This window comes from Citrobacter sp. Cpo012 (genome assembly GCF_030333015.1).
In the GTDB taxonomy this organism is placed as follows: domain Bacteria; phylum Pseudomonadota; class Gammaproteobacteria; order Enterobacterales; family Enterobacteriaceae; genus Citrobacter; species Citrobacter portucalensis.
The window spans coordinates 73,642-131,312 of sequence record NZ_JAOWGR010000042.1 but is presented as its reverse complement, the minus strand read 5'-3'; the positions used below and the strand labels follow the sequence as shown (position 1 = coordinate 131,312).

Annotated in this window: 51 protein-coding genes (1 of these 51 running past the window's edge); 39 read left to right on the top strand and 12 right to left on the bottom strand. The window is 52.0% G+C overall.

The window, feature by feature from the left end:
* On the bottom strand, window positions 1-608 hold the 5' portion of the coding sequence (gene queF, locus OGX90_RS18865) for an NADPH-dependent 7-cyano-7-deazaguanine reductase QueF (RefSeq protein ID WP_234692763.1). It extends 241 nt beyond the left edge of the window; 608 of the gene's 849 nt are visible here — the first part of the coding sequence; the start codon lies at window positions 606-608; its stop codon lies beyond the left edge, outside the window.
* Window positions 609-676: 68 nt separating this feature from the next.
* On the opposite strand from queF, the gene syd reads away from it, so the two are divergent.
* The 8 genes from syd (at window position 677) to OGX90_RS18825 (ending at window position 9,060) form a co-directional block, all read left to right on the top strand.
* The gene (gene syd / locus OGX90_RS18860; RefSeq protein ID WP_032944836.1) at window positions 677-1,222 is read left to right on the top strand and encodes a SecY-interacting protein; all 546 of its coding nucleotides are present in this window, start codon (window positions 677-679) and stop codon (window positions 1,220-1,222) included.
* A gap of 632 nt (window positions 1,223-1,854) precedes the next feature.
* A complete protein-coding gene (locus OGX90_RS18855) occupies window positions 1,855-2,184 on the top strand; it encodes a YqcC family protein (RefSeq protein ID WP_003825670.1) in 330 nt (109 codons plus the stop codon).
* Complete coding sequence (truC, locus tag OGX90_RS18850) at window positions 2,184-2,966, top strand: tRNA pseudouridine(65) synthase TruC (protein ID WP_234692762.1); 783 nt, start codon at window positions 2,184-2,186, stop codon at window positions 2,964-2,966. The genes OGX90_RS18855 and truC overlap by 1 nt, the downstream gene beginning before the upstream one ends.
* A 19-nt stretch (window positions 2,967-2,985) precedes the next feature.
* Window positions 2,986-3,435 carry a flavodoxin gene (locus OGX90_RS18845; protein WP_003825676.1) on the top strand — a complete coding sequence of 150 codons (450 nt, stop codon included), beginning with the start codon at window positions 2,986-2,988 and terminating at the stop codon, window positions 3,433-3,435.
* 343 nt (window positions 3,436-3,778) lie between these two features.
* Window positions 3,779-5,131, top strand: a complete 1,353-nt coding sequence (gene gudP, locus OGX90_RS18840; protein ID WP_286624502.1) for a galactarate/glucarate/glycerate transporter GudP — start codon at window positions 3,779-3,781, stop codon at window positions 5,129-5,131.
* 2 nt (window positions 5,132-5,133) lie between these two features.
* Complete coding sequence (locus OGX90_RS18835; protein ID WP_057068331.1) at window positions 5,134-6,474, top strand: enolase C-terminal domain-like protein; 1,341 nt, start codon at window positions 5,134-5,136, stop codon at window positions 6,472-6,474.
* 20 nt (window positions 6,475-6,494) lie between these two features.
* On the top strand, window positions 6,495-7,835 hold the full coding sequence (gene gudD, locus OGX90_RS18830) for a glucarate dehydratase (RefSeq protein ID WP_008785687.1): 1,341 nt from the start codon (window positions 6,495-6,497) through the stop codon (window positions 7,833-7,835).
* 82 nt (window positions 7,836-7,917) lie between these two features.
* Window positions 7,918-9,060: a glycerate kinase gene (locus OGX90_RS18825; RefSeq protein WP_234692761.1), complete on the top strand. Its 1,143-nt coding sequence runs from the start codon at window positions 7,918-7,920 to the stop codon at window positions 9,058-9,060.
* Window positions 9,061-9,272: 212 nt separating this feature from the next.
* Here the strand turns inward: OGX90_RS18825 and barA are convergent, their stop codons facing one another.
* On the bottom strand, window positions 9,273-12,029 hold the full coding sequence (barA, locus tag OGX90_RS18820) for a two-component sensor histidine kinase BarA (protein WP_234692760.1): 2,757 nt from the start codon (window positions 12,027-12,029) through the stop codon (window positions 9,273-9,275).
* A gap of 57 nt (window positions 12,030-12,086) precedes the next feature.
* Here barA and rlmD point away from each other — a divergent pair, with 57 nt between their 5' ends.
* The 8 genes from rlmD to OGX90_RS18780 all read left to right on the top strand — a co-directional run bounded on the left by rlmD (window position 12,087) and on the right by OGX90_RS18780 (window position 21,579).
* Complete coding sequence (gene rlmD, locus OGX90_RS18815) at window positions 12,087-13,385, top strand: 23S rRNA (uracil(1939)-C(5))-methyltransferase RlmD (protein WP_008785684.1); 1,299 nt, start codon at window positions 12,087-12,089, stop codon at window positions 13,383-13,385.
* A gap of 100 nt (window positions 13,386-13,485) precedes the next feature.
* Entirely contained in the window at window positions 13,486-15,720 is a 2,235-nt protein-coding gene (gene relA / locus OGX90_RS18810; RefSeq protein ID WP_003825690.1) for a GTP diphosphokinase, read from the top strand.
* 130 nt (window positions 15,721-15,850) lie between these two features.
* Window positions 15,851-16,642, top strand: a complete 792-nt coding sequence (mazG, locus tag OGX90_RS18805; RefSeq protein WP_003825693.1) for a nucleoside triphosphate pyrophosphohydrolase — start codon at window positions 15,851-15,853, stop codon at window positions 16,640-16,642.
* 350 nt (window positions 16,643-16,992) lie between these two features.
* Window positions 16,993-18,630 carry a glutamine hydrolyzing CTP synthase gene (gene pyrG / locus OGX90_RS18800; protein ID WP_003034127.1) on the top strand — a complete coding sequence of 546 codons (1,638 nt, stop codon included), beginning with the start codon at window positions 16,993-16,995 and terminating at the stop codon, window positions 18,628-18,630.
* A gap of 87 nt (window positions 18,631-18,717) precedes the next feature.
* Window positions 18,718-20,016 (top strand): phosphopyruvate hydratase, encoded by a 1,299-nt coding sequence (gene eno, locus OGX90_RS18795; protein WP_003034129.1) that lies wholly within the window; start codon window positions 18,718-18,720, stop codon window positions 20,014-20,016.
* A gap of 197 nt (window positions 20,017-20,213) precedes the next feature.
* Window positions 20,214-20,528 (top strand): hypothetical protein, encoded by a 315-nt coding sequence (locus OGX90_RS18790; RefSeq protein ID WP_071445298.1) that lies wholly within the window; start codon window positions 20,214-20,216, stop codon window positions 20,526-20,528.
* A 12-nt stretch (window positions 20,529-20,540) separates the two neighbouring features.
* The gene (locus OGX90_RS18785) at window positions 20,541-21,326 is read left to right on the top strand and encodes a DUF4225 domain-containing protein (RefSeq protein ID WP_234692758.1); all 786 of its coding nucleotides are present in this window, start codon (window positions 20,541-20,543) and stop codon (window positions 21,324-21,326) included.
* A gap of 4 nt (window positions 21,327-21,330) precedes the next feature.
* Entirely contained in the window at window positions 21,331-21,579 is a 249-nt protein-coding gene (locus OGX90_RS18780; RefSeq protein ID WP_234692757.1) for a hypothetical protein, read from the top strand.
* Window positions 21,580-21,893: 314 nt separating this feature from the next.
* Here the strand turns inward: OGX90_RS18780 and OGX90_RS18775 are convergent, their stop codons facing one another.
* Window positions 21,894-22,718, bottom strand: coding sequence for a MurR/RpiR family transcriptional regulator (locus OGX90_RS18775; protein ID WP_153686786.1), 825 nt, complete (start codon window positions 22,716-22,718; stop codon window positions 21,894-21,896).
* Between the two features lie 165 nt (window positions 22,719-22,883).
* Between OGX90_RS18775 and OGX90_RS18770 the strand changes: the two genes are divergently transcribed.
* From OGX90_RS18770 to queE, 3 genes are all read left to right on the top strand, one after another.
* Window positions 22,884-24,440 (top strand): maltose/glucose-specific PTS transporter subunit IIC, encoded by a 1,557-nt coding sequence (locus OGX90_RS18770; RefSeq protein ID WP_234692756.1) that lies wholly within the window; start codon window positions 22,884-22,886, stop codon window positions 24,438-24,440.
* On the top strand, window positions 24,440-25,129 hold the full coding sequence (locus OGX90_RS18765; protein WP_032944829.1) for an N-acetylmannosamine-6-phosphate 2-epimerase: 690 nt from the start codon (window positions 24,440-24,442) through the stop codon (window positions 25,127-25,129). The genes OGX90_RS18770 and OGX90_RS18765 overlap by 1 nt, the downstream gene beginning before the upstream one ends.
* A gap of 71 nt (window positions 25,130-25,200) precedes the next feature.
* Window positions 25,201-25,872, top strand: coding sequence for a 7-carboxy-7-deazaguanine synthase QueE (gene queE / locus OGX90_RS18760; RefSeq protein WP_003034139.1), 672 nt, complete (start codon window positions 25,201-25,203; stop codon window positions 25,870-25,872).
* A gap of 91 nt (window positions 25,873-25,963) precedes the next feature.
* Here the strand turns inward: queE and queD are convergent, their stop codons facing one another.
* The gene (gene queD, locus OGX90_RS18755; protein ID WP_003825707.1) at window positions 25,964-26,326 is read right to left on the bottom strand and encodes a 6-carboxytetrahydropterin synthase QueD; all 363 of its coding nucleotides are present in this window, start codon (window positions 26,324-26,326) and stop codon (window positions 25,964-25,966) included.
* 429 nt (window positions 26,327-26,755) lie between these two features.
* On the opposite strand from queD, the gene cysJ reads away from it, so the two are divergent.
* The 3 genes from cysJ (at window position 26,756) to cysH (ending at window position 31,085) form a co-directional block, all read left to right on the top strand.
* The gene (gene cysJ, locus OGX90_RS18750) at window positions 26,756-28,555 is read left to right on the top strand and encodes an NADPH-dependent assimilatory sulfite reductase flavoprotein subunit (RefSeq protein WP_234692755.1); all 1,800 of its coding nucleotides are present in this window, start codon (window positions 26,756-26,758) and stop codon (window positions 28,553-28,555) included.
* Window positions 28,555-30,267: an assimilatory sulfite reductase (NADPH) hemoprotein subunit gene (gene cysI / locus OGX90_RS18745; RefSeq protein WP_286624498.1), complete on the top strand. Its 1,713-nt coding sequence runs from the start codon at window positions 28,555-28,557 to the stop codon at window positions 30,265-30,267. The genes cysJ and cysI overlap by 1 nt, the downstream gene beginning before the upstream one ends.
* Window positions 30,268-30,350: 83 nt before the next feature.
* Window positions 30,351-31,085, top strand: coding sequence for a phosphoadenosine phosphosulfate reductase (gene cysH, locus OGX90_RS18740; protein WP_060683316.1), 735 nt, complete (start codon window positions 30,351-30,353; stop codon window positions 31,083-31,085).
* Between the two features lie 45 nt (window positions 31,086-31,130).
* Here cysH and OGX90_RS18735 read toward each other — a convergent pair whose 3' ends face one another.
* Window positions 31,131-32,174, bottom strand: coding sequence for an aminopeptidase (locus OGX90_RS18735; protein ID WP_234692753.1), 1,044 nt, complete (start codon window positions 32,172-32,174; stop codon window positions 31,131-31,133).
* Between the two features lie 254 nt (window positions 32,175-32,428).
* Between OGX90_RS18735 and cysD the strand changes: the two genes are divergently transcribed.
* The 12 genes from cysD (at window position 32,429) to rpoS (ending at window position 42,254) form a co-directional block, all read left to right on the top strand.
* A complete protein-coding gene (gene cysD / locus OGX90_RS18730) occupies window positions 32,429-33,337 on the top strand; it encodes a sulfate adenylyltransferase subunit CysD (RefSeq protein ID WP_234692752.1) in 909 nt (302 codons plus the stop codon).
* A 9-nt stretch (window positions 33,338-33,346) separates the two neighbouring features.
* Window positions 33,347-34,774: a sulfate adenylyltransferase subunit CysN gene (gene cysN, locus OGX90_RS18725; RefSeq protein ID WP_234692751.1), complete on the top strand. Its 1,428-nt coding sequence runs from the start codon at window positions 33,347-33,349 to the stop codon at window positions 34,772-34,774.
* Complete coding sequence (gene cysC, locus OGX90_RS18720; protein WP_234692750.1) at window positions 34,774-35,379, top strand: adenylyl-sulfate kinase; 606 nt, start codon at window positions 34,774-34,776, stop codon at window positions 35,377-35,379. Before cysN ends, cysC begins: the two co-directional genes overlap by 1 nt.
* 47 nt (window positions 35,380-35,426) lie before the next feature.
* Window positions 35,427-35,750, top strand: coding sequence for a DUF3561 family protein (locus OGX90_RS18715; RefSeq protein ID WP_020996298.1), 324 nt, complete (start codon window positions 35,427-35,429; stop codon window positions 35,748-35,750).
* A 214-nt stretch (window positions 35,751-35,964) separates the two neighbouring features.
* On the top strand, window positions 35,965-36,276 hold the full coding sequence (gene ftsB / locus OGX90_RS18710; protein ID WP_003034163.1) for a cell division protein FtsB: 312 nt from the start codon (window positions 35,965-35,967) through the stop codon (window positions 36,274-36,276).
* Between the two features lie 18 nt (window positions 36,277-36,294).
* The gene (gene ispD, locus OGX90_RS18705; RefSeq protein WP_003825722.1) at window positions 36,295-36,990 is read left to right on the top strand and encodes a 2-C-methyl-D-erythritol 4-phosphate cytidylyltransferase; all 696 of its coding nucleotides are present in this window, start codon (window positions 36,295-36,297) and stop codon (window positions 36,988-36,990) included.
* Window positions 36,991-37,044: 54 nt separating this feature from the next.
* The gene (gene ispF, locus OGX90_RS18700) at window positions 37,045-37,524 is read left to right on the top strand and encodes a 2-C-methyl-D-erythritol 2,4-cyclodiphosphate synthase (protein ID WP_003034167.1); all 480 of its coding nucleotides are present in this window, start codon (window positions 37,045-37,047) and stop codon (window positions 37,522-37,524) included.
* The gene (gene truD, locus OGX90_RS18695; RefSeq protein ID WP_103284787.1) at window positions 37,521-38,570 is read left to right on the top strand and encodes a tRNA pseudouridine(13) synthase TruD; all 1,050 of its coding nucleotides are present in this window, start codon (window positions 37,521-37,523) and stop codon (window positions 38,568-38,570) included. The genes ispF and truD overlap by 4 nt, the downstream gene beginning before the upstream one ends.
* The gene (gene surE / locus OGX90_RS18690) at window positions 38,551-39,312 is read left to right on the top strand and encodes a 5'/3'-nucleotidase SurE (RefSeq protein ID WP_003825728.1); all 762 of its coding nucleotides are present in this window, start codon (window positions 38,551-38,553) and stop codon (window positions 39,310-39,312) included. The genes truD and surE overlap by 20 nt, the downstream gene beginning before the upstream one ends.
* On the top strand, window positions 39,306-39,932 hold the full coding sequence (locus OGX90_RS18685) for a protein-L-isoaspartate(D-aspartate) O-methyltransferase (RefSeq protein ID WP_003034172.1): 627 nt from the start codon (window positions 39,306-39,308) through the stop codon (window positions 39,930-39,932). The genes surE and OGX90_RS18685 overlap by 7 nt, the downstream gene beginning before the upstream one ends.
* A gap of 184 nt (window positions 39,933-40,116) precedes the next feature.
* Window positions 40,117-41,199 (top strand): murein hydrolase activator NlpD, encoded by a 1,083-nt coding sequence (gene nlpD / locus OGX90_RS18680; protein WP_223849051.1) that lies wholly within the window; start codon window positions 40,117-40,119, stop codon window positions 41,197-41,199.
* 62 nt (window positions 41,200-41,261) lie between these two features.
* Window positions 41,262-42,254 (top strand): RNA polymerase sigma factor RpoS, encoded by a 993-nt coding sequence (rpoS, locus tag OGX90_RS18675; RefSeq protein WP_000081498.1) that lies wholly within the window; start codon window positions 41,262-41,264, stop codon window positions 42,252-42,254.
* A gap of 142 nt (window positions 42,255-42,396) precedes the next feature.
* Here rpoS and OGX90_RS18670 read toward each other — a convergent pair whose 3' ends face one another.
* Window positions 42,397-42,801: a MarR family winged helix-turn-helix transcriptional regulator gene (locus tag OGX90_RS18670; protein WP_032944816.1), complete on the bottom strand. Its 405-nt coding sequence runs from the start codon at window positions 42,799-42,801 to the stop codon at window positions 42,397-42,399.
* 160 nt (window positions 42,802-42,961) lie between these two features.
* On the opposite strand from OGX90_RS18670, the gene OGX90_RS18665 reads away from it, so the two are divergent.
* The 3 genes from OGX90_RS18665 to OGX90_RS18655 are packed head-to-tail and all read left to right on the top strand — an operon-like array spanning window position 42,962 to window position 45,229.
* Window positions 42,962-43,555 (top strand): non-oxidative hydroxyarylic acid decarboxylases subunit B, encoded by a 594-nt coding sequence (locus tag OGX90_RS18665; protein ID WP_218658974.1) that lies wholly within the window; start codon window positions 42,962-42,964, stop codon window positions 43,553-43,555.
* Window positions 43,555-44,982, top strand: coding sequence for a non-oxidative hydroxyarylic acid decarboxylases subunit C (locus tag OGX90_RS18660; protein ID WP_003825816.1), 1,428 nt, complete (start codon window positions 43,555-43,557; stop codon window positions 44,980-44,982). Before OGX90_RS18665 ends, OGX90_RS18660 begins: the two co-directional genes overlap by 1 nt.
* Before the next feature lie 10 nt (window positions 44,983-44,992).
* Entirely contained in the window at window positions 44,993-45,229 is a 237-nt protein-coding gene (locus OGX90_RS18655; protein WP_032944812.1) for a non-oxidative hydroxyarylic acid decarboxylases subunit D, read from the top strand.
* Window positions 45,230-45,322: 93 nt separating this feature from the next.
* Here OGX90_RS18655 and mutS read toward each other — a convergent pair whose 3' ends face one another.
* The 3 genes from mutS to OGX90_RS18640 form a co-directional block, all read right to left on the bottom strand.
* Window positions 45,323-47,890 (bottom strand): DNA mismatch repair protein MutS, encoded by a 2,568-nt coding sequence (mutS, locus tag OGX90_RS18650; protein WP_286624492.1) that lies wholly within the window; start codon window positions 47,888-47,890, stop codon window positions 45,323-45,325.
* Between the two features lie 206 nt (window positions 47,891-48,096).
* Window positions 48,097-48,609, bottom strand: a complete 513-nt coding sequence (locus OGX90_RS18645; RefSeq protein WP_286624490.1) for a YqeJ family protein — start codon at window positions 48,607-48,609, stop codon at window positions 48,097-48,099.
* On the bottom strand, window positions 48,609-49,394 hold the full coding sequence (locus tag OGX90_RS18640) for a winged helix-turn-helix domain-containing protein (RefSeq protein ID WP_286624489.1): 786 nt from the start codon (window positions 49,392-49,394) through the stop codon (window positions 48,609-48,611). The genes OGX90_RS18645 and OGX90_RS18640 overlap by 1 nt, the downstream gene beginning before the upstream one ends.
* Before the next feature lie 455 nt (window positions 49,395-49,849).
* Between OGX90_RS18640 and OGX90_RS18635 the strand changes: the two genes are divergently transcribed.
* Window positions 49,850-50,455: a helix-turn-helix domain-containing protein gene (locus OGX90_RS18635; RefSeq protein WP_008785664.1), complete on the top strand. Its 606-nt coding sequence runs from the start codon at window positions 49,850-49,852 to the stop codon at window positions 50,453-50,455.
* Window positions 50,456-50,496: 41 nt separating this feature from the next.
* Here the strand turns inward: OGX90_RS18635 and OGX90_RS18630 are convergent, their stop codons facing one another.
* The 3 genes from OGX90_RS18630 to OGX90_RS18620 all read right to left on the bottom strand — a co-directional run bounded on the left by OGX90_RS18630 (window position 50,497) and on the right by OGX90_RS18620 (window position 55,482).
* Window positions 50,497-51,870: an HlyD family type I secretion periplasmic adaptor subunit gene (locus tag OGX90_RS18630; protein ID WP_008785663.1), complete on the bottom strand. Its 1,374-nt coding sequence runs from the start codon at window positions 51,868-51,870 to the stop codon at window positions 50,497-50,499.
* The gene (locus tag OGX90_RS18625; RefSeq protein WP_286624487.1) at window positions 51,857-54,049 is read right to left on the bottom strand and encodes a type I secretion system permease/ATPase; all 2,193 of its coding nucleotides are present in this window, start codon (window positions 54,047-54,049) and stop codon (window positions 51,857-51,859) included. Before OGX90_RS18625 ends, OGX90_RS18630 begins: the two co-directional genes overlap by 14 nt.
* Before the next feature lie 89 nt (window positions 54,050-54,138).
* The gene (locus OGX90_RS18620; protein WP_048215663.1) at window positions 54,139-55,482 is read right to left on the bottom strand and encodes a TolC family outer membrane protein; all 1,344 of its coding nucleotides are present in this window, start codon (window positions 55,480-55,482) and stop codon (window positions 54,139-54,141) included.
* 332 nt (window positions 55,483-55,814) lie between these two features.
* On the opposite strand from OGX90_RS18620, the gene OGX90_RS18615 reads away from it, so the two are divergent.
* Window positions 55,815-57,671, top strand: a 1,857-nt coding sequence (locus OGX90_RS18615; RefSeq protein WP_286624485.1) for a retention module-containing protein, incomplete at its 3' end; no start/stop codon positions are given.

Sequence of the window (57,671 nt, the reverse complement as noted above, 5' to 3'; positions counted from 1 at the left end):
ATTTGTATGGAGCCCCAGTCGGGCTGGTGGGTGATCAGACAGTTGGATTTCAGCAGGTGGCTGACCAGCGTCTCTTCGACTGCCTTTTCACCGCTCACGGCATTTTCCAGATACGCAGTGCTGAACTGATAGTTGTCGATGACGATATCCTGATTGTCGATACAGGTCCCATTAAAGTGGGCTATCGGCTGCCCTTCCAGTTCGTCAAGGCGGTACAGCGCCACGCTGACATCGCCCTGAGCGCAGGCGCGCAGATCGTTTTCCAGCGTCTGGCGTACCGCGTCCCAGGAATCAAAACGCGTCTGGTTAAAACTGTTCAGGTACAGCTTAAAGCTTTTCGACTCAATCAGATTTACGCTGGTGTAATCCAGCTCCACATGACCGACCGCAACCTGCGGTAAGCCGTTGGCATTCAGCCACGACAGTTCATATAGCGTCCAGATATCCGCACCGTGAAAAGGCAAGTTATCGGCCTTTAAATCCAGCGGGTCGCGATTCAGGCTGCGCGGAACGCCCTGCAACAGACTTGCATCGTAATTGTCTCGGTAATCCGTTGATTTACCGAGTGTCAGGCCGTTAAGCGCCTGATGATTTTCATAAGAGGACATGTTTCACCGTCATAAACCAGATACACTATGCGACAAGTGTATCCTGGCTTTTGTGAAGAGAGAAATCAGTGGACGAATTGACAGCGCAGGCGTTGATAGCCTTTACGACGCGTTATTGCGACGCATGGCATGAAAAAAACAACAGTTGGCCGCTCAGCGAAGAGCTGTATGGCGTACCTTCTCCGTGTATCATTTCTTCCACAGACGATGCGGTATTTTGGCAGCCTCAACCTTTTGTCGGCGAAAATAACCTCAATGCGGTTGAACGGGCCTTTGATATTGTGGTACAACCTGCCGTTCACGCTTTTTACACCACCCAGTTTGCTGGTGATATGCACGCGCAGTTTGCGGATGAAAAGCTCACGCTGCTGCAAACCTGGAGTGAAGATGACTTCAGGCGCGTTCAGGAAAACCTGATTGGTCATCTGGTAACGCAAAAGCGCCTCAAGCTATCACCTACGCTTTTTATTGCCACACAAGATAATGAGCTTGACGTCATTTCGGTGTGCAATCTGTCCGGTGAAGTGTGCAAAGAAACGCTGGGAACCCGTAAACGAACGGTGCTGGCGGCCTCACTTGCGGAATTCCTCACTCAACTTAAGCCAGTTCTGTAATCCAGTTTGCCCTGAACCTTGTGAGAGATCTCTTACAAACCCTGTAGGACATTGCCAGGTGATAAGTAAAGACTTAATGAATTGATAAAATAATAATTTATTATTATTCAATTGGTTAGTGTTTTATTGTCAACTTTCATACGAAAATAATCGTAAGGGTAAGCCTGTAAGCATCTTGTAAGACAAAGCGAAACAGGCGATTCTATATCTGTCGACAAGGAGTCGCACAACGAAGAGAACATCAGGATGATGGCTCTTCGCCAGGACACACCAGGACGGTGTTGCAAGGACAGGCTTCAGGACGAAGCAAAGAGGAAGACGCTGGATGCGTTAAAGGACACCTCCAGGATGGAGAATGAGAGCCGGTCAGGATGTTCGGCGGGTCAGGATGGCCAGGATACTTCAGGATGAAGTTTTCACATCGGGGTGATGTGAGCAGGATGCAAAAGTTCAGGATGAACACGGTCGCAAGACCACAGGAAAAGTTGTCAAGGATGAGCAGGGAGCACTAAAAGTAGCTGGAATGCTGCGAAACGAACCGGGAGCACTGTTTTTACAGTGCTCCCTTTTTTTATTTCCCTTCACTAGTGCTATTCTTCGCGCCAGATTTTTTCATCATTGAGGTTAATTTCATGACGACTCATGACCGTGTGCGCCAGCAGTTACACGCACTTGAAGCGCTACTGCGTGAACATCATCACTGGCGGATGGATGAGCCAGCAGAGCATCTGTTTACCAGTACACAGCCTTTTTGTATGGATACCATGGAACCGGTCGAGTGGCTGCAGTGGGTGTTGATTCCCCGCATGCATACGTTGATTGATAACGCGCAGCCGCTTCCGCAGGCTTTTGCCGTCGCACCGTATTACGAAATGGCGCTGGCAGCCGATCACCCGCAACGCGACATTCTTCTGGCGGCATTGCAGGAGCTGGATGCGCTGTTTACAAGTGATAACGCCTGATGCTGGAAATTCTTTATCAGGACGAATGGCTGGTCGCCGTCAATAAACCTTCGGGCTGGTTGGTTCACCGCAGTTGGCTCGACCGGGATGAGAAAGTGGTGGTGATGCAAACGGTGCGCGACCAAATTGGTCAGCACGTATTTACCGCCCATCGACTCGACAGACCAACCTCCGGCGTGCTGCTGATGGGACTGTCCAGCGAAGCCGGGCGTTTGCTGTCCCAGCGGTTTGAACATCATCAAATTCAGAAACGCTATCATGCGATTGTGCGTGGCTGGCTGATGGATGATGCCGTGCTGGATTACCCGCTGGTCGAAGAGCTGGATAAGATTGCCGATAAGTTTGCCCGCGATGATAAAGGCCCGCAGCCTGCTGTCACCCATTATCGTGGCCTGGCAACGGTAGAAATGCCGGTAGCGACCGGGCGTTATCCGACTACCCGTTACGGGCTGGTGGAGCTGGACCCTAAAACCGGTCGCAAGCACCAGCTCAGACGCCATCTGGCGCACTTGCGCCATCCGATTATCGGCGACAGCAAGCACGGTGATTTGCGGCAAAACCGCAGCGCCGCAGAGCATTTCGGTTGCCAGAGATTGATGCTGCATGCCAGCCAGCTTGCGCTGACCCATCCTTTCACCGGTGAACCGCTGGTTATTCGCGCCGGACTGGATGACGTCTGGATGCAGGCGTTATCACAGTTTGGCTGGCGTGGACTTCTCCCTGAGAATGAAAGGGTTGAGTTCAGCGGGCTGTCAGGTCAGGATGAGCAGATAGATTCTTAAGTCCCAGGAGATTACGGTTATGGCGGAAATTGGAATTTTTGTCGGCACGATGTACGGAAACGCGCTGCTGGTTGCCGAAGAGGCCGAAGCTATTTTGACGGCGCAGGGTCATAAAGCTACGGTGTTCGAAGATCCGGAACTTAGCGACTGGCAGGCATATCAGGATAAATATGTACTGGTGGTGACTTCCACGACCGGGCAGGGCGATCTGCCGGATAGCATCGTGCCGCTGTTTCAAGGGATCAAAGATAATCTCGGTTTCCAGCCAAATCTGCATTACGGGGTAATTGGGCTGGGCGACAGTAGCTACGTTAATTTCTGCAATGGCGGTAAACAGTTCGATGCCTTGTTGCAGGAACAAAGCGCCCACCGGGTAGGGGAAATGCTGCTGATTGATGCCAGCGAGCATCCTGAACCGGAAAGCGAATCCAATCCCTGGGTAGAAAACTGGGGAACCTTGCTTAAATAACTCCCTCGCTCGTACGGGCATGCAACCCCCCTTTGAACCGCAAGCCGGGCCAGGCGAAGCCGCCACCCGGCAATAAAACCCCAATTACGTGAACTAACTTCCACTACTTTGGGCTTATGCCCCAAACAACTTCTCACTGCCTCCCTAATGTTGTGTTCATGCACGGTGAGGGTCAGTGGCACTCCTTCATATACTTTTCCCGTCAGTTCCCGGAATGGCAGCGAGTCAGAATAAAACGGCCTTGAGCTGTACCAACACTGCCACACACTAACCTCTCATTCTGATCACCCTACAGGTGCTGTACAGAATGAACTGGCGAAAGCCAGGATTCAGGAGTGCAACAATGAGTTCATTAAGTCAGGCGGCGAGCAGCGCGGAAAAACGCACTAACGCTCGCTACTGGATAGTGGTGATGCTGTTTATCGTCACATCCTTCAACTACGGCGATCGCGCCACCTTATCCATTGCCGGTTCGGAGATGGCCAAAGACATTGGTCTGGATGCGGTAGGGATGGGGTATGTATTCTCCGCTTTCTCATGGGCCTATGTTATCGGCCAGATCCCCGGCGGCTGGTTGCTCGACCGCTTTGGTTCAAAACGCGTTTATTTCTGGTCCATCTTTATTTGGTCCATGTTTACCCTGCTGCAGGGTTTTGTCGATATCTTCAGTGGTTTCGGCATTATCGTTGCGCTGTTTACCCTGCGTTTCCTCGTCGGTTTAGCTGAAGCGCCCTCCTTCCCCGGCAACAGTCGTATTGTGGCGGCGTGGTTCCCGGCACAGGAAAGGGGCACGGCGGTCGCTATCTTTAACTCTGCGCAATACTTTGCCACCGTTATCTTCGCGCCAATCATGGGTTGGCTGACCCACGAAGTGGGTTGGTCGCACGTGTTCTTCTTTATGGGCGGTCTTGGGATTGTTATCAGCTTCGTCTGGCTGAAGGTGATTCATGAACCGAACCAGCACCCGGGCGTAAACCAAAAAGAGCTGGATTACATTGCCGAAGGTGGGGCGCTGATCAACATGGATCAGGCGGCAGCCAAAACCAAAGTGCCGTTTAGCGTGAAGTGGGGGCAAATCAAACAGCTGCTGGGTTCACGGATGATGATCGGGATTTACATCGGCCAGTACTGCATTAACGCGCTGACCTACTTCTTTATCACCTGGTTCCCGGTTTATCTGGTGCAGGCTCGCGGTATGTCGATTTTGAAAGCCGGTTTTGTTGCTTCGGTTCCGGCCATTTGCGGATTCGCCGGCGGCGTGCTCGGCGGCATTATTTCCGACTGGCTGATGCGCCGTACCTGTTCGCTGAATATCGCCCGTAAAACGCCAATCGTCATGGGGATGCTGCTATCGATGGTGATGGTGTTCTGTAACTACGTCAATGTGGAGTGGATGATCATCGGCTTTATGGCGCTGGCCTTCTTCGGTAAAGGCATCGGCGCGCTGGGATGGGCGGTGATGGCTGATACCGCACCTAAAGAGATCAGCGGTCTGAGCGGCGGTTTGTTCAACATGTTTGGCAACATCTCCGGCATCGTCACGCCAATTGCTATCGGCTACATCGTTGGGACTACCGGCTCGTTTAACGGCGCGTTGATTTACGTCGGGGTACATGCGCTGATTGCGGTGGTGAGCTATCTGGTGCTGGTGGGCGATATTAAACGTATCGAACTGAAACCTGTCGCAGGACAATGATGATGACAACACAATCGAGTCCCGTTATTACCGATATGAAGGTCATCCCGGTGGCCGGTCATGACAGCATGCTGCTCAATATTGGCGGCGCGCATAACGCATACTTTACTCGTAATATCGTGGTGCTCACCGATAATGCCGGAAACACCGGTATCGGTGAAGCGCCGGGTGGCGAAGTGATTTATCAGACGCTGGTGGATGCGATTCCGCAGGTGTTGGGCCAGGAAGTGGCGCGCCTGAATAAGGTGGTGCAGCAGGTGCATAAAGGCAACCAGGCCGCTGATTTTGACACCTTTGGCAAAGGCGCCTGGACCTTTGAACTACGGGTCAATGCGGTAGCGGCGCTGGAGGCCGCATTGCTCGACCTGCTGGGCAAGGCGCTCAACGTGCCGGTTTGTGAACTGTTAGGGCCGGGCAAGCAGCGCGATGCGGTCACCGTACTCGGTTATCTGTTCTACGTGGGCGATCGCACAAAGACCGATTTACCGTATCTGGAAAGTACGTCGGGAAACCATGAGTGGTATCACCTGCGTCATCAGCAAGCGATGAACAGTGAGGCAGTGGTACGTCTGGCTCAGGCTTCGCAGGATCGCTACGGCTTTAAAGATTTCAAACTCAAAGGTGGCGTACTGCCTGGCGAGCAGGAAATCGACACCGCTCGTGCGCTGAAAAAATGCTTCCCGGATGCGCGTATTACGGTTGATCCCAACGGTGCCTGGCTGCTGGATGAAGCCATCTCCCTGTGTAAAGGGCTGAACGATGTTCTGACCTACGCCGAAGATCCATGCGGCGCTGAACAGGGTTTTTCTGGCCGTGAAGTGATGGCCGAGTTCCGCCGTGCAACCGGTCTGCCGGTAGCAACGAACATGATAGCTACCAACTGGCGTGAAATGGGCCATGCGGTGATGCTGAATTCAGTAGATATTCCGCTGGCCGATCCGCACTTCTGGACCCTTTCTGGCGCGGTACGCGTGGCACAGTTATGCGATGACTGGGGCCTGACCTGGGGCTGCCATTCTAACAATCATTTTGATATTTCCCTGGCGATGTTCACCCACGTTGGTGCGGCTGCGCCGGGTAATCCAACGGCTATTGATACCCACTGGATCTGGCAGGAGGGCGATTGCCGCCTGACCAAAAATCCGCTGGAGATTAAAAACGGAAAAATTGCGGTACCCGATGCGCCCGGTCTGGGCGTGGAACTGGACTGGGATCAGGTACAGAAAGCGCATGAAGCCTATAAGGCGCTGCCCGGCGGCGCGCGTAATGACGCAGGCCCAATGCAGTATCTGATCCCCGGATGGACTTTTGACCGTAAACGTCCCGTTTTCGGCCGCCACTAATTTTGAATAAGGACTTAATTATGAGCGCACAATTTTCTACCCCATTGGTTACCTCTATGCAGGTTATTCCGGTTGCGGGTCATGACAGCATGTTGATGAACCTGAGCGGCGCACATGCTCCGTTCTTCACGCGCAATATTGTGATTATTAAAGATAACTCCGGTCATACCGGCGTGGGTGAAATTCCCGGCGGCGAAAAAATCCGCAAAACTCTGGAAGATGCGATCCCGTTGGTGGTAGGTAAAACGTTAGGTGAATACAAAAACGTGCTGAATGCAGTACGCAATACTTTTGCCGATCGTGATGCGGGCGGTCGCGGTTTGCAGACCTTCGATTTACGTACCACTATTCATGTGGTTACTGGGATCGAAGCGGCCATGTTGGATCTGTTAGGTCAGCATTTGGGCGTAAACGTCGCCTCTTTGCTGGGGGATGGCCAGCAGCGTAGCGAAGTTGAAATGTTGGGTTACCTGTTCTTCGTGGGTAACCGTAAGGCAACGCCGCTGCCGTACCAGAGTCAGCCGGATGATAAATGCGACTGGTATCGTCTGCGTCATGAAGAAGCGATGACCCCGGATGCGGTAGTGCGCCTGGCGGAAGCCGCGTATGAGAAGTATGGTTTCAACGACTTTAAACTGAAAGGCGGTGTGCTGGCCGGGGAAGAGGAAGCAGAATCTATCGTTGCGCTGGCGAAGCGTTTCCCGCAGGCCCGCGTCACGCTGGATCCGAACGGTGCGTGGTCGCTAAATGAAGCGATTAAGATCGGCAAATATCTGAAGGGTTCTCTGGCCTATGCGGAAGATCCGTGCGGTGCCGAGCAGGGCTTCTCTGGTCGTGAAGTGATGGCGGAGTTCCGCCGCGCCACCGGTCTGCCGACCGCCACCAACATGATCGCCACCGACTGGCGTCAGATGGGGCATACGCTGTCGTTGCAGTCTGTGGATATCCCACTGGCGGACCCGCACTTCTGGACCATGCAGGGTTCTGTCCGTGTGGCGCAGATGTGCCATGAGTTCGGGCTGACCTGGGGATCGCACTCTAACAATCACTTTGATATTTCGCTGGCGATGTTTACGCATGTCGCGGCGGCGGCTCCGGGTAAAATAACCGCTATCGACACCCACTGGATCTGGCAGGAAGGCAACCAGCGCTTGACCAAAGAGCCGTTTGAAATCAAAGGCGGCATGGTGCAGGTTCCGGCAAAACCGGGTCTGGGCGTGGAGCTGGATATGGATCAGGTCATGAAAGCGCATGAGCTGTACCAGCAACATGGACTGGGTGCGCGTGATGATGCGATGGGTATGCAGTATCTTATCCCGAACTGGACGTTTGATAATAAGCGTCCGTGCATGGTTCGCTAAGTGATCCAGGACCGCTCCTATAGAGTGAGCGGTTTTGCTCCTGGTGTATGCTTAACATAATCAACATGCGTAAGGATGCTTTATGAAAATAGTAATCGCACCCGATTCCTATAAGGAAAGTTTGAGTGCGCTTGAGGTGGCAACGGCTATAGAGCTGGGGTTTCGTGAGATCTGGCCCGATGCGGATTACATGAAGATCCCGGTTGCAGATGGCGGTGAAGGAACGGTCGAAGCGATGGTTGCCGCAACGCAAGGTCACCTTGTGCATGTTGATGTTACCGGCCCTTTGGGCAACACAATTCAGGCATTTTATGGTTTATCTGGCGATGAGCGCTCGGCGTTTATAGAAATGGCGGCCGCCAGCGGACTGGAACAGGTTCCTGTGGGTTTACGCGATCCGCTGAAAACGACATCCTGGGGAACCGGGGAGTTAATCCGTCATGCGCTGGACGCTGGCGTTGAGCATATCATCATTGGGATTGGCGGTAGCGCCACCAATGATGGCGGTGCCGGGATGGTGCAAGCGCTGGGAGCAAAACTGCTGGATGCGCAAAATAACGAAATTGCGCAAGGCGGGATCGGTCTGGAATCTCTGTCCCGAATTGATATTTCTCAGTTAGACAGCCGTCTTGCCGGGTGCCGTATTGAAGTGGCTTGCGATGTGACCAACCCGTTGACTGGAAAAGAGGGCGCATCTGCGGTTTTTGGTCCGCAAAAAGGGGCGACGCCGGAGATGATTACCCGCCTGGATCGTGCGCTCACGCACTATGCGCAACTCATTGCCCGCGATCTGGACGTCAACGTGCTGGATCTGGCCGGTGGTGGTGCGGCGGGTGGTATGGGGGCGGCGCTGTATGCGTTTTGCGGCGCACAGTTACGCTGCGGTATTGAGATAGTGACCGATGCGTTACACCTTGATGCCTGCGTTGCGGATGCGGATTTAGTGGTCACAGGTGAAGGGCGCATTGATAGTCAGACCATTCACGGTAAGGTTCCGGTTGGCGTAGCGAAGGTCGCAAAGCGTTACAACAAGCCGGTTATCGGTATCGCAGGTAGCCTGACGGCCGATGTGGGGGTCGTACACGAGCATGGGCTGGATGCGGTTTTCAGCGTCATCTACTCCATTTGTACCCTGGATGAGGCGCTGAAGAACGCGAGCGACAACGTACGAATGACGGCGCGAAATGTAGCCGCAACGCTTAAAGCAGGGCAGCAATTACGCTGAGTTGTAGGTCGTATAAGGCGTTTACGCCGGATTTGGCGATGTGCCCGATGCGCGACGCTTATCGGGCCTACGGTAAACAGCGAAACCTGTAGGCCGGATAAGGCGTTTACGCCGGATTCGGCGATGTGCCCGATGCGCGACGCTTATCGGGCCTACGGCAAACAGTGAAACCTGTAGGCCGGATAAGGCGTTTACGCCGCATCCGGCGAATATCACCCCAATATCCGTTTCGCTTCGCGTGCAACGTTGTCCATCTCATCCAGAAGCTCTAAAAACTCAGGTTCCAGCTCTTCTTCTTTGGTTCCACTGCGTAGCTGTTGTTCAATGAGCTGACACAGGTTTTTCATGCGGGGGACACCACTATAACCGCAACTGCCGTGCAGCTTGTGAATCATATCCACTAGCCCTTCGGGGTTCTCTCCGACCAGTTGCTCTTCGATTTTGTTACGCACCTCAGGCAGAAAATCGATCAGCATTTGCAGCATATCCCGCGCCAAATCGTTCTTACCCGCGGCTTGCCTTAATGCCAGTTGCCAGTCGAGCGTCGTGTTCGGATTGACGACCGGCTCAAGAGGTTCTGTGGTGAGTGCCCGCAGCGATGTGCTTGCGCCCGGTTTGTAACGTAACAGCAGATTATGCAGCTTATCTTCCTCGATAGGCTTCGCCAGGTAATCGTTCATCCCGGCGCTGAGCAGCTTCTCTTTCTGCCCGGCCATGGCGTGTGCGGTGACCGCAATGACCGGTGTCTGCTGTTGATGAGGAAGCTGGTGGATTAGTTCGCAGGCGCGAATACCGTCCATGTCTGGCATCTGAATATCCATCAGGATCAGGTCAAACGGCATTTGTCTGGCGCGATCCACCGCCTGATGCCCGCTGTCACACAGCACGACGTGCTGTACCTTATCTTCCAGCAATGCGCCAATCAGCTTGAGGTTCGCCGGGTTGTCGTCTACCGCCATGACGGTCATCGCAATTTTGCTTTCATCTAACAGCAGCGGATCCGCGCTGTGGTTTAGCTGACAATACTCTGTCAGCGCAGGCAGTAAGCGGGTTGAGGTGAGAGGTTTCAACAGACACGCCGCCGCGCCGCCCTGTTTCAATTTCTCTGCGTTAATTTGTGCATGACAAGGCAAGGCTAGCAACAGGAAGTCGGTCATCGCTGCTGCGCTCGCCAGCCGCTCATGCTGCATGGTGAGTGGTTCGCGCAAAGTGACCGGAATGCCCAGCAACAGAATGTCGTAGTGCTCCGCTGGCAACCCGGAGAACGAAGGGCTGTAAATCACCTCCAGCGGTGTTTCACTCAAGATATCTAACGTGCATTGTGCGGCGGTGGCGTTAGGTTCGACGTAGGCCAGTCGTTTACCGGCAAGACAGAGCGTGGTTGAGCGGTCAACGATAACGTTAGGGTTGAGATCGAGGCTGATATGGAACCAGAACGTGGAACCCCGGTTAGGCTGGCTGTGGAAGGAGATATCTCCACCCATTTCGTTGACCAGTTTTTGCGTAATGACCAGACCTAGCCCGGTTCCGCCATGACGCCGGGAAATACTGGCATCCGCCTGACGGAAAGCCTGGAACAGGCGGGATTGATCGCGCTCAGGAATACCGATCCCGGTATCGCGGATTTGTACTTCAATTTGCACTTTCGTGTTACTAAGGGCTCGCTTCTCGACCAGAATGTCGATGTTGCCGCCCTCGGTAAATTTGATGGCGTTGCCGACCAGATTGGTGATCACCTGCTGCAAACGCAACGGGTCACCGATGACGTTGTCCGGTACGTCATTCTTAATATTCAGCGTCAGCTCAAGCCCTTTATCATGGGATGAATGCGCTAACAGCGTAACGACGTCATCCAGCGTGCTGCGCAGCGGGAACGGAATGCTTTCCAGAATCAGCTTGCCCGCCTCAAGTTTGGAGAAGTCGAGTACATCATTGATGATGGCCAGCAGATTGTTAGCCGAGCGTTCAATGGTATTCAGGTGATCGCGCTGTGTGGTGTTGAGCTCGGTTTTTAGCGTCAGACGGGTGAAGCCAATCACGCCATTCAGCGGTGTTCGCAGCTCGTGGGACATGTTTGCCAGAAACTCAGACTTAATACGTGCCGCTTCCTGGGCGCGTTTCTTCGCCAGATCCAGCTCGACGTTCTGGATTTCCATCTGCTCCAGCGTTTCGCGCAGGTCAGAGGTGGCCTGATCGATGTTGTGCTGCATCTCTTCATGGTAGGCCGCGAGAGACATGGCCATCGAGTTGATGCCATTTTTAAGCATATCCAGCTCGCCCAGCATGAAACCTTCCACGCGGCTGTCGAGCTGTCCTCTACGTATTCGGTCAACGGTATTCACCATATTGCGAATCGGGCCGGTCACGTCGCGCATCAGACGCCAGCCGAAAATTAACGCAATACCAATACAAAACAGCATCATTACGCTGGAGATAAAGATCTCTTTGTACTGCTGCAATCGTACGGACTTAAGGTCCAGCTCAAGCGCCACATACCCCAGCATATTTTTGGTGTTTTTGGCGTCGCTTACGGCGGATTCATCCGGTGAATAGCTTTCCGATATAATAGGGGTTCGCAGGATCATGATATCCCCGTGCCGGGTGACGCTCAGCTTCCGGGGAAACGGTGAACCTGTCGCCAACTGCATTTCAGACGGATCGAGATGAAAATTTGAGGTGACGAACAGTCTGTTATTTTCGTCATAAACAGAAATTGCCCGCACGATATCGGAATGGCGACGATGCAGCACGCTGATAAGCTGGCCGATGGATTCCCTGTTTTGCAGGTTCATGCCATATTCGCTGGAGACCGCGAGTGGTTCAATGATGCTGGCACCAGCATCTTCCAGTTGACGCTGCAAGTCGTTATAGCGATGCACAACAAAAAAGATACTGAGCAACAAACCTATCAGGACGGTCGGGGCCAGGATCAGAATCATCATGCGTGCGCGCAGGCTGTAGTTGGTCATGGAGTTCCGTTATGGGACAATTAGGGTCACACTGTTAAATAGAGAAATATCTCGTCGATGGCGCAATTCTACTCTGCAAAACGACGCGTGACGACGCGTCAGATCATAACCGTTACCGTCAATGACCTCGATCCTTTTGGTCAGGGCGTCGCTCGCCATAACGGAAAGGCGTTGTTTATACCGGAATTGCTACCCCAGGAAAGCGCCGAGGTGGTGATTACCGAAGATAAAAAACAGTTTGCCCGCGCGCAAGTAAAACGACGTTTAAACGACAGCCCACAGCGTGAAGTGCCACGTTGCCCGCATTTTGGCGTGTGCGGCGGTTGCCAGCAGCAGCATGCCAGCATCTCATTGCAGCAGCGTAGCAAAAGCGCGGCGTTGTCGCGTTTAATGAAATGTGAGGTGTCGGATGTCATAGCTGATGCCCCGTGGGGCTATCGTCGTCGCGCACGTTTGAGCCTGAACTATCGGCCAAAAGAACAAAAATTGCAGATGGGGTTTCGCAAATCCGGTTCCAGCGACATTATCGATGTCAAACAATGCCCTATTTTGGTGCCCCAGCTTGAGGCGTTATTGCCCCATCTCAGAGCGTGTCTGGAAAGTCTGCAAGGGTTACGCCATCTAGGCCATGTTGAGCTGGTACAGGCGGGAAGCGGAACCCTGATGATTTTGCGCCACACGGCGCCATTGAGTGCTGCGGATAAAGAAAAACTGGAATGCTTTTCGCATTCTCAGGGGCTGTCTTTGTTTCTGGCCCCGCAAAGCGAGATACTGGAATCAATATCAGAAGAATCGCCCTGGTATGATTCAAATGGACTACGGTTAACCTTCAGCCCGCGCGATTTTATTCAGGTCAATGAAGGGGTAAACCAACAAATGGTCGCCCGTGCGCTGGAATGGCTCGATGTGCAACCTGAAGATCGTGTACTCGATCTGTTCTGTGGAATGGGAAATTTTACCCTACCGCTGGCAACTCGGGCAGCAAGCGTGGTTGGCGTAGAAGGTGTTCCTGCGTTGGTGGAAAAAGGCCGAGAAAACGCGCTGAATAACGGATTACACAATGTGACATTCTTTCATGAAAACCTTGAGGAAGATGTTACCCGACAGCCGTGGGCGAAAAACGGATTCGACAAAGTATTGCTCGATCCTGCGCGTGCGGGGGCTGCAGGTGTGATGCAACATATTATAAAATTAGAACCTATACGCGTTGTTTATGTATCCTGTAACCCAGCAACGCTGGCTCGTGACAGCGATGCTTTGCTCAACGCTGGATACGCCATACGGCGACTGGCGATGCTCGATATGTTTCCGCACACTGGACACCTGGAATCAATGGTCCTGTTTGAGCGTTTGTAATGAATTTTGTACCCATTGGATTTCGGGTTGTAATGCAGCATGAAAGACAATGGGTAGGGCTTGTCGACTTCGACAGGCCTGGCCCCTTAAGGAGAGGACAATGGTTGCGGTAAGAAGTGCACATATAAATAAAGCTGGTGAGTTTGATCCAAAGAAATGGATCGCGAGTCTGGGGATCTCCAGCCAGCAGTCGTGTGAACGCTTAGCCGAAACCTGGGCGTACTGCCTCCAGCAGACACAGGGGCATCCGGATGCGGATCTGCTGCTGTGGCGTGGCGTGGAGATGGTAGAAATTCTCTCCATGTTGAGCATGGATATCGACACGCTGCGTGCAGCAATGCTGTTCCCTCTGGCTGATGCCAACGTGGTCAGTGAAGACATCCTGCGCGAGAGCGTGGGCAAATCCATTGTTCATCTTATCCACGGTGTGCGTGATATGGCGGCGATACGCCAGCTTAAAGCCACGCATACCGATTCAGTTTCTTCCGAGCAGGTCGATAACGTCCGTCGCATGCTGCTGGCAATGGTGGATGACTTCCGCTGTGTGGTCATCAAGCTGGCAGAGCGGATTGCCCATCTGCGTGAAGTGAAAGATGCGCCGGAAGATGAACGCGTTCTGGCGGCAAAAGAGTGCACCAATATCTATGCACCGCTGGCCAACCGTTTGGGAATCGGGCAATTAAAATGGGAGCTGGAAGATTATTGCTTCCGTTATCTGCATCCGGCTGAATACAAACGCATAGCCAAGCTGCTGCATGAACGTCGTATCGACAGGGAACATTACATTGATGAGTTCGTCGGTCATTTGCGCTCAGAGATGAAAACGGAAGGCGTCAAAGCCGAAGTGTATGGACGTCCGAAGCATATCTACAGCATCTGGCGCAAAATGCAGAAAAAGCAGTTGGCCTTCGATGAACTGTTCGATGTACGCGCAGTGCGTATCGTGGCAGAGCGTTTACAGGACTGCTATGCCGCACTCGGGATAGTACATACTCACTATCGCCATCTGCCGGATGAGTTCGATGATTACGTTGCTAATCCGAAACCCAATGGCTACCAGTCAATCCATACTGTTGTACTGGGGCCGGGCGGGAAAACCATCGAAATTCAGATCCGTACAAAACAGATGCACGAAGATGCCGAACTGGGCGTCGCGGCGCACTGGAAGTACAAAGAGGGCACCGCTTCAGGCGCGGCGCGTTCTGGTCATGAAGATCGTATTGCGTGGCTGCGTAAGCTGATCGCCTGGCAGGAAGAGATGGCGGATTCCGGTGAAATGCTGGATGAAGTCCGTAGCCAGGTCTTTGATGACCGCGTGTACGTCTTTACGCCAAAAGGGGACGTTGTAGACTTACCTGCGGGCTCCACGCCGCTCGATTTTGCTTACCACATTCATAGCGATGTGGGGCATCGATGCATTGGCGCGAAAATTGGTGGGCGCATCGTACCGTTTACCTACCAGCTGCAGATGGGCGATCAAATTGAAATTATCACCCAGAAACAGCCAAACCCAAGCCGCGACTGGCTGAATCCTAACCTTGGCTACGTAACCACCAGTCGTGGGCGTTCGAAGATCCACGCCTGGTTCCGTAAACAGGACCGCGACAAAAACATCCTTGCTGGTCGCCAGATCCTCGACGATGAACTGGCGCATTTAGGTATCAGCCTGAAAGAGGCGGAAAAACACCTGCTGCCGCGCTACAGCTTCAATGAGCTGGACGAGTTGCTGGCGGCGATTGGCGGAGGAGACATCCGCCTCAACCAAATGGTGAACTTCCTGCAGGCGCAGTTTAATAAGCCAAGCGCTGCCGAACAGGATGCCGCCGCGCTGAAACAGCTTCAGCAGAAAACGCAGGCACCGCAGAGCCGTCGTAAAGACGACGGTCGTGTGGTGGTGGAAGGGGTAGGTAACCTGATGCACCACATCGCCCGCTGCTGCCAGCCGATTCCAGGCGATGAGATTGTCGGGTTTATTACCCAGGGACGCGGTATTTCCGTGCACCGGGCGGATTGTGAACAGCTGGCTGAGCTGCGCTCCCATGCGCCGGAACGTATTGTTGATGCAGTCTGGGGTGAAAGCTACTCGGCAGGGTATTCGCTGGTGGTTCGCGTCCAGGCCAACGATCGCAGCGGCTTGTTACGTGATATCACTACGATTCTCGCCAACGAGAAGGTGAACGTGCTGGGAGTTGCCAGCCGAAGTGATACCAAACAACAGCTGGCCACCATCGATATGACCATCGAAATTTATAACCTGCAGGTGCTCGGGCGCGTGCTCGGCAAGCTGAACCAGGTACCGGATGTGATCGACGCACGTCGCTTGCACGGTAATTAATTATTTTGTAGGCCGGATAACCTTGTAGGCCTGATAAGACGCGTTAGCGTTGCCATCAGGCATTGCTATGTTGCCGGATGTCGGCTATCGCCTTATCCGGTCTACTGTATTGAAATTTCAGGACATTCCAATGAATCAAATCGACCGACTGCTCGGTATTATGCAGCGCCTGCGCGACCCGGAGAACGGCTGTCCGTGGGACAAAGAGCAGACATTCTCCACTATTGCCCCTTACACCCTCGAAGAAACCTATGAAGTGCTGGACGCGATTGCGCGTGAAGACTTTGACGACCTGCGCGGAGAGCTGGGCGACCTGCTGTTCCAGGTGGTGTTTTACGCTCAGATGGCGCAGGAAGAAGGACGCTTCAACTTTGATGATATTTGTGCTGCGATAAGCGATAAACTTGAACGCCGTCATCCACATGTTTTTGCTGATGTTTCTGCCAGTAACAGTACTGAGGTTTTGACCCGTTGGGAAAAAATCAAAAGTGAAGAACGCGCCCAGAAGGCACAGCATTCCGCACTCGACGATATTCCCCGCAGTTTACCGGCATTAATGCGCGCCCAAAAAATCCAGAAACGCTGCTCAAATGTTGGCTTCGACTGGAAAACGTTAGGACCGGTTGTCGACAAGGTTTACGAAGAGATCGACGAAGTCATGTTTGAGGCTAAGCAGGCTGTTGTCGACCAGGCTAAACTGGAGGAGGAAATGGGCGATCTGCTGTTTGCTACGGTTAATATGGCCCGGCATTTAGGCACTAAAGCAGAGACCGCATTGCAGAAAGCGAACGAGAAGTTTGAGCGGCGTTTTCGTGAAGTTGAGCGAATTGTGGCTTCGCGCGGTCTGGAAATGACTGGTGTTGATCTGGAAACTATGGAAGAAGTCTGGCAACAGGTAAAACGGCAGGAAATTGATCTCTAAGGGATTTCGTCGGTCAAGGGCGATTTGTGTGATTTTTTAAATAACAAGCGCTTGATTTACGTCAAAAACATTTACCCAAAAGAGGCTATTTTCTCTTCCCGTTATGTTGATGAAACACCTTGTATACTGCCTCTTCGAGTTATTCGAGTCGCAACAAGGCGGCGACTGAAAGAATCCCCAGGAACATAGAAATGCTATGTTCCTGGGGTGAGTGAAGGAAGCCAACACCGGTGCGGCTTGAAGAACGAAGGAGAGGGGATAATGAAAGTTTGTGGCGCTCGTCATGTTCGGGTATACTACTTTCCCGTCTTGGTAATTCCATCGTTTCACCCTAACTTCTCAGGTCCAGCATGACAACGAACTATATTTTTGTGACCGGCGGGGTCGTATCCTCTCTGGGAAAAGGCATTGCCGCAGCCTCCCTGGCAGCCATTCTTGAAGCCCGTGGCCTCAATGTAACCATGATGAAACTGGATCCGTATATCAACGTCGATCCAGGTACTATGAGCCCAATCCAACACGGGGAAGTGTTCGTTACCGAAGACGGCGCTGAAACCGACCTGGACCTGGGTCACTATGAGCGTTTCATTCGTACCAAAATGAGCCGCCGCAACAACTTCACTACGGGTCGTATCTACTCCGACGTTCTGCGTAAAGAGCGCCGTGGCGACTACCTGGGCGCAACAGTTCAGGTTATCCCGCACATCACGAATGCCATTAAAGAGCGCGTTCTGGAAGGCGGTGAAGGTCATGATGTTGTTCTGGTCGAAATCGGCGGAACCGTTGGGGATATCGAATCTCTGCCGTTCCTTGAAGCGATTCGCCAGATGGCCGTAGAAATTGGCCGTGAGCACACGCTGTTTATGCATCTGACGCTGGTTCCGTACATGGCGGCGGCAGGTGAAGTCAAAACTAAACCGACTCAGCACTCTGTAAAAGAGCTGCTTTCTATCGGTATTCAGCCAGATATCCTGATTTGCCGCTCCGATCGCGCAGTTCCGGCTAATGAACGTGCAAAAATTGCATTGTTCTGTAACGTTCCGGAAAAAGCGGTGATTTCTCTGAAAGATGTCGATTCCATCTATAAAATCCCGGGCCTGTTGAAATCTCAGGGCCTTGACGATTATATTTGTAAACGATTCAGCTTGAACTGTCCGGAAGCTAATCTGTCAGAATGGGAACAGGTTATCTACGAAGAAGCGAATCCGGCAGGCGAAGTGACTATCGGTATGGTCGGCAAGTACATTGAACTGCCGGATGCCTATAAGTCAGTTATCGAAGCGCTGAAGCACGGTGGTCTGAAGAATCGTGTCACCGTCAACATCAAGCTGATCGATTCGCAAGATGTCGAAACGCGTGGCGTTGAGATCCTGAAAGGTCTTGATGCAATCCTGATCCCGGGCGGCTTCGGCTACCGCGGTGTTGAAGGTAAAATCGCGACGGCGCGCTTTGCGCGTGAGAACAATATTCCTTATCTGGGCATTTGCCTGGGTATGCAGGTTGCGTTGATTGAGTTTGCACGTAACGTAGTGGGTATGGACAACGCCAACTCCACGGAATTTGTGCCAGACTGTAAGTACCCGGTGGTGGCCCTGATTACCGAATGGCGCGATGAAGACGGCAACGTCGAAGTCCGTACCGAGAAGAGCGATCTGGGCGGCACAATGCGCCTTGGCGCGCAGCAGTGTCAGTTGAGCGACGATAGCCTGGTTCGTCAGCTGTACGGCGCGCCGACAATTGTTGAACGCCATCGCCACCGTTACGAAGTCAACAATATGCTGTTGAAACAGATTGAAGCTGCGGGTCTGCGTATTGCAGGCCGTTCCGGTGATGATCAGTTGGTCGAGATCATTGAGGTACCGAATCATCCGTGGTTCGTGGCCTGTCAGTTCCACCCGGAATTTACTTCCACGCCACGTGATGGGCACCCGCTGTTTGCCGGCTTTGTGAAAGCCGCCAGTGAACATCAGAAGCGTCAGGCGAAGTAAGAAGTAAATAAGTTAGAACGGCAATGCACCCATTAGGGTGCATTGTTTGTCTGGAGTTTTAGTTTAACTTGTACTGAGGAAAATCTAATGTCCAAAATCGTTAAAATCATCGGTCGTGAAATCATCGACTCCCGTGGTAACCCGACTGTTGAAGCCGAAGTACACCTGGAAGGTGGTTTCGTTGGTATGGCAGCAGCTCCGTCAGGTGCTTCTACTGGTTCCCGCGAAGCACTGGAACTGCGCGATGGCGACAAATCCCGTTTCATGGGTAAAGGCGTACTGAAAGCTGTTGCAGCTGTTAACGGCCCAATTGCTCAGGCTCTGCTGGGTAAAGATGCTAAAGATCAGGCTGGCATCGACAAGATCATGATCGATCTGGACGGTACTGAAAACAAATCCAACTTCGGTGCAAACGCCATCCTGGCTGTGTCCCTGGCGAACGCCAAAGCAGCTGCTGCTGCAAAAGGCCTGCCGCTGTATGCACACATCGCTGAACTGAACGGTACTCCGGGTAAATACTCCATGCCGGTTCCGATGATGAACATCATCAACGGTGGTGAGCACGCTGACAACAACGTCGACATCCAGGAATTCATGATTCAGCCGGTTGGCGCTAAGACTCTGAAAGAAGCCGTTCGTATGGGTTCTGAAGTGTTCCACAACCTGGCTAAAGTTCTGAAAGCTAAAGGTATGAACACTGCAGTTGGTGACGAAGGTGGCTACGCGCCGAACCTGGGTTCCAACGCTGAAGCTCTGGCTGTAATCGCTGAAGCGGTTAAAGCAGCTGGCTACGAGCTGGGCAAAGATATCACCCTGGCGATGGACTGTGCAGCTTCTGAATTCTACAAAGACGGTAAATACGTTCTGGCTGGCGAAGGCAACAAAGCATTCACCTCCGAAGAATTCACTCACTTCCTGGAAGAACTGACCAAACAGTACCCGATCGTGTCCATCGAAGATGGTCTGGACGAGTCTGACTGGGACGGTTTCGCATACCAGACTAAAGTACTGGGCGACAAAATCCAGCTGGTTGGTGACGATCTGTTCGTAACTAACACCAAGATCCTGAAAGAAGGCATCGAAAAAGGCATCGTTAACTCCATCCTGATCAAATTCAACCAGATCGGTTCTCTGACCGAAACTCTGGCTGCGATCAAAATGGCGAAAGACGCTGGCTACACCGCTGTCATCTCTCACCGCTCTGGTGAAACTGAAGACGCTACCATCGCTGACCTGGCTGTTGGTACCGCTGCAGGCCAGATCAAAACTGGTTCTATGAGCCGTTCTGACCGCGTTGCTAAGTACAACCAGCTGATTCGTATCGAAGAAGCTCTGGGTGAACAAGCACCTTACAACGGTCGTAAAGAGATCAAAGGTCAGGCGTAATCCTGTTCTTTAACTCTTAACGTAAAAACCCGCTGCGGCGGGTTTTTTTATGTCTGTAATTTATTCTTAATTGAAAATTTTGATGAACAATTTGATCTTTCTCACTTTGTTATTATTTTATTAAGAGTAATTTAATGATGTGATTATTTTGTATGTGTTTTTTTTATATTTATCATTAACAATAATAGAAATATTGAATGAATAACGAATTGGAAGACATACTGGCGAAAGCGGGCATGAAAAAAAAGGATGCTGCTATCCTGATAAAGTTGGCAAAACTGAAAAATATCAGCTTAAGTCGGGCATTTTTTCTCTATGCCTGGAAATATTATGCCTGGTGTGCGGCTTTGCTATTGGCTGTGATTTTTTCATCACTTTCTGAGGGTATAGATTTCTTCATAGTAAACGTTCTCTTCTGTATTGGTGTAGGTCTCATTTCACTCTTCTTTACGCCCTTTGTCACAAATTTAATCTGGAGCATTAAGATTCAATATAAATTGTTCGGGAAATAACAGGAGGTTATTTTGAGTAGTTATGGATTAATGAATTTGCAACGTGAAAAAGAAAAGATTGACTGGCTTGTCTATGATATCAGTTTTCAATATATTCATGATCCGGCTATAGGTTCAAAATATATGATTGAGGAAAATAGATTTACATCAGATTGCCTTGATGAATATCGGTATGGGAAATTAGATTTCGGTAGGGCGATGGATAGATTACGTGAATACCATATGTCTTTAACTAAATATCATATGCAATTAAGGATGGGGGCTATTAAATTATATGCAATAGCTGAACGAGAAAGAGGACGGCACTCTTCGCTTACAATAACATTAAAGCGAGTTGGATTCATTAGTGGAGCAATGCAAGTTATCGGTGGGTTTGGTTTGTGTAAAGCAAGCCTTGATGCTGCATGTAAAAGTTATGGGATCCCTTTAATGATGCAGGGAAGTGAGAATGTTTGGGAAAATGGTTATTATTTATTATATCATGAGGATCCTAAGAGAATGCCTTTGAGGTATGCCTACCGCCAGGCAGCAAAGCTTTTGGGTGGGGATGACAAGGATGGTGATATTGCTTTTTCAACGGGAGATCTTATTCTGTCTTTCGGTTCAGCTTCAACGCGGATGTTGAGAACAGATTCATGGAAATTATTCCACTATATACAGGAAGATTATATTCGCAGCTGGAGAAACCTGGGAGTTGTTGGGGGGACTAATGAGTTAATTGGCGATACAGTTAGCGGATTCACTATTTATCAACTTCTTGGTGGAGAAAGTACTAACTGGACCGAATTGAGGGAATAAGGAAATGTTCTTCAAAACATATGATCAGAATGATAAAGCTTTAATTGAAAGTATTAAACTTGCGGGTTTAAGTGAATATAAAGTACAGAAACTTATCCGCTTTGCTAATGAAAATAAAGTAAATATACAAAAAGCCTATTTATTGACAGATGCAAATATCATTAAAGTTGATGTTATTCTGTTTTTAGTTATATCTTTTTTTGTCTTTTCGATTGTACAAGAATCTTCCAGGGAACTATGGGCTTTTTTTTAATATTCGGCTTATCGTTTTTTGTTATTGAGTTAACCTGTCGGTTTCATAAAAATTATTTTAAAGTATGGAAAGTTTATATCAAGTTACGAGGGATTTAAATGAGAACCGGGGAATCTTACCTTAAACGGTCGCAGCGTATAACCCGTTCCCGGAGTCTGTGAGAATTTTTGCTTATTTTCAGACTGAGAATGCTAGCAGCATTCAGTCATGAGATGTTCCAGACTTAGCAAGAAGAGGGGGAACTTTGCCGGCGTCCCCATCATTATTGTTTGTAATCCTGTTCTTTAACTCTTAACGATAAAACATCGATGGCTTCAAAGCAGTAGCGGTAGGGTTGCACTCGCCGTTTGCTGGCTCACATCACCGTACTTTTCATCCAGCGCAATCAGCGACGTGGTGAGAAGTTCTACCAACAGCATCACTCCCACCTTGGCGTTTAGCGCGCCAGCACTCAACGGACCTTCTGGTTTGGCTGCGACCAGTTGAATATCACTAAGCGAAGCCAACGGGCTGCGCGGCGTATTACTTAACGCCAGTACGCGCACGCCTTGCTTACGCGCCAGTTTAACGACATGCAGTAGATCGCGCGTCGAACCTGAACTGGAAATCGCTACCACCAGCGTGTCTTTGTTAAGCGTTGTGGCGTTCATGGCTGCACGATGCATGTCACTGAACAATTGTGCAGGTTTGCCGAGGCGCAGGAGTTTGTAATGTAAATACTCACCCAGAATAGCGCTGGCCGCTACGCCATAAATCTGTACCGACTGGGCCTGATGCAGCGCCAAAGCGGCGGATTCCAGTAATGTCCTGTCGAGTAATTTTGCTGTGTCCTGCAGCGCTTGTACGGATTCATTGACCACATTGTCAATCTCATCTCCGCTGTGCTCTACCGGCTGTCCTTGCTGGAGATCGAGTGCCAGCGCCATTTTGAATTCGTTATAACCCTTACACCCTAGTGCGCGGCACAGACGTGTGACGCTCGCCTCGCTGGTGTCGCTTTCACGCGCCAGTTCGGTAATCGTCAGGTAGACAACTTTTGCCGGATCGCTGAGCACAAACTCTCCCAGCTTCTGCTGTGTTCGGCTATATCCGTCAACGCCCTGGCGCAATCTCAGCAGCAGGTTTTCATTTTCTGACATGCAAAATCCTTAATGCGTTTCTCTGTTGATAGTGTGGCGGAAAGCAGGGGAGAGATGCCAGTCATTTTAAAAAAGTATGATCGGCTTCCTGAATTTTGATGAAAATTTTCATTATTAATATTAAATATGGTAAAAATTTTCATCATTAATCGGAGAGATGAAAAAATGATGCAAATGTTTAGCGGCGCTTCATCGGGCGCATGGTTCGAAAAGGCACAGCGGTTCGGCAAATCGTTCATGCTGCCGATTGCGGTACTGCCCGCTGCGGGGCTGTTGTTAGGGATTGGCGGCGCGCTGTCGAATCCAAACACATTGACTGCTTATCCGTTTTTGGACGTTGACTGGTTACAGGCAATCTTCACGATCATGACCAGCGCAGGTTCTATTGTGTTTGCCAACCTGTCGGTGCTCTTTGCGGTGGGTGTTGCAGTAGGACTGGCTAAAACGGATAAAGGCACCGCTGGGCTTGCGGCATTGCTGGCATTTCTGGTGATGAACGCCACCATCAACGCTTTATTGACGCTCAACGGAACGCTGGCACACGAGAATCCCGGTGCCGTAGGCCAGGGGATGACGCTGGGTATTCAGACACTGGAAACGGGTGTGTTCGGTGGGGTGGTGATTGGGCTTGTCACCTGCGCGCTGCATAGCCGTTTCAATAAAGTCTCATTACCTCAGTTCCTTGGTTTCTTCAGCGGTTCGCGCTTTGTACCGATTATTAGCTCCCTTGCCGCGATAGTCGTGGGGGCGATCATGACGGTGGTTTGGCCGCATTTCCAGAAACTCATTTTTGGACTGGGTGGTCTGGTGGATGCGACAGGCTATCTGGGGACGCTGTTGTATGGCTTCATCCTGCGTATGCTCGGACCATTGGGTTTACACCATATCTTTTATTTGCCGTTCTGGACGACGGCGCTTGGCGGTAGTGAAATCGTCAACGGCCAGTTAGTTGAAGGTACGCAGCGTATTTTCTTCGCGCAACTTGCCGATCCGAATACGCAGCAGTTCTATGCGGGCACCTCGCGCTTTATGTCAGGGCGCTTCATTACCATGATGTTTGGCCTGCTTGGCGCATGTCTGGCGATGTACCACACCGCCAAGCCTGAGAACAGAAAACTTGTCGCCGGTCTGCTGTTGTCTGCGGCACTGACCTCTTTCCTGACAGGGATCACTGAGCCTATCGAGTTCTCCTTCCTGTTTGTCGCACCCGTGTTATACGTCATTCACGCCTTCTTCGATGGTCTGGCGTTTATGATCGCGCATATTTTACATATCACCATCGGGCAAACCTTTTCGGGTGGGCTTATCGATTTCCTCCTCTTCGGCGTGCTACAGGGGGAAGCTAAAACCAACTGGATGTACGTCCCCATGGTGGGGATCCCGTGGTTCTTCCTTTACTACTTCACCTTCCGCTATTTGATTAACCGCTTTAACTGGTTGACGCCTGGTCGTGAAAACGCAGCACCGACTGAATCCGGCCTGCCGCAGAGTGAGCGAGCTGCGGCAGTGATCGCCGGGCTGGGAGGCAAAGAGAATCTGGAAGAGGTGGATTGTTGTGCCACACGCCTGCGCGTGACGGTGAAAGAGAGCAGCAAGGTCGATGAAGCGGCGCTGAAAGCGACCGGGGCCCGTGGCGTAATTATTCGCGGCAACGGGGTTCAGGTGATTTATGGCCCGCATGTCACCATCATTAAAAACGAAGTCGAAGAGATCTTATCGTAATGAAAACTGTACTGGATTCCCTGAAAGGTAAATTAATCGTCTCCTGCCAGGCGCTGGAAAATGAGCCCCTGCACAGCCCGTTTATTATGTCACGTATGGCGCTGGCGGCAGCGCAGGGCGGTGCGGTAGGTATTCGTGCGAACAGCGTGGTGGACATTCGCGCGATCAAAGAGAGCGTCTCCCTGCCGGTGATTGGGATTATCAAGCGTGATTATCCGGGTAGCGATGTGTTTATCACGGCCACTTTACAGGAAGTCGATGAACTGATGACCGTTGAGCCGGAAATTATTGCTCTGGATGCGACAGCGCGCCCGCGCCCCGGTGGGCAAACGCTGGAAGAACTGGTCACGCAGATCCGTGCTCGCTATCCGTCCGTACTGCTGATGGCGGATATTGCCACCGTAGACGAAGCGGTGACCGCTGAGCGCCTGGGTTTTGACTGTGTGGGCACTACGCTCTACGGTTATACCGCTGACACTGCCGGGCATGTGCTGGCGGAAAACGACTGCGGTTTTTTACGTGATGTGTTGGCTGCGGTTAGCGTACCGGTTGTGGCGGAAGGGAACGTTGATACCCCTGAGCGTGCTGCACGATGCCTGGCATTAGGTGCCCATACCGTGGTGGTTGGTGGGGCTATCACGCGTCCGCAGCAGATAACGGCACGCTTTGTCGCAGCGATCGCCTCGTAAAGCATCGATGGGGCATGATACTTTGGCGGGGATCTGCGATAATTATCGTTTATCCCCATATTGAGAGCGCTATGCAGTACCCGATTAACGAGATGTTCCAGACCCTGCAAGGTGAGGGTTACTTTACCGGCGTCCCCGCCATTTTTATTCGTTTACAGGGATGCCCGGTTGGCTGTGCCTGGTGCGATACCAAACACACCTGGGATAAGCTTGAGGATCGGGAAGTCTCCCTGTACAGCATCCTGGCCAAGACCAAAGAAAGCGATAAATGGGGTGCTGCGAGCAGCGAAGATCTGCTGGCGGTCATTTCGCGTCAGGGCTATACCGCCCGTCACGTGGTGATCACCGGTGGCGAGCCCTGCATTCATGACCTGATGCCGCTGACTGACCTGCTGGAAAAGAACGGCTTTAGCTGCCAGATTGAGACCAGCGGCACGCACGAAGTACGCTGTACGCCGAATACCTGGGTGACCGTATCGCCGAAGGTGAATATGCGCGGTGGCTATGATGTGCTGTCACAGGCGCTGGAGCGCGCGAATGAAATCAAGCATCCGGTTGGCCGCGTCCGCGATATTGAAGCACTGGATGAACTGCTGGCGACGTTGAGTGACGACAAACCGCGAATCATCGCCTTACAGCCAATCAGCCAGAAAGAAGATGCGACGCGTTTGTGCATTGATACCTGTATTGCGCGTAACTGGCGTCTGTCGATGCAGACCCATAAGTATCTGAATATTGCCTGATAACTGTGCCGGGGGCGTTTCGCTTACCCGGCCAGAGTTTGTTGCTCGTTGCAGGCCGGATAAGATGCATTGCCATCCGGCAAGCCTATAATCACTCGCCGCGGTATACGCAGCCCGCTGTGCAGGTCTCTTTCACCATTACGGCACTCAGCAGAGGGACCACAGGTTTAACCTGATCCCAAATCCATTTGGCCAGCACTTCGCTGGTTGGATTTTCTAAGCCAGGAATATCGTTCAAATAGTAGTGATCGAGTCTGTCGTAAGTCGGCTTAAACGCGGCTTTTAACTCAGCAAAATCCATGATCCAACCGGTATGCGGATCGACTTCACCGGTAATTTCAAGACGCACCATAAATGAGTGACCATGCAGGCGGCCACACTTATGCCCTTCCGGTACATGCGGCAGGTGGTGAGCGGCTTCGAAGGTGAAATCTTTAAACAAGGTGGTGGACATTTTTTACTCTCAAGAATGCGAAAAACCGCGGTAGGGTACCGTAAAGAGCAAATTTTATCATTATTTATACACGTCATTCTTTAAGCTGCTTCTTTGTTGGCTGCCTTTGCTCGCCCCAGTCACTTACTCATGTAAGCTCCTGGGACTTGCTCAGTTGCCGCCTCGATGCATCTTAAATTATTTAGTGTATAAAAGGGTGCTGAGTATCAGAACGATTTATTCATGACGTTAATATTTGGTAATTATTTATATATCAAATGCTTATATAATCTGTTTTGCAGTTAATAACTATAACTAAAACAGGTTAGTCCATTTGGTTATTTGTTATTTCCATCCCTTCTTTAATTGTTACTATCCCCGCCGTTAACCTTATCTTCAGTTTGGGTTTTATTGCTGAAATCCGCTTTGCTTACTGGAACATGACAACGCATGACGACACAGGCCCCACCTTCCGCTTTGCTACCGCTAAACCCGGAGCAACTGGCACGCCTTCAGGCGGCCACGACCGATTTCACTCCCGCACAGCTTGCGTGGGTTTCTGGCTATTTTTGGGGCGTGCTGAATCAGCAGCCTGGCAGCAACGCGGTGGCGCCTGCGCCTGTCGCTGAAATGCCAGGCATTACGCTTATCTCCGCCTCGCAAACCGGAAATGCGCGCCGTGTGGCGGAAGCCCTGCGCGATGATCTGATCGCCGCGAAGCTCAACGTCACTCTCATCAACGCTGGCGACTATAAATTCAAACAAATCGCCAATGAAAAACTGCTGATCGTGGTGGCGTCGACGCAAGGGGAAGGTGAACCGGCGGAAGAAGCCGTGGCGTTGCATAAATTCCTGTTCTCGAAAAAAGCGCCGAAGCTTGATAACACCGCTTTTGCCGTATTTGGTCTTGGCGATACCTCTTATGAGTTTTTCTGCCAGGCAGGAAAAGACTTCGATGCGAAACTGGCTGAGCTGGGCGGTGAACGTCTGCTCGATCGTGTAGATGCCGATGTCGAATACCTGGCCGCGGCTGCGCAGTGGCGTGCTCGTCTGGTTGATGTCCTGAAAGCGCGTGCGCCTGCGGCACCGTCTGTGCAAGTTGCCGCGAGCGGTGCAGTAAATGAAGTACACACCAGCCCATACACCAAAGAAGCGCCGCTGACGGCGTCGCTTGCGGTGAATCAGAAAATTACCGGCCGCGACTCTGAAAAAGACGTGCGCCATATTGAAATTGATTTAGGCGATTCCGGCCTGCGTTATCAGCCGGGCGATGCGCTGGGCGTCTGGTATCAGAATGACCCGGCTCTGGTTAAAGAACTGGTTGAACTGCTGTGGCTGAAAGGTGATGAGCCGGTCACGGTTGAAGGCAAAACCCTGTCGCTCGCTGAAGCGTTGCAGTGGCATTTCGAGCTGACGGTTAACACCGGCAATATCGTAGAGAACTATGCCACCTTAACCCGCAGCGAAACTTTGCTGCCGTTAGTGGGTGACAAAGCACAGTTGCAGCATTACGCCGCAACCACGCCCATCGTCGATATGGTGCGCTTCTCTCCGGCACAACTGGATGCTCAGGCGTTAGTTGATCTTCTGCGTCCGCTGACGCCGCGTTTGTACTCCATTGCTTCTTCCCAGGCGGAAGTGGAAAGCGAAGTGCACGTCACCGTGGGCGTGGTGCGTTATGAGATGGAAGGTCGCGCCCGTGCTGGTGGTGCTTCCAGTTTCCTCGCCGACCGCGTGGAAGAAGAAGGTGAAGTTCGCGTGTTCATTGAACACAACGACAACTTCCGTCTGCCGGCGAACCCGCAGACGCCGGTAATTATGATTGGACCGGGTACGGGGATTGCGCCGTTCCGTGCATTCATGCAGCAACGTGCGGCTGACGGAGCCGAAGGCAAAAACTGGCTGTTTTTTGGTAACCCACACTTTACCGAAGATTTCCTGTATCAGGTGGAATGGCAGCGTTACGTCAAAGAGGGCGTACTGAGCCGTATCGATCTCGCCTGGTCCCGCGATCAAAAAGAAAAAGTCTACGTACAAGATAAACTGCGCCAACAGGGCGCGGAACTGTGGCGCTGGATTAACGACGGTGCGCACATTTATGTCTGTGGCGACGCCAATCGCATGGCGAAAGACGTTGAGCAGGCGTTGTTGGAAGTGATTGCCGAATTCGGTGGTATGGATATCGAAGCGGCGGATGAATTTTTAAGTGAGCTGCGCATTGAGCGCCGTTATCAGCGAGATGTCTACTAATGAGCGAAAAACATCCAGGACCATTGGTGGTCGAAGGCAAACTGTCCGACGCTGAGCGTATGAAGCTGGAAAGCAACTATCTGCGCGGTACCATTGCCGAAGATTTAAACGACGGCCTGACCGGCGGGTTTAAAGGCGACAACTTCCTGCTGATCCGTTTTCACGGTATGTACCAGCAGGACGACCGCGATATCCGCGCCGAACGTGCCGAGCAAAAGCTGGAGCCGCGTCACGCGATGCTGCTGCGCTGTCGTCTGCCGGGTGGGGTGATCACCACCAAACAGTGGCAGGCTATCGACAAGTTCGCCCATGACAACACTATATACGGTAGCATTCGTCTGACCAACCGTCAGACCTTCCAGTTTCACGGCATTCTGAAGAAGAACGTTAAGCCAGTACACCAGATGCTGCATTCAGTCGGGCTTGACGCTTTGGCGACCGCCAATGACATGAACCGTAACGTGCTGTGCACCTCCAACCCGTATGAATCTGAGCTGCACGCGGAAGCCTACGAGTGGGCGAAAAAGATCTCCGAACATCTGCTGCCGCGTACCCGCGCCTATGCAGAGATCTGGCTGGATCAGGAAAAAGTCGCGACCACCGACGAAGAGCCGATCCTCGGTCAAACCTATCTGCCGCGTAAGTTTAAAACCACCGTGGTAATCCCACCGCAGAATGACATCGATCTGCACGCCAACGACATGAACTTCGTGGCGATTGCGGAAAACGGCAAGCTGGTGGGCTTTAACCTGCTGGTGGGCGGTGGTTTGTCGATTGAGCACGGCAACAAGATAACCTATGCCCGTACGGCAAGCGAGTTTGGTTATCTGCCGCTTGAGCATACGCTGGCCGTGGCGGAGGCTGTGGTGACCACGCAGCGTGACTGGGGTAACCGTACCGATCGTAAAAACGCGAAAACCAAATACACGCTGGAACGCGTAGGCGTTGAGACCTTTAAAGCTGAAGTTGAGCGCCGGGCGGGGATCAAATTTGAGCCGATCCGTCCGTACGAGTTCACCGGTCGCGGCGATCGTATCGGCTGGGTGAAAGGGATCGACAATAAATGGCATCTGACGTTGTTTATTGAAAACGGACGAATCCTCGATTATCCGGGCCGACCGCTGAAAACCAGTCTGCTTGAGATCGCGAAGATCCACAAAGGTGAGTTCCGCATTACCGCGAACCAGAACCTGATCATTGCCGGTGTTCCTGAGAGTGAAAAGGCGAAGATAGAGAAGATTGCGCAGAAGAGTGGCTTAATGAACGCGGTCACTCCGCAGCGTGAAAACTCGATGGCCTGCGTCTCGTTCCCGACCTGTCCGCTGGCGATGGCGGAAGCTGAGCGCTTCCTGCCAACGTTTATCGACAACATCGACACGCTGATGGCGAAGCACAGCCTGAGTGATGAAAACATTGTCATGCGTGTGACCGGCTGCCCGAACGGTTGTGGTCGTGCGATGCTGGCGGAAGTTGGTCTGGTGGGTAAAGCTCCTGGGCGTTACAACCTCCATTTAGGGGGCAACCGTATCGGAACCCGTATTCCCCGGATGTTTAAAGAGAACATCACCGAGCCGGAAATTCTGGCATCGCTGGATGAACTGATTGGGCGCTGGGCGAAAGAGCGCGAAGCGGGTGAAGGCTTCGGTGACTTTACGGTGCGTGCGGGCATTATTCGCCCGGTGCTCGATCCCGCACGGGATTTCTGGGAATAATGTGAAATTGACTTATCGGGTCTGCTGAATCGGTAGGCCTGATAAGCGCAGCGCCATCAGGCAAGGCAAACAGTGAGGAACTTATGTCCAAACTCGATCTCAACGCGTTGAACGAACTGCCGAAAGTTGAACGCGTTATGGCGTTGGCACAAACCAACGACCAACTGGAAAAATTGAGCGCCGAGGATCGCGTAGCGTGGGCGCTGGAAAACCTGCCTGGTGAATATGTACTGTCATCAAGTTTTGGTATCCAGGCGGCAGTGAGCCTGCATCTGGTAAATCAGGTTCGCCCGGATATCCCGGTGATCCTCACCGATACTGGCTACCTGTTCCCGGAAACCTATCAGTTTATTGATGAGTTAACGGACAAGCTTAAGCTTAATCTGCAAGTCTACCGGGCAAAGGAAAGTGCGGCCTGGCAAGAAGCGCGCTACGGCAAACTGTGGGAGCAGGGCGTTGAAGGCATTGAAAAATACAATGACATCAACAAAGTCGAGCCGATGAACCGGGCGCTGCAGGAGCTGAACGCGCAAACCTGGTTTGCCGGTCTGCGTCGAGAGCAATCGGGCAGTCGTGCGCATTTGCCGGTGCTGGCTATCCAGCGCGGCGTGTTTAAAGTTCTCCCAATCATCGACTGGGATAACCGTACGGTTTACCAGTATCTGCAAAAATACGGTTTGAAATACCATCCGTTGTGGGATCAGGGCTATCTGTCGGTAGGTGATACCCACACCACCCGCAAATGGGAGCCGGGTATGGCGGAAGAAGAGACGCGTTTCTTCGGATTGAAGCGTGAGTGCGGACTGCACGAAGGGTAACAGGAAAGTGGTCCGGTAAGATTTACATCCTACCGGACCACATCTTCAGGATTTACCCGCTTTTGCCAGTTCCTTTACCAGCGGCAGCATAATGCGTACCACGTCGCGGCTACGGTGCTCTATCCGGCCCGGTAACGCTTTATCGATATGCTGTTGGTTATCCAGTCGCACGTCGTGCCAGCTGTTGCCTGCCGGGAAAGAGGCGCTTTTGGCGCGCTGCTGATAGCCATCTTTCTTGCCCAGGTTCCAGTTGGTCGCTTCAACTGAAAGAACGGCAATCCCCGCGTTGTCGAAGACCTCTGCATCGTTACAACATCCAGTGCCTTTCGGATAGTCTTTGTTCAGACCTGGATTGGTGCTGGCAACGATACCGCGGCTGCGCGCGATAGCCAGTGCCCGGTCGCGCGTCAGTTTTCGCACCGCTTCCGGGGTTTTCTTACCGCTATTGAAATAGAGCTTATCGCCGACGATCAGGTTATCGAGGTTGATAACCAGCAGCGTGTTTTTCTTCTCGGCGGCGCTCATTCGCTTCAGGATGTTCTCCGCGCCCAGTTTGCCTTCTTCCTCGCCGCTGGTGGCGATAAAGCGAATACCGTACTGCGTCGGCACGTTCTTGAGTTTTTCCGCCAGTTCCAGCATTACGCCAACACCTGCGGCGTTGTCATCGATACCTTGCAGGGTTAATCCACCCAGATTGGCATCGGAGTCGGCGTCGCTTTGTGCGGCGTAGGTGTCGAGGTGCGCCATAATAATAATCTGCTGCGGCGCTTTGCCTTCATGTGCAGCAATAACGGTGCTTCCCGTTACGTTATGCCAGTTTTTACGGTTATCTTTGGCGGTATAAACATAACGGCTATTAAACGTCCGAATATCGCTGCTATAACCCATCTGCTGAAATTGTTGACGTATATAATCAGCAGACAACATTTCTGCTGGAGATCCCGTCACGCGGCCTGGGAAAAACGTTGCGATATATCGAGCCTGGGTATTTGCGATATCTCCGGGCTTCGAAGATGTTGCCTGTGCGGGAAGGATGAAGCACGCGCCGAGCGCCATGGCTGCAAGAAGGTGGCGCAATGCGAGAAACATGATGAGTCCTTAAATACCAAGCAGAAATTTTCAGCCGCTAGTATGAAACCGTGATCGAGGTAAAACAATTTCATTTGCTCCTAAATGCCCGAATTCCGGTAGCTTAAGCACTTTTTGATATTTGCTTTTCCGGATCGTTATTCCTTTGAGGAACTACTCATTCCAATTCGTAATTTCATTCGCCCCCTTGCCCTCCCTATAGTCAGGTTATCTGAGCATCGTTAGCAAAATAACGGCATTACATAGGAACGGTTATGGATCAAAAACGACTTACCCACCTGCGGCAACTGGAAGCGGAAAGCATCCATATCATTCGTGAGGTGGCCGCCGAGTTTTCTAATCCGGTGATGATGTATTCCATCGGCAAAGATTCCAGCGTAATGCTGCATCTGGCGCGTAAAGCGTTTTATCCGGGCACGCTGCCGTTCCCATTGCTGCACGTTGATACCGGCTGGAAATTCAACGAAATGTACGAGTTTCGTGACCGCACGGCGAAAGCCTACGGCTGCGAACTGCTGGTGCATAAAAACCCGGAAGGGGTGGCGATGGGCATCAACCCGTTTGTCCACGGTAGCGCCAAGCATACCGACATTATGAAAACTGAAGGGCTGAAGCAGGCACTGAATAAATACGGTTTCGATGCCGCGTTTGGCGGTGCTCGTCGTGACGAAGAGAAATCGCGTGCCAAAGAGCGTATTTACTCTTTCCGCGATCGTTTTCATCGCTGGGATCCTAAAAATCAGCGCCCGGAGCTGTGGCACAACTACAACGGGCAGATTAACAAAGGCGAAAGCATTCGCGTCTTCCCGCTTTCTAACTGGACTGAACAGGATATCTGGCAGTACATCTGGCTGGAAAATATCGACATCGTGCCGCTGTATCTGGCGGCGGAGCGTCCGGTGCTGGAACGCGACGGCATGCTGATGATGATTGATGACGACAGAATCGATCTGCAACCTGGTGAAGTGATTAAAAAACGCATGGTGCGTTTCCGTACGCTCGGTTGCTGGCCGCTGACAGGCGCGGTGGAGTCGAATGCGCAGACGCTACCGGAAATCATCGAAGAGATGCTGGTTTCAACCACCAGTGAACGTCAGGGCCGCGTGATTGACCGCGACCAGGCGGGCTCCATGGAGCTGAAGAAACGTCAGGGGTATTTCTAAGGAGCCGCCATGAATACGACACTTGCACAACAAATTGCTAATGAAGGCGGCGTTGAAGCCTGGATGGTTGCCCAGCAACACAAAAGTCTGCTGCGCTTTTTAACCTGCGGTAGCGTGGATGATGGGAAAAGTACCCTGATTGGCCGCCTGCTGCACGACACGCGTCAGATTTATGAAGACCAGCTTTCATCGCTGCACAATGACAGTAAACGTCACGGCACTCAGGGCGAAAAGCTTGATCTGGCGTTATTGGTTGACGGCTTGCAGGCCGAGCGCGAGCAGGGCATCACCATCGACGTGGCGTATCGTTATTTCTCTACCGAGAAGCGTAAATTTATTATTGCGGACACTCCCGGGCATGAGCAGTACACCCGTAACATGGCGACCGGCGCGTCGACCTGCGACCTGGCGATCCTATTGATCGATGCGCGTAAAGGCGTGCTGGATCAGACTCGTCGTCATAGCTTTATCTCCACGCTGCTTGGGATCAAACACCTGGTAGTGGCGATCAACAAAATGGATCTGGTGGACTTTAGCGAAGAGACATTTAACCGCATTCGCGAAGACTATCTTACTTTTGCTGAACAACTGCCGGGCAACCTGGATATCCGGTTTGTGCCGCTCTCTGCGCTGGAAGGTGACAACGTGGCTTCGCAAAGCGCCAGTATGCCGTGGTACAGCGGTCCGACGCTGCTGGAAGTGCTGGAAACCGTTGAGATCCAGCGCATTGTTGATACTCAGCCGATGCGCTTCCCGGTGCAGTATGTGAACCGACCGAATCTGGATTTCCGTGGTTATGCCGGAACGCTGGCCTCCGGTAGCGTGAAGGTTGGACAGCGCGTCAAAGTGTTGCCGTCCGGCGTGGAGTCGAGCGTGGCGCGAATCGTAACCTTTGATGGCGATTTACAGGAAGCGCATGCGGGTGAAGCGATCACCCTGGTGCTGAAAGATGAGATCGATATCAGCCGGGGCGACCTGCTGCTTGATGCCGGTGAAACGCTGCCGACAGTACAAAGCGCTGCAGTTGATGTGGTGTGGATGGCGGAACAACCGTTGTCGCTCGGGCAGAGCTACGACATAAAAGTCGCAGGCAAGAAGACCCGCGCACGCGTTGATAGCGTGCAGTATCAGGTCGATATAAACAACCTGACCCAACGTGACGTTGAAGCGCTGCCGCTGAACGGCATCGGTCTGGTTAATCTGACTTTTGATGAGCCGCTGGTGCTGGATACCTATCAGCAGAATCCGGTTACGGGCGGGCTGATTATCATTGACCGCCTGACTAACGTTACCGTTGGCGCGGGACTGGTGCGTGAGCCAATCGTCCAGGAACTTGCCACAGCTTCTCAGTTCAGCGCGTTTGAGCTGGAGCTTAATGCACTGGTGCGTCGCCACTTCCCACACTGGGGTGCGCGCGATCTGCTGGGAGGAAAATAATGGCGCTGCATGACGAAAACGTCGTCTGGCATACCCATCCTGTTACACCGCAACAGCGGGAACAACGCCACGGTCATCGTGGTGTTGTGCTGTGGTTTACCGGGCTGTCAGGTTCCGGTAAATCCACGGTAGCAGGGGCGCTGGAAGAAGCGCTGCATAAGCTAGGGGTGAGCACCTATCTGCTGGATGGCGATAACGTGCGTCACGGTCTGTGCAGCGATCTTGGGTTTAGCGATGCCGATCGCAAGGAGAATATTCGTCGGGTTGGTGAAGTGGCTAACCTGATGGTAGACGCCGGCCTGGTGGTGTTGACTGCGTTTATCTCTCCACATCGCGCCGAGCGAAAAATGGTTCGCGAGCGCGTGGGCCAAGGGCGTTTTATTGAGGTTTTTGTCGATACGCCATTAGCAACGTGCGAAGCTCGCGATCCAAAAGGGCTGTATAAAAAAGCGCGAGCGGGGGAGTTGCGCAATTTCACCGGAATTGACTCGGTTTACGAAGCGCCTGAATCGCCAGAGATTCATCTTGATGGTGAACAATTGGTAACAAATTTGGTTCCTCAATTATTAGACCTGCTGAGGCAGGAAGATATTATCAGATCCTGAGACACCCGAGCTTGCATGCCCGGTCAGTCACGGTCACAGGATTAGATATGCGTAACAGCCATAACATTACTATTACAGAGTCAGATACCTTCGCTGCCGACGACGAAACTACCTGGTCACTCCCAGGTGCCGTGGTCGGTTTTGTCGCGTGGTTGCTGGCGCTGGGATTCCCGTGTCTGATGTATGGCCCTAACACACTGTTTTTCTTCCTCTATACCTGGCCCTTTTTCCTCGCGTTGTTGCCCGTGGCGATTGTCGCGGGTATTGCCCTGCATTCGCTATTGAAGGGGAGATTGCTGCTGAGTATTGCCTGTACCCTGCTGGTGGTTGGCGCAATGTTTGGCGCACTGTTCCTGTGGCTACTGGGTTAGGCATACGTCCTTTCACGCGATCGCCGCTGTTGTTCACTGTCTGGCCATAATTCAAACCGTAACCAACAATGAGATTATGTTCTCCTTACATGGGGTATACGTAACAACGGGCAAATGTGGTACATTTGCCCGCGTTGTCGCGGCATTCCCGTCCGTTGATGTAAAGTTGTCAGCGGAGTTTATGGGATGTTGATGCCGTTTTTCAGGGGGCAGGATGGGTAAACTTACGTTGCTGTTGCTGGCTTTATTAGTCTGGCTACAGTATTCGCTGTGGTTCGGTAAGAACGGCATACATGACTATAGTCGCGTCAACGATGATGTTGCGGCGCAGCAAGCTACAAACGCGAAACTGAAAGCGCGTAACGATCAGCTTTTTGCCGAAATTGACGATCTCAATGGCGGGCAAGAGGCTATCGAAGAGCGCGCGCGTAACGAACTCAGTATGACTAAGCCAGGCGAAACCTTTTATCGTCTGGTGCCTGACGCGTCTAAACGCGCTCAGACTGCAGGGCAAAACAATCGATAAACCGTCCAGGGATTTAACATGGCAGCCACTTTAATGGACGTTTGCGCCGTGGTGCCGGCTGCCGGGTTTGGCCGCCGAATGCAAACAGAGTGTCCTAAGCAGTACCTCTCTATTGGCAATAAAACCATTCTCGAACACTCGGTTGATGCGCTGCTGGCTCATCCCCGGGTGACGCGAGTCGTCATCGCTATTAGCCCAGGCGACAGTCGCTTTGCCCAACTTCCACTCGCAGCGCACCCGCAAATTACCGTGGTGGATGGTGGCAACGAGCGTGCCGATTCTGTCCTTGCTGGTTTGCAAGCCGCAGGTGAGGCCAGTTGGGTTCTGGTGCATGATGCCGCGCGTCCGTGTCTGCATCAGGAAGATTTATCTCGTTTGCTGGCAATAAGTGAAACCAGCCGCATCGGCGGGATCCTTGCCGCGCCGGTGCGCGACACGATGAAACGCGCGGAGCCGGGCCGAACAGACATCGCCCATACGGTCGATCGCACCGATTTATGGCATGCGTTGACGCCGCAGTTTTTCCCTCGCGAGCTGTTGCATGACTGTCTGACCCGTGCGCTAAACGAAGGCGCAACCATTACGGACGAAGCCTCGGCGCTTGAATATTGCGGTTTTCATCCGCTGCTGGTCGAAGGACGCGCTGACAACATCAAAGTCACCCGCCCGGAAGACCTGGCGCTGGCGGAATTTTATCTGACCCGAACTATCTAGACACATCATTCTTCAGGCTGCCTGGAGATGTTGTGTATATCAGGAGAAGGCATAATGCGAATTGGACACGGTTTCGACGTACACGCTTTTGGCGGAGTTGGCCCAATTATCATTGGTGGTGTGCGCATCCCGTATGAAAAAGGATTGCTGGCGCATTCTGATGGCGACGTGGCGTTACACGCGTTAACCGATGCACTGCTGGGCGCGGCTGCGCTGGGGGATATCGGTAAACTCTTCCCGGACACCGACCCGGCCTTTAAAGGTGCAGATAGCCGTGAATTATTACGTGAAGCCTGGCGGCGTATTCAGGCTAAAGGCTATACGCTTGGTAATGTGGATGTGACGATTATTGCTCAGGCGCCGAAGATGCTGCCGCACATTCCGCAGATGCGCGTGTTTATTGCCGAAGATCTCGGCTGCCATATGGATGATGTTAACGTGAAAGCGACCACCACGGAAAAACTCGGTTTTACCGGGCGTGGGGAAGGGATTGCCTGTGAAGCGGTGGCGTTACTCATTAAGGCAACAAAATGACTGCGTTTGAAGATCTGACGTATATCCACGGCAAACCACAAGGCCATGGCGTTCTGAAAGCGAATCCGGAAGACTTTGTCGTCGTCGAAGATTTAGGCTTCGAACCGGATGGCGAAGGTGAGCACATTTTGGTGCGTATCCTGAAAAACGGCTGTAATACCCGTTTTGTGGCTGACGCGCTGGCGAAGTTCCTGAAAATTCACGCCCGTGAAGTGAGCTTTGCTGGCCAGAAAGACAAGCATGCAGTCACGGAACAGTGGCTGTGCGCGCGCGTGCCGGGCAATGCAATGCCTGATTTAAGCAAATTTGAACTCGAAGGCTGTAAAGTGCTGGAGTACGCGCGCCACAAGCGTAAGCTGCGTTTAGGGGCGCTGAAAGGTAACGAATTTACGCTGGTGCTGCGTGAAGTGAGCCAGCGAAATGACGTTGAAGCGCGTTTGCAGACGATTAGCGAGCGCGGCGTACCGAACTATTTTGGTGCTCAGCGTTTTGGTATTGGCGGCAGCAACCTGCAAGGGGCGCTGCGTTGGGCGCAAAGCGATACGCCGGTGCGCGATCGCAATAAGCGCAGTTTTTGGTTGTCGGCGGCCCGTAGTGCGTTGTTTAATCAGATAGTCAGTGAACGCTTGAAAAAAACAGACTTTAATCAAGTTGTTGACGGCGATGCGCTACAATTGTCGGGACGCGGAAGTTGGTTTGTCGCCACGCAGGAAGAACAAACCGAATTACAGCGTCGCGTCGATGATAAAGAATTGATGATTACAGCAGCATTACCGGGCAGCGGTGAGTGGGGAACTCAGCGCGACGCGCTGGCGTTTGAAGAAGCCGCTATTGCTGATGAAACCGCGCTGCAGTCGCTGTTGTTGCGCGAGAAAGTAGACGCATCGCGTCGTGCTATGTTGCTGTATCCACAACAATTAAGCTGGAACTGGTGGGATGACGTAACCGTTGAGTTACGTTTCTGGCTACCGGCAGGTAGCTTCGCCACCAGTGTTGTAAGGGAACTTATTAACACAATGGGTGATTATGCGTATATTGCTGAGTAACGATGATGGGGTCCACGCACCCGGTATACAAACGCTGGCGAAAGCGCTGCGTGAGTTTGCTGACGTACAGGTGGTTGCCCCGGATCGTAACCGCAGTGGCGCGTCTAACTCGCTGACGCTGGAATCCTCACTTCGCACGTTCACCTATGATAACGGTGATATCGCCGTACAAATGGGTACACCTACCGATTGCGTCTATCTGGGCGTGAACGCATTAATGCGTCCGCGTCCGGACATTGTCGTGTCTGGTATTAACGCAGGTCCTAATCTGGGCGATGATGTTATCTATTCCGGTACCGTTGCGGCGGCGATGGAAGGTCGTCACCTGGGCTTTCCTGCGCTGGCGGTCTCACTTGATGGGCATAAACACTACGATACTGCTGCCGCAGTAACTTGCCGTATCTTACGGGCGCTGAGTCGCGAACCGCTGCGCACCGGGCGAATTTTGAATATCAACGTGCCGGATTTACCGCTGGATCAGATTAAAGGTATCCGCGTCACCCGCTGTGGTAGCCGCCATCCTGCGGATCAGGTGATCCCACAGCAGGACCCGCGCGGTAATACGCTGTACTGGATCGGGCCGCCGGGCGAAAAGTGCGACGCCGGACCGGATACAGATTTTGCCGCCGTCGATGAAGGCTATGTTTCCATTACGCCGCTGCATGTCGATTTAACCGCCTACGGCGCGCATGAAGTTGTTTCTGACTGGTTAGACAGCGTGGGAGCCGACACGCAATGGTAAGCAGACGCGTACACACTCTTCTTGAACAATTACGTGCGCAGGGCATCAGAGATGAGCTTGTTCTCGATGCACTTGCCGCCGTGCCGCGTGAAAAATTCATTGATGAGGCGTTTGAACATAAGGCCTGGGATAATATTGCCCTGCCGATTGGTCAGGGGCAGACGATTTCGCAACCCTATATGGTTGCGCGGATGACCGAGCTGCTTGAGTTAACGCCGCAGTCCCGGGTGCTGGAAATTGGTACCGGCTCTGGCTACCAAACGGCGATTCTGGCGCACCTGGTGCATCATGTGTGCTCTGTTGAGCGCATTAAAGGTTTGCAGTGGCAGGCGCGTCGTCGACTTAAACAGCTTGATTTACATAATGTTTCTACCCGTCATGGTGATGGATGGCAGGGCTGGCAAGCGCGAGCCCCGTTTGACGCTATCATTGTTACGGCAGCGCCGCCTGAGATCCCAACCGCATTGATGATGCAGTTGGATGAAGGCGGTATTCTCGTCTTACCCGTGGGCGACGAGCATCAGTTTCTGAAACGGGTGCGTCGTCGGGGAGGCGAATTTATTATCGATACCGTGGAGGCCGTACGTTTCGTTCCCTTAGTAAAAGGGGAGCTTGCGTAGATACAGGCTCTGAATACCTGGAGTTTTCCTGGATATTCTGGAATTAGTAAGCGTATCGTGGTCACGTTTCCAGTGCCCAGTCCGATGCCTTGCACGGTGATTACGTCACTGGTTTTAACCAAATTTTCCTGGGGGATAAATGAGCGCGGGAAGCCACAAATTTACCGTCCGCCGCATTGCGGCATTGTCACTGGTTTCATTATGGCTGGCAGGTTGTTCAAATACCTCGAATCCACCTGCACCGGTCAGTTCCGTTGATGGCGGTGCATCAACGAACACCAATTCCGGCATGCTGATTACGCCTCCACCAAAAATGGGCTCGACGTCGACAGTACAGCAAACGCCACAGATCCAGCCGGTGCAGCGTCCGACCACACAGTCAACACAGATCCAGCCTGTTGCGGAACAGCCTGTGCAGATGGAAAACGGTCGTATTGTGTACAACCGTAAGTATGGGAACATTCCGAAAGGTAGCTATACGGGCGGCAGTACCTATACTGTTAAGAAAGGCGATACCCTTTTCTATATCGCCTGGATTACCGGGAACGATTTCCGTGATCTCGCACAACGCAATAACGTTCCGGCCCCGTATGGCCTGAATGTCGGTCAAACTCTGCAAGTGGGCAACGCGTCGGGTACACCGATTACTGGTGGGAATGCCATCACCCAGGCGGATGCAGCACAGCAAGGAGTTGTGACCAACCCTGCACAAAATTCCACCGTTGCTGTTGCTTCGAAACCAACAATTACGTATTCTGAGGATTCAGGTGAACAAAGTGCTAATAAAATGTTGCCGAACAACAAGCCTGCTGGGACCGTTGTCACAGCGCCTGTAACGGCTCCAGCAGTTAGCGCAACCGAATCAACTGCAAGCTCAACGTCAACCAGCTCGCCAATCTCTACCTGGCGCTGGCCGACTGACGGCAAAGTAATCGAAAACTTCGCGGCTACTGAAGGTGGCAATAAAGGGATCGATATTGCAGGCAGTAAAGGACAGGCTATTGTCGCGACCGCAGATGGACGCGTCGTATATGCCGGTAACGCACTGCGCGGTTACGGTAATCTTATTATCATCAAACATAACGATGATTACCTGAGTGCCTACGCCCATAACGATACAATGCTGGTCCGGGAACAACAAGAAATCAAGGCGGGGCAGAAAATAGCTACCATGGGTAGCACCGGAACCAGTTCAACACGCTTGCATTTTGAAATTCGTTACAAGGGGAAATCCGTAAACCCGCTGCGCTATTTACCGCAGCGATAATTCGGCGGAACCAGGCTTTCACGTGCTAGTTCCGTTAGGGATCACGGGTAGGAGCCACCTTTATGAGTCAGAATACGCTGAAAGTTCATGATTTAAATGAAGATGCGGAATTTGATGAGAACGGAGTAGAGGCTTTTGATGAAAAAGCCTTGAGTGAAGAGGAACCCAGTGATAACGACCTGGCTGAAGAAGAGCTGTTATCGCAGGGGGCCACACAGCGTGTGTTGGACGCGACTCAGCTTTACCTTGGTGAGATTGGTTATTCACCACTGTTAACAGCCGAAGAAGAAGTTTATTTTGCGCGTCGCGCACTGCGTGGGGATGTCGCTTCTCGCCGTCGCATGATTGAAAGTAACCTGCGTCTGGTGGTGAAAATTGCTCGTCGTTATGGCAATCGTGGTCTGGCATTGCTGGACCTGATTGAAGAGGGCAATTTGGGACTGATCCGTGCCGTCGAGAAGTTTGACCCGGAACGCGGGTTCCGCTTCTCAACATACGCAACCTGGTGGATCCGCCAGACGATTGAACGGGCGATTATGAACCAAACCCGTACGATCCGACTGCCGATCCACATTGTAAAAGAGCTGAACGTCTATCTGCGTACCGCGCGTGAGTTGTCGCATAAACTGGACCACGAACCGAGCGCAGAAGAGATTGCTGAACAACTGGATAAACCGGTTGATGACGTCAGCCGTATGCTCCGACTCAACGAGCGTATTACCTCGGTAGACACCCCGCTGGGTGGCGATTCCGAAAAAGCGTTGCTGGATATTCTGGCCGATGAAAAGGAAAACGGCCCGGAAGACACCACGCAAGACGATGATATGAAACAGAGCATCGTCAAATGGCTGTTCGAACTGAACGCCAAACAGCGTGAAGTGCTGGCACGTCGTTTTGGTCTGCTGGGGTATGAAGCTGCGACACTGGAAGATGTGGGCCGTGAAATTGGTCTCACCCGTGAACGTGTTCGCCAGATTCAGGTTGAAGGTCTGCGTCGTCTGCGTGAAATCCTGCAGACTCAGGGACTGAATATCGAAGCGCTTTTCCGCGAGTAAGCACAAGTTCTATCAAGAAAGGCCAGTCTCATTGGGACTGGCCTTTTTCTATGTTTGTTGCCTGATGGCACTGCGTTTATCAGGCCTACGGGGAGCAGGACTTTGTAGGCCGGATAAGACATTTATGTCGCCATCCGGCAGATTAGTTCATCATCTTACGCACCAGACGTGTGAACTGCTCGCGTTCTTCTTCGCTAAGTCTGCCCAGAAACTCATCATCCACGCTATCGCCTAACGGAGTTGCGCTGGCCAGTAATGCTTCTCCTTGCGCGGTCAAATAAACAAACCGTCGACGCTTATCTGCCGGGTCATGTTCACGCCTGACCAGCTCCCGTTTTTCCATTCGGCTCAGCATTTCCGCAAGGGTTGCTTTGGTACAGACTGCTGCTTCGGTCAGGTCAACCTGCTCAATGCCGGGACGTTCAGCAATGGCGCGCATCACCGCATACTGTGGTTTGGTCAGATCCGGTAATTCATGTTGCCAGCGGGACGTATGCTGCTGGAAGAGCTGACGTAAAAGGTGAAATGCTTTATTTCGTAACGGCATGAGCGCTCCGGAATTCCTGTCAGTCTCTATCATAGCGGGTTACGCATCTTTTTTTAACAATTGCGGCTTTAGCGATCTGTGCTCGATGACCTTGCCCGAAATGTTATGTGAGAGTATTTTAATCAAAATGTTCGTACACGAACAAAAATCGAGAGATTAAATGAGACTGATTGTCGGAATGACCGGGGCAACCGGTGCGCCCCTTGGTGTGTCGCTATTGCAGGCGCTGCGGGAAATGCCCGAGGTGGAAACCCATCTGGTGCTGTCAAAGTGGGCCAAAACCACTATTGAACTGGAAACGCCGTACAGCGTCCGTGATGTGTCTGCGTTGGCCGATTATTGCCACAACCCGGCGGACCAGTCGGCAACCATCTCCTCTGGATCGTTTCGTACTGACGGCATGATCATTATCCCCTGCAGTATGAAAACCCTGGCCGGTATTCGTGCAGGCTACGCGGAAGGGCTGGTGGGGCGCGCTGCTGATGTGGTGCTGAAAGAAGGGCGCAAGCTGGTTCTGGTTCCGCGTGAAATGCCGCTTAGCACTATTCATCTGGAAAACATGCTCGCGCTTTCCCGCATGGGCGTGGCGATGGTCCCGCCCATGCCCGCGTATTACAACCACCCGCAAACGCTCGATGACATCACTCAGCATATCGTTGCGCGTGTGCTCGATCAGTTTGGTCTGGAACACCCCAACGCCCGTCGCTGGCAGGGGTTACGGCAGGCGCAGAATTTTTCACAGGAGAATGAATAATGGCATTTGATGATTTGCGCAGCTTTTTACAAGCGCTGGACGACCAGGGACAATTGCTGAAAATCAGTGAAGAAGTTAACGCCGAGCCGGATCTGGCTGCGGCAGCCAATGCGACCGGACGCATTGGTGACGGTGCGCCAGCGCTGTGGTTTGACAATATTCGTGGTTTTACCGACGCCCGTGTGGCGATGAACACTATTGGTTCGTGGCAGAATCACGCCATCTCTTTAGGCCTGCCGCCAAATACCCCAGTGAAAAAACAGATTGATGAGTTTATTCGCCGTTGGGATAAATTTCCGGTTACGCCGGAGCGTCGCGCCAATCCGGCGTGGGCTGAAAACTGTGTTGATGGTGATGAGATCAACCTGTTTGATATTCTGCCGCTGTTTCGCCTGAACGATGGCGACGGCGGTTTCTATCTTGATAAAGCCTGCGTGGTGTCGCGCGATCCGCTGGATCCGGACAACTTTGGCAAACAGAACGTCGGCATTTATCGTATGGAAGTGAAGGGTAAACGCAAGCTTGGCCTGCAGCCGGTGCCGATGCACGATATCGCGCTGCACCTGCATAAAGCCGAAGAGCGCGGTGAAGATCTGCCGATTGCCATCACGCTGGGTAACGATCCGATCATTACCCTGATGGGGGCCACGCCGCTGAAGTACGATCAGTCGGAATACGAAATGGCGGGAGCGCTGCGTGAAAGTCCGTATCCGATCGCTACCGCGCCGCTCACCGGCTTTGACGTGCCATGGGGTTCGGAAGTGATCCTCGAAGGGGTAATTGAAAGCCGTAAGCGTGAAATCGAAGGGCCGTTTGGCGAGTTTACCGGGCACTATTCCGGTGGACGTAATATGACGGTCGTGCGTATCGATAAAGTCTCTTATCGCACCAAACCTATTTTTGAATCGCTGTATTTGGGGATGCCGTGGACGGAGATTGACTACCTGATGGGGCCGGCAACCTGCGTACCGTTGTATCAACAGTTGAAAGCCGAATTCCCGGAAGTGCAGGCGGTGAATGCCATGTATACCCACGGTTTGCTGGCAATTATCTCCACCAAAAAACGCTACGGTGGCTTTGCCCGCGCGGTGGGGCTGCGCGCAATGACGACGCCGCATGGCCTGGGTTACGTGAAAATGGTGATTATGGTTGATGAGGATGTTGATCCGTTCAACCTGCCGCAGGTGATGTGGGCGCTGTCTTCGAAGGTCAATCCGGCGGGCGATCTGGTGCAATTGCCGAATATGTCGGTGCTGGAGCTTGATCCGGGTTCCAGTCCGGCGGGGATTACCGACAAGTTAATTATTGATGCGACCACGCCGGTTGCGCCGGATAACCGTGGGCACTACAGCCAGCCGGTATGCGATTTACCGGAAACGAAAGCCTGGGCGGAAAAACTGACCGCCATGCTGGCCAACCGTAAATAAGGAGTAGCAGATGATTTGTCCACGTTGTGCCGATGAACATATTGAAGTGATGGCAAACTCGCCGGTAAAAGGTGTCTGGACGGTATATCAGTGCCAGCATTGTCTATACACCTGGCGTGATACTGAGCCGCTACGCCGTACCAGCCGCGAGCACTACCCGCAAGCGTTTCGCATGACGCAGAAGGATATTGATGACGCACCGATGGTGCCGAGTATTCCACCGCTGCTGGCAGAAGATAAGCGCTAATACAACTCGCCGGGTGCGGCTTTGCCTTACCCGGCCTACATATAGCGATATTTTGAAGGCCCGATAAGCGTATCACTATCAGGCATTACGGCGTTACACCAGACTCTTCAACCGGTAGATCCACTCCAGCGCCTGGCGAGGCGTTAGCGAATCCGGGTCGAGATTTTCCAGTGCTTCAACGGCGGGCGACGTTTCTTCCGGAGCTGACAGGAGCGACATCTGTGTGCCGTCGACCTGAGTTGCAGCAACATTCGGCGCGATGCTTTCCAGTTCGCGCAGTTTTTGCCGCGCGCGTTTAATAACCTCTTTTGGTACACCTGCCAGGGCAGCTACTGCCAGACCATAGCTCTTGCTCGCCGCACCATCCTGTACGCTGTGCATGAAGGCGATGGTATCGCCGTGCTCTAACGCATCAAGATGCACATTTGCTACGCCTTCCATTTTCTCCGGTAACTGAGTCAGTTCGAAGTAGTGGGTGGCAAACAACGTTAATGCTTTGATTTTATTGGCCAGATTTTCCGCGCACGCCCACGCCAGCGACAGGCCGTCGTAGGTGGAGGTGCCGCGTCCAATCTCATCCATCAGCACCAGGCTGTTCTCGGTGGCGTTATGCAGAATGTTGGCGGTTTCGGTCATTTCTACCATGAAGGTGGAACGACCGGAGGCCAGATCATCCGCCGCGCCCACGCGGGTAAAGATGCGGTCGATAGGCCCGATCTCCACTTTCTGCGCCGGAACGTAGCTGCCGATGTAGGCCAGCAGCGTAATTAACGCAGTCTGGCGCATATAGGTACTTTTACCCCCCATGTTCGGGCCGGTGATAATCAGCATCCGTCGCTGAGGCGAGAGGTTAAGTGGGTTGGCGATAAACGGCTCGGTCAGCACCTGTTCAACCACCGGATGACGTCCCTCGGTAATACGAATACCAGGCTTGTCGGTGAAGGTCGGGCAGGTGTAATTCAGGGTATAAGCGCGTTCCGCAAGGTTGACCAGTACGTCCAGTTCTGCCAGCGCGCTGGCGCTTTGTTGCAAATCAGCCAGGTGCGGCAGCAGCATATCGAACAGCTCATCGTACAGCTGTTTTTCCAGCGCCAGCGCTTTACCTTTTGATGTCAGAACTTTGTCTTCGTACTCTTTCAGCTCCGGAATAATGTAGCGTTCGGCGTTTTTCAGCGTCTGGCGACGCACATAGTTAATCGGCGCCAGATGACTTTGCCCGCGACTGATCTGAATGTAGTAGCCGTGAACGGCGTTAAACCCAACTTTCAGCGTATCCAGACCGGTGCGCTCGCGCTCACGGATTTCCAGTCTGTCCAGATAGTCAGTTGCGCCATCAGCCAGCGCTCGCCACTCGTCCAGTTCTTCGTTATAGCCCGGGGCGATGACGCCACCGTCGCGAACCAGCACAGGTGGAGCTTCCACTACGGCACGTTCCAGCAGTTCACGCAGCTCAGCAAACTCACCCATTTTCTCGCGCAGCATCTGTACGGGAGCACTGTCTACGCTTTCCAGTTGTGCGCGCAGTTCCGGTAATTGCTGGAATGCATGACGCATACGGGCCAGATCGCGCGGGCGCGCGGTACGCAGGGCCAGACGTGCAAGGATACGTTCAAGATCGCCGACCTGACGCAGCACGGGTTGCAATTCACCGGTGGAATCCTGTAGCGCGCCGATGGTCTGTTGGCGCTCAGTGAGGACTCTGGTGTCACGGACCGGCATATGCAGCCAGCGCTTGAGCATACGGCTGCCCATCGGCGTCACGGTGCAGTCGAGTACTGAAGCCAGCGTGTTTTCAACGCCGCCCGCCAGGTTCTGGGTAATTTCCAGATTGCGGCGCGTGGCGGCATCCATAATGATGCTGTCCTGCTGACGTTCCATGGTGATGGAACGAATATGCGGCAGCGAGGTCCGCTGGGTATCTTTTACGTATTGCAGCAGGCAGCCAGCCGCGCATAATCCACGCGGGGCGTTTTCTACGCCAAAGCCAATCAGATCCCGCGTGCCAAACTGCAGGTTTAGCTGCTGGCGAGCGGTATCGATTTCAAATTCCCATAGTGGACGACGACGTAATCCGCGACGTCCCTCAATCAGTGAGGTTTCAGCGAAATCTTCGGCATACAACAGTTCAGCGGGATTGGTGCGCTGCAATTCTGCGGCCATGGTCTCGCGGTCGGCGGGTTCGCTAACACGAAAACGCCCGGAGCTGATATCCAGCGTTGCGTAACCATAACCTTTACTGTCCTGCCAGATAGCGGCCAGCAGGTTGTCCTGGCGTTCCTGTAATAGCGCTTCATCACTGATGGTGCCTGGCGTGACGATACGGACTACTTTGCGCTCGACCGGACCTTTGCTGGTCGCCGGATCGCCAATCTGTTCACAAATAGCGACTGATTCACCCTGGTTGACCAGCTTGGCGAGATAGTTTTCTACCGCATGGTGAGGAATGCCCGCCATCGGGATTGGCTCGCCCGCAGACGCGCCGCGTTTGGTCAGGGAGATATCAAGCAGCTGAGACGCACGTTTCGCATCGTCATAAAACAGTTCGTAAAAGTCGCCCATGCGGTAAAACAACAGTATCTCCGGGTGCTGGGCTTTCAGCTTGAGATACTGCTGCATCATTGGGGTGTGGTTCGTGAAGTCCGTATCAAGTGACTCTTTCATATCGCTTTTGCTCTTTTTTTAATCTTTTTGGGGACCTGGGCAGTCTCACGTGAGCCCCTGGAAACTCACATAAACCCACAAATTTGTCATTCGAAAGCCGCCTGATAGGCAGTAACGACGAGCGTTGGCTCGACCTGAATGGTCTATCTTATCACCGACAACGACTGAGATTCATCCGTAGGTTTTGCCGTCAGAACGCTTATTGATTATTCATTTTCCGGCAAAGCATAATTCTGGCAGTACAGATAGGGGATCCCCTCTTTGGTAATCAGGTATGTCTCGCTGTTCAGCGCAAAAAAATCGACGTTGGATACGCTGGTGTTGGTCAGGAAAAAATCGGGGAGGAGTTCCTGAATAAGGCTGGCGGGAGCCGTTTCGCGATTGGAAATTTGGATTTTCTGTGAAATCCAAACCGGGCTTGAGCCGTAGCTGGATTGTGTAAAAAGTACCATGCGTTGCACGGTTTGCTCATTATTTTCGGCATCTTTGATAATACCATCAATATTCACAATACCTTTACTGCCCCCGGTTTTAATATCAATAATCCCTCGGAACGAGCTTGTATTGCGTACAATTTCGATGGCAGAGCGGCAGGTGAGATCATGTAACTCGCCATTGTTCTTACTGTACCGATAGACGACAGTAAGAATAAGCGCAGCAAAACAAAGCAGCAGGATAATACCTGTCTGGATGCGGGACGTTCGGGGATATAAGTTCATTAGCTATCATACCGTGGGTAATATACCGACTGACAGGCATTTTCTTGCCTGGCTTTTATCGGTGAGCGACACACCAGCACGGACAGTTTCTTAGACTCAGGATAGGTCGTGATATAGATAAATTTATGGCTCTGACACAGTCCTGGGTTTTTGTCGATAAACGCGGTATGCCGGGAGAAATTACTGGCATCGTTATTGAAATAATACTGACAGCCAGTGGGTGCTTTATCCGCAGTTATATAGCCGGAGAAATAATCATCGCTGGCTTGCCACGGATATAATATAAGCACACAAATTATCAGGGTAAGTGCCAATATTACTGTTTCTGCAGCCGTTATCAAAGGTTGACGCGGTGTGTCAGCCAAAAATTCCTCAATGGTGGCATCTGGCGCTAAGGATTCTTCAGCAGAAGCAGAGTTCTCCTCCGGTGTTTCAATGACCTGAATATCAAACTCTTCTTGAATGATCAGCCCTTTGCGGGGGATCGTTGTGATCAGCGGTTGTTCAAGCTCCAGCTGCAGTAAGCTTTTACGCAACGAGAGAATGCTTTGATAAAAGGCGTTGAAACTCACCTGCCGGTGATTTTTACCCCAACCGAATTCCAGTAATTCGTTTTGAGAAACCACTTGCCCGCGATGTTGAATAAGTAATAAAAGACATAACGACGCTGAGTGTTTGAGTTTTATCCGCTGATTGGGGTGATCTACCCGCGCCAGACATTGTGTGGCTGGGGTAAATATTATTTTATTTTCAATCAGATAACTGACATTGCCAGTCTCAGACATATTGTCTCTACTCTTGATGATGCGTCTGGTGGTTGTTTAGTCATGATACCACTGAGCCTATAAAGACCACCAGCATGGACCTGATTCCACAGCGAGAACCGCGAAGTGTTGCAATTTGGTATCATGATATAACAAGAATGATAACTTTTTAATGAAAATAAAACCCATTAAAATCAATTGATTGCATCTTTTTGGCTACTCTGCAAAGAACAGAAAGATGAAAAAATGTCGACAAAGATGATTGCCATTAATTCTTTATGGACAGCGCCATATACTGCCTGACACCACCACGCGAAAACAGCATGAACCTTAACGCGTCAATGGCACCAGGGAATGCCGGTGGTAGATGTAGATGGGAATAAATGTCAGCTTGTTTGCGAGCTGACATTTATTTTTAGTGCCGAGTAAATTTAACCATCTTTTTGACTAAGCCATAATTTGCGGTAGAGAGTCCCATGTTCCAGAAAGAAATTGAAAATGCTGTAGTGCTCGTTGGCGATGAAATGAAGAAGTCGGATAATGCCTGGCTGTCGTTACGTAAAAAACGTCAGCGTATTGATTTGAAGACCGATGGACAAATCTTATTTCTGGAGAAAGGGACTGTCTCTGTTTATCGTGTGGAAAACGATTTAGTCACCGTGAGTATTTCTGCACCTGCTATTCTCGGCCTGCCACAAATGCGTACGGAAGTGGCTGGCCACTATTTGCGTTGTGATACCGATTGTGAAATGTGGGCGATGAGCGTACAAAATGCCGATCACCTGTTTACGACCAAAAACTTATGGAAGCAGGCGTTTGATATCTTAACGCATCATCTTCAACGTTATTTTCAGCGTGAAGCGTTGCAGTCGCACCGTACTATTCGTGAGCAGATTATTGAACACGTAAAATATATCTGGTCGATGGAGCCAGAGGTTCGCGAGAAAACATCCGTGTATACTTTTATTTTGACCCGTAACCATATTTCACGTAGTGCCATCCATAAGGTGTTACAGGAGCTGGTTAATGACGGGAAAATCACCCTGAATCGTGGAAAGCTCTCTTTTTGCACGCCGTTATAAATTCATGCGCTCCCCGGCAAAATGTAAGGGAGCGCAACCGATCAACGTTCTCTGAGTGCTTCCGCGCGTGCGCGAATAATCGGTTTTAACAGGTAGCTCAGAATCGTTTTCTTGCCGGTGAGAATATCGACGCTCGCCACCATGCCGGGAATGATCAGCATCGGATGCTCTTTTGTTCCCAGGTAATTTTTATCCGTCTGCAAACGCACAATATAAAAGCTTCGCCCCTGCTTATCGGTAACGGTGTCCGGGCTTATCTGCACTACTTCGCCTTGCAGACCGCCATAGATGGTGTAATCGTAAGCGGTAAATTTCACCATCGCATGTTGACCCGGATGGAGGAAGGCGATATCGCGCGGCTGGATTTTGGCTTCGATTAACAGTTTGTCATCCAGCGGAACGATTTCCACCAGATCGCTGCCCGGTTGAATGACGCCGCCGATAGTATTCACCATCACCTGCTGGACGATACCCCGCACCGGTGAGGTGACCATGGTACGGTTCACCCGATCCTCCAGTGCTTTAACGCTTGCTTGGGTTTTACTCAGATTGGTGCGAGCTTCATTGAGTTGGGCCAGCGCATCGCTCTGGAAACGGCCACGGCTTTCACCGATTTTATTCTCAATCTCTTTAATTTCTGACGTAGCCTTGGGCAGCGACAGGCTAATAGAATTGAGCTGCCCGGCGGTTTCCACTTCGGTACGACGCAGTCGCAACAGTTCGACTTTTGAAATGGCGCCTGAAGCGAGCAGCGGCTCGGACATTTTGATTTCCTGACGGATTAACCCGAGGCTGTGCTTAAACTGATCCTCCTTTGACTCAAAGTCGCGCAGTTCCTGTTTTTTCTGCACCAGCTGTTCTTCGAGCCCGGAAATTTCGTTGTGAAATTGTTCCCGGCGGCTGTTGTACAGCTCGGTTTCTCCCCGGGCGACTTCCGGCGCCTGGCTGGCTATCTCGGGTGAAATCACAAAGTCCCGGTTTTCAACTTCCGCCGTCAGGCGTTCTACCTTGGCGCGCAGACCGAGTTTGTCGGCTTCAGTTTCACCCACGTTGGAGGCGAAGCGCGTGTCATCTAGGTGCAGTAGTGGAGTTCCGGCGTTAACGATTTGCCCTTCATGCACGTACAGCTCGGTGACAATTCCCCCTTCCAGGTTCTGGATTTTTTGCAGTTTTGATGAAGGGATCGCTTTGCCTTCACCGCGTGTCACTTCATCAATTTTTGCAAAACCAGCCCAGATGAAGGACAGCGCCACCAGCGCGAGGATCACCCACAACGTCAGTCGTATCACTCTTGGGGCGTCATCAATTATGGCCTGACTGACCTCATTAATACTGTCGGTTTGATTTTCATCACGACCGCGAAAATAGTGCTGCATATAGCTGCGGGCACGAGTCAGGAGATCAGCGAGACGCATTAATTTGCCCCTTTTTCAACGCATCCATCACTACCCCTTTCGGACCGTCTGCGATGATGCGACCTTTATCAACAATAATCAGACGGTCAACCAGCGACAGCATGGAAGCGCGGTGCGTGACCAGTAATAACGTTTTTCCCGCAATGCAGGGGGCCAGCGCGTGTTTGATCTTCTCTTCGCTGGTGTTGTCCATCGAACTGGTGGGTTCATCCAGTAGCAGGAGAGGGGGATCAAGCAACAGTGCGCGCGCGAGCGCCACCGCCTGCCGTTGCCCACCGGAAAGCTGGGAGCCGCGTTCGCCTACCTGCAGGTTATAGCCGTCGGGATGCAGGCGTGCGAATTCGTTGACGCCAGCCAGTTCTGCCGCTCGCAGCATGGTTTCGTCATCGACATAGCGCGCTCCGCACAGCAGGTTATCGCGCAGCGTGCCGTTGAATAGCTGGATGTCCTGTGGCACGTAGCCGATGCTGTGGCGCAGATCGTTCACATCCAGTTGACGAGAGTCGATACCATCGATCAGCAGGTTCCCGGCGCTCGGCTGGTATAAATTGACGATTAGTTTACTCAACGAACTTTTACCGGAACCGCTGCGCCCGATAATGCCGATGCGCTCACCGGGCTGAATGGTCAGGTTAATTTTGTGCAGCGACAGGTTTTGTTGCTCCGGATAGCTGAAATCCACATCGCGAAATTCAATACTGCCCTGTAACTGTTCACGCTTGAGTGGGTTTTCATCCGCACGGCGCTCCTGCGTCAGCGACATCATTTTCTCAGTGTTTTTGATGGTCAGTTTCGCCTGCTGATAGCGGGCGATAAGGCCAGTGAGCTGACCCAGCGGCATGAGTGCCCGGCCGTTAAGCATGTAGCAGGCGATCAAGCCACCCATACTCAGTTTGCCGTCGATAATCATGTACACCCCGACGATGATCATCACCACGCCTGAAATTTGCTGGAACCAGCCGGTAAGGTTGCTGGCCAGGCTGGACAAGGTTTTCACCCGCAGTTCGAGACGGCTCAGGCTGCCCAGCGTTTGTTCCCACTGGAACTGGCGTTCGCTTTGGGCATTATTCACTTTGATGGCATCCAGACTGCTCAGGGTTTCAATCAGTAGCGCCTGACGTTCGCTGGCGAGGCTCATGGTTTTTGCCACAGCAGCGTTGACCGGCTTTTGTAGTGCCCAACTGCACAATAGGGCAATCGGTAATGTCAGTACCGGGATCCATGCCAGCGCGCCGCCGATAATGCCAATAACAATCAGCAGTAACAGGGTGAAGGGCAAATCGATAATTGTCGTCAAAGTGAGGGATGAGAGGAAATCACGCAGTGACTGAAACTCGTGAATGTTTTGTGCAAAGCTGCCCACGCGCGCCGGGCGCTCTTTCATCTCCATACCGACAATGCGCTCAAACAGGGTTGAAGAGATGATGAGATCGCTTTTCTTACCTGCAATATCAAGGCAGATGCCGCGCAGCATTTTTAAAATCAGATCAAAGACAAAAGCCAGGCAGATGCCGACTGCCAGCACCCATAGTGTGACCGTTGCCTGGTTTGGCACGACGCGGTCATACACATTCATGGTAAAGAGCGGTGTGCCGAGCGCAATCAGGTTGATTAACAGACTGGCCAATACCGCATCCATATACAGAAAACGCGACAGCTTCAGCGTGTCTTTAAACCAGGATTTGGTACGCGGCAGAAAGGCCTCTGCCTGCAAATCGAATTCGTGGCGCGGATGCGCAAAAATGACTTTGCCCGCATAGTTTTGCTCAAGCGTGGCGGCATCAACGCTAATTTCCCCACCTTCGCTTTCGCTGGGCATAAAGCGGGCGCTGCCGTCATCGTTCCAGGCCAACAACACCCCGGTTCCCCCTGCATTCAATAACAAGACAGCAGGCAGAGACATTGCCGGAATTTTATCGAGCGTGCGCGTGACGACTCGCGCCTTTAAACCGGCCCTTGCCGCCGCGCGTGGAAATATATTTAGCGTGAGCCGATCGTTTTCTAATGGCAGGCCACTGCTTAATGTTGAACGACTCGCCGGTTTACCGTGCAGAGAACACAGAATCAGTAAGCTATCTAATAACGGGTCGTCATTATGGCTACGTGGGTCGTGATGTTGAGAATTAGGGTTAGCGTAATTCTCAGGGACGTCATTTAATAATTCGGCTTGTGCACTCATTTTCGCAACCATTCTGACCGTGCACTATTAAATAATAGCAAGCTAATAATAAGCGTGCAGGTCAGAGATTTATTGGGGATTAATAATTATTAATGAAGTTCCGGTAAGCTATTTTCTTCTGCTGAATCTACCGGTTGTCCTGAAGGTGGCGGTGTGATTTTTAGAATGTTCATTAATTCCCCGGTGCGTTCGCTAATACGGTAGCCACTGGTCATGGCCAGATAACGTAATTCAACAAGACGGCGTTTAGAGGAGAACACTTCATTTTCACTATCGAGTAAATCCAGCAGCGTACGCTCGCCAAGACTAAATTGATCCTGATAAGCCGTGCGTACTTTGACGCTGCGGTCAGCGTATTCTTCCGCCGAAGGAATCTGAGCGCGTGCGTTTTGCAGTGCGGTCCAGGCCAGGCGCAGCTCCTGATTCAGCTGGCGCAGTGTGTTATTACGTACATCCTGAGCCTGCTTGTGCAGATAAGCGCGGGAGTTCATGTTGGCTTTGTCGCTGCCGCCCTGGTACAGGTTGTAGTGCAGTTTTACCATCGCTTCCCACTCTTCGGTGTGTGCGCGAGTGGTATCGGTGTTGTTGCTAATCCCGCGGGAAAGCTCAACGTCCACACGTGGATAGAAGGTTGATTTCGACGCTTCATACTGCTGGTGCGCAGCTTCGATATCCGCATTGGCAGACTTCAGTAATGGATTATTTTTTTCCATCCGACTTTTGGCATCTTCCAGCGAGGTTGGCAACTGAGAGTCAATGCTCTCTGGCTGGCTTAAGCCCTGCGGATCCATGCCCGTCACGCTGACAAAGGTGGTTTTCGCATCTTCAAGGTTAGTCTGCTCGGTCAGCAGGTTGTTTCGCGCCTGCGCCAGACGCGCTTCGGCCTGCATAAAATCCCCGGAGCGCCCAACGCCCTGATCGGTACGCAGTTTTATCTGGTCATAAATGCGCTCGTGGTTCGCCAGATCGTCTTCAGCAAGGCGCACAAATTCTTCGCGTTGCAGCACGTCGAAATAGGCCTGAATCACCGCATAAGCGGTGCTTTCGCTGGTGTTCATCACGCTGTAAGCGCGTGAGTCTACGGTCGCTTTTTGGCGCGCCACTTCGCTGTTGGTCGCAAAGCCGTTAAACACATTCTGCTCGAGGCTGATAGTCGCCTCGTTAGGTGATTGAGTCAGACCGTTATTGCGCCCTGCAGCGCGGGTAGTTGCATCATCAACATTTTTGCGCCCGGCCTCGGCATTTAAATTCAGTGATGGCAAATAGCCACCTTGTGCCGCCCGCAGATCTTGCTCCGAGGAATAACGGCTATTTATTGCAGCATTAACTTCAGGATGATTCGCTAATGCATCTTTAACGGTATTTTGTAAGTCTTCTGCGTTTACTGCATTTATTGAAAAACATGAAAGCAGAAAAACTAAAAACTTCTTCATGACATGAATGCCCTATATCTCACGGTTATGACATCCAGGTGTCGTCGCTATCATCCATTTTTACAAACACGTTATATTAATTAACAAATATGAATTGTCTTAATTGATGGCTGTAATCAGCTATTCAGCGACATGTTTTGTCACATCGTGTTTTATTTTTGGTTATTTTTTATTATATTCATTTGCCAGTCAAGTCTCATGTAATTGCATTCTATAAAATGTGTTTTTTTCTACATTGAGATATTAATGTTTACATTAATTGAATGTGATATTTGTTCGTTAATGTATTAACGAGTTTATAAAAATAATGATGGTAATTAAGTGAGGTTACGGTGAGCAAATTACTCGGTGTGATCAAAGCAATTATTGGACAGGTTTACGTAGTTGATGCCAATGGTGCACAACGACTGGTTCATGAAGGCGACAGGGTATATAGCGGTGAAGAAATTGTGACCGGTGCCAGCGGCGCGGTAAGTATCTCTTTACCAGACGGAAAAACGCTGGATATAGGCCGTAATAGCCATTGGGGTGAGCACGGGCTACAGGTTAGCCATCATCCGGAAAGTAGTGCTCAGGATATTGCCGCCGCACAAAAGGCCATTGCCGATGGCGCTGACCCGACGCAGGTGCTGGAAGCCACCGCGGCGGGTAATGAAGCACCGGTAACATTAGAAGGTGGCGGCGGGGGGCACACTCTGGTTCAGCTTGAATTGACCGGGCAGGTGGTTGATCCGACAGCAGGTTTTAACACTAAAGGTCTGGGAAGCCCGAACTGGGATATCAATCTGCCGATAGGGGGAGTTACCGCAGGTTCCGCGAGTGTTTTCCCGCCTGAGGTACAAATTACCGAGTTTGCCGGCAACGACGGTTTCATTAACAAAAGCGAATTCCATCAGACCCATTTAAGCGGCACCAGTAATCAAAATCACATCACACTCACCTTCACCGATAGCCAAAAAAACACATTCACCGTTACTGTTCCGGTGAGCAACGGGCACTGGAATATTGATACCGATCTGGGGGGACTGGTCCCGGGAAATGTAACAGTGGTGGCAATAGCCACCGATGTGACGGGACGGACGGCAGAAAGTTTTGATCATGCGCTGATTGATATTACCGGACCACACATCGACATTACCGTTGATAACGTCACGCCGGATAACCTCATTAACTACGAAGAGTCACGTCAGCCGCAAACCCTGATCCACGGGTCGGTCGGCGGCGATACTAAACCCGGCGATATCGTTACTTTATTGGTTGATGGTAAAGAATATACCGGTGTTGTTACCGACCCCGGAAATGGGACTCTGACTTATACCATCCCGGTACTGACCCAGGGGTTACTGCATGACCCGAACATTCACGCCACATTAATTTCTACTGACGACGCAGGAAACACCACCATTGTTTCCACGGATCATCACGTCAATAACGACCTGTATGCGCAAAATGCCGTGACCATTGAAACGGTGGCGAATGATGATGTCGTCAACGCTAATGAGTCTCGTATGCCGACCATTATTTCTGGCATTGCCAGCGGTGATGCGAAAGCGGGTGATCCGGTTACGTTGACCATTCAGGGCAAAGCGTTTCACGGCACGGTTTTCGACGATCATGGCCAGCTACGCTATGAAATCGTTGTGCCTTCCGCAACTCTCAAAGAGGGGGCTAACGATGTACAGGTGACGCTGGTCAGCCACGATGCGGTGGGTAACGAAGTGACCGCACTGGCGCACCGTACCGTGGTACTGGACACCCAGGCACATAACGCCCTCACGATTGATGATGTCACGACAGATAACACCCTGAATCGTGCTGAGCTGTATATGCGTAACCAGGTGATTTCCGGAACCGTCAGCGGGGAAGACGCGAAAGCGGGCGACCCGGTGCTGGTAGAGATCAATGGCCACCAGTACAACGGTCAGATCATCGATCTCGGCAATAGCACGCTGGGCTATCGTATTGCGGTAAACGCTGCCGATTTTGCCAACAACGTTGCAAAAGTCGATGGTTATATGGACGTGAAGGTAACGGTCACCTCTCACGATGCGGTGGGCAATCTGGCGATTGCCACCGACACCCACAGCGTGCATGTCGACAATTTCGCGAAAAACACGGTACATATCGATACCGTCGCGAACGACAATGTGGTCAACGCCATTGAAAACCGCATGACCACACTGATAAGC

What these genes read in the sequence shown, in the direction of transcription:
- OGX90_RS18855 (WP_003825670.1), top strand. Translation starts at nt 1,855, where the DNA reads ATGACGACTCATGACCGTGTGCGCCAGCAGTTACACGCACTTGAAGCG.
- truC (WP_234692762.1), top strand. Translation starts at nt 2,184, where the DNA reads ATGCTGGAAATTCTTTATCAGGACGAATGGCTGGTCGCCGTCAATAAA.
- OGX90_RS18845 (WP_003825676.1), top strand. Translation starts at nt 2,986, where the DNA reads ATGGCGGAAATTGGAATTTTTGTCGGCACGATGTACGGAAACGCGCTG.
- gudP (WP_286624502.1), top strand. Translation starts at nt 3,779, where the DNA reads ATGAGTTCATTAAGTCAGGCGGCGAGCAGCGCGGAAAAACGCACTAAC.
- OGX90_RS18835 (WP_057068331.1), top strand. Translation starts at nt 5,134, where the DNA reads ATGACAACACAATCGAGTCCCGTTATTACCGATATGAAGGTCATCCCG.
- gudD (WP_008785687.1), top strand. Translation starts at nt 6,495, where the DNA reads ATGAGCGCACAATTTTCTACCCCATTGGTTACCTCTATGCAGGTTATT.
- OGX90_RS18825 (WP_234692761.1), top strand. Translation starts at nt 7,918, where the DNA reads ATGAAAATAGTAATCGCACCCGATTCCTATAAGGAAAGTTTGAGTGCG.
- barA (WP_234692760.1), bottom strand. Translation starts at nt 12,029, where the DNA reads ATGACCAACTACAGCCTGCGCGCACGCATGATGATTCTGATCCTGGCC.
- rlmD (WP_008785684.1), top strand. Translation starts at nt 12,087, where the DNA reads ATGGCGCAATTCTACTCTGCAAAACGACGCGTGACGACGCGTCAGATC.
- relA (WP_003825690.1), top strand. Translation starts at nt 13,486, where the DNA reads ATGGTTGCGGTAAGAAGTGCACATATAAATAAAGCTGGTGAGTTTGAT.
- mazG (WP_003825693.1), top strand. Translation starts at nt 15,851, where the DNA reads ATGAATCAAATCGACCGACTGCTCGGTATTATGCAGCGCCTGCGCGAC.
- pyrG (WP_003034127.1), top strand. Translation starts at nt 16,993, where the DNA reads ATGACAACGAACTATATTTTTGTGACCGGCGGGGTCGTATCCTCTCTG.
- eno (WP_003034129.1), top strand. Translation starts at nt 18,718, where the DNA reads ATGTCCAAAATCGTTAAAATCATCGGTCGTGAAATCATCGACTCCCGT.
- OGX90_RS18790 (WP_071445298.1), top strand. Translation starts at nt 20,214, where the DNA reads ATGAATAACGAATTGGAAGACATACTGGCGAAAGCGGGCATGAAAAAA.
- OGX90_RS18780 (WP_234692757.1), top strand. Translation starts at nt 21,331, where the DNA reads ATGTTCTTCAAAACATATGATCAGAATGATAAAGCTTTAATTGAAAGT.
- OGX90_RS18775 (WP_153686786.1), bottom strand. Translation starts at nt 22,718, where the DNA reads ATGTCAGAAAATGAAAACCTGCTGCTGAGATTGCGCCAGGGCGTTGAC.
- OGX90_RS18770 (WP_234692756.1), top strand. Translation starts at nt 22,884, where the DNA reads ATGATGCAAATGTTTAGCGGCGCTTCATCGGGCGCATGGTTCGAAAAG.
- OGX90_RS18765 (WP_032944829.1), top strand. Translation starts at nt 24,440, where the DNA reads ATGAAAACTGTACTGGATTCCCTGAAAGGTAAATTAATCGTCTCCTGC.
- queE (WP_003034139.1), top strand. Translation starts at nt 25,201, where the DNA reads ATGCAGTACCCGATTAACGAGATGTTCCAGACCCTGCAAGGTGAGGGT.
- queD (WP_003825707.1), bottom strand. Translation starts at nt 26,326, where the DNA reads ATGTCCACCACCTTGTTTAAAGATTTCACCTTCGAAGCCGCTCACCAC.
- cysJ (WP_234692755.1), top strand. Translation starts at nt 26,756, where the DNA reads ATGACGACACAGGCCCCACCTTCCGCTTTGCTACCGCTAAACCCGGAG.
- cysI (WP_286624498.1), top strand. Translation starts at nt 28,555, where the DNA reads ATGAGCGAAAAACATCCAGGACCATTGGTGGTCGAAGGCAAACTGTCC.
- cysH (WP_060683316.1), top strand. Translation starts at nt 30,351, where the DNA reads ATGTCCAAACTCGATCTCAACGCGTTGAACGAACTGCCGAAAGTTGAA.
- OGX90_RS18735 (WP_234692753.1), bottom strand. Translation starts at nt 32,174, where the DNA reads ATGTTTCTCGCATTGCGCCACCTTCTTGCAGCCATGGCGCTCGGCGCG.
- cysD (WP_234692752.1), top strand. Translation starts at nt 32,429, where the DNA reads ATGGATCAAAAACGACTTACCCACCTGCGGCAACTGGAAGCGGAAAGC.
- cysN (WP_234692751.1), top strand. Translation starts at nt 33,347, where the DNA reads ATGAATACGACACTTGCACAACAAATTGCTAATGAAGGCGGCGTTGAA.
- cysC (WP_234692750.1), top strand. Translation starts at nt 34,774, where the DNA reads ATGGCGCTGCATGACGAAAACGTCGTCTGGCATACCCATCCTGTTACA.
- OGX90_RS18715 (WP_020996298.1), top strand. Translation starts at nt 35,427, where the DNA reads ATGCGTAACAGCCATAACATTACTATTACAGAGTCAGATACCTTCGCT.
- ftsB (WP_003034163.1), top strand. Translation starts at nt 35,965, where the DNA reads ATGGGTAAACTTACGTTGCTGTTGCTGGCTTTATTAGTCTGGCTACAG.
- ispD (WP_003825722.1), top strand. Translation starts at nt 36,295, where the DNA reads ATGGCAGCCACTTTAATGGACGTTTGCGCCGTGGTGCCGGCTGCCGGG.
- ispF (WP_003034167.1), top strand. Translation starts at nt 37,045, where the DNA reads ATGCGAATTGGACACGGTTTCGACGTACACGCTTTTGGCGGAGTTGGC.
- truD (WP_103284787.1), top strand. Translation starts at nt 37,521, where the DNA reads ATGACTGCGTTTGAAGATCTGACGTATATCCACGGCAAACCACAAGGC.
- surE (WP_003825728.1), top strand. Translation starts at nt 38,551, where the DNA reads ATGCGTATATTGCTGAGTAACGATGATGGGGTCCACGCACCCGGTATA.
- OGX90_RS18685 (WP_003034172.1), top strand. Translation starts at nt 39,306, where the DNA reads ATGGTAAGCAGACGCGTACACACTCTTCTTGAACAATTACGTGCGCAG.
- rpoS (WP_000081498.1), top strand. Translation starts at nt 41,262, where the DNA reads ATGAGTCAGAATACGCTGAAAGTTCATGATTTAAATGAAGATGCGGAA.
- OGX90_RS18670 (WP_032944816.1), bottom strand. Translation starts at nt 42,801, where the DNA reads ATGCCGTTACGAAATAAAGCATTTCACCTTTTACGTCAGCTCTTCCAG.
- OGX90_RS18665 (WP_218658974.1), top strand. Translation starts at nt 42,962, where the DNA reads ATGAGACTGATTGTCGGAATGACCGGGGCAACCGGTGCGCCCCTTGGT.
- OGX90_RS18660 (WP_003825816.1), top strand. Translation starts at nt 43,555, where the DNA reads ATGGCATTTGATGATTTGCGCAGCTTTTTACAAGCGCTGGACGACCAG.
- OGX90_RS18655 (WP_032944812.1), top strand. Translation starts at nt 44,993, where the DNA reads ATGATTTGTCCACGTTGTGCCGATGAACATATTGAAGTGATGGCAAAC.
- mutS (WP_286624492.1), bottom strand. Translation starts at nt 47,890, where the DNA reads ATGAAAGAGTCACTTGATACGGACTTCACGAACCACACCCCAATGATG.
- OGX90_RS18645 (WP_286624490.1), bottom strand. Translation starts at nt 48,609, where the DNA reads ATGAACTTATATCCCCGAACGTCCCGCATCCAGACAGGTATTATCCTG.
- OGX90_RS18640 (WP_286624489.1), bottom strand. Translation starts at nt 49,394, where the DNA reads ATGTCTGAGACTGGCAATGTCAGTTATCTGATTGAAAATAAAATAATA.
- OGX90_RS18635 (WP_008785664.1), top strand. Translation starts at nt 49,850, where the DNA reads ATGTTCCAGAAAGAAATTGAAAATGCTGTAGTGCTCGTTGGCGATGAA.
- OGX90_RS18630 (WP_008785663.1), bottom strand. Translation starts at nt 51,870, where the DNA reads ATGCGTCTCGCTGATCTCCTGACTCGTGCCCGCAGCTATATGCAGCAC.
- OGX90_RS18625 (WP_286624487.1), bottom strand. Translation starts at nt 54,049, where the DNA reads ATGAGTGCACAAGCCGAATTATTAAATGACGTCCCTGAGAATTACGCT.
- OGX90_RS18620 (WP_048215663.1), bottom strand. Translation starts at nt 55,482, where the DNA reads ATGAAGAAGTTTTTAGTTTTTCTGCTTTCATGTTTTTCAATAAATGCA.